The 53236-nt window shown below is 69.7% G+C and carries 63 protein-coding genes (1 of these 63 cut by a window edge); 34 read left to right on the top strand and 29 right to left on the bottom strand.

Going from position 1 to position 53236, the window contains the following annotated elements; genetic code table 11:
* From aceA to ACYVL2_RS17025, 3 genes are all read left to right on the top strand, one after another.
* On the top strand, window positions 1–1066 hold the 3' portion of the coding sequence (gene aceA, locus ACYVL2_RS17035; protein ID WP_460545497.1) for an isocitrate lyase. It extends 239 nt beyond the left edge of the window; the window shows 1066 of its 1305 coding nt (coding positions 240–1305); its start codon lies off the left edge, out of view; it ends in the stop codon at window positions 1064–1066.
* Between the two features lie 28 nt (window positions 1067–1094).
* Window positions 1095–2711, top strand: a complete 1617-nt coding sequence (gene aceB, locus ACYVL2_RS17030) for a malate synthase (RefSeq protein WP_460545495.1) — start codon at window positions 1095–1097, stop codon at window positions 2709–2711.
* A gap of 347 nt (window positions 2712–3058) precedes the next feature.
* Entirely contained in the window at window positions 3059–3580 is a 522-nt protein-coding gene (locus tag ACYVL2_RS17025) for a gluconokinase (protein WP_460545493.1), read from the top strand.
* 52 nt (window positions 3581–3632) lie between these two features.
* Here the strand turns inward: ACYVL2_RS17025 and ACYVL2_RS17020 are convergent, their stop codons facing one another.
* A complete protein-coding gene (locus ACYVL2_RS17020; protein ID WP_460545491.1) occupies window positions 3633–5102 on the bottom strand; it encodes an RICIN domain-containing protein in 1470 nt (489 codons plus the stop codon).
* 355 nt (window positions 5103–5457) lie between these two features.
* Here ACYVL2_RS17020 and ACYVL2_RS17015 point away from each other — a divergent pair, with 355 nt between their 5' ends.
* Window positions 5458–5991 carry a hypothetical protein gene (locus tag ACYVL2_RS17015; RefSeq protein WP_460545489.1) on the top strand — a complete coding sequence of 178 codons (534 nt, stop codon included), beginning with the start codon at window positions 5458–5460 and terminating at the stop codon, window positions 5989–5991.
* On the opposite strand, the gene ACYVL2_RS17010 is transcribed toward ACYVL2_RS17015, so the two are convergent.
* The 9 genes from ACYVL2_RS17010 to ACYVL2_RS16970 form a co-directional block, all read right to left on the bottom strand.
* The gene (locus ACYVL2_RS17010; RefSeq protein ID WP_460545487.1) at window positions 5988–8399 is read right to left on the bottom strand and encodes a S8 family serine peptidase; all 2412 of its coding nucleotides are present in this window, start codon (window positions 8397–8399) and stop codon (window positions 5988–5990) included. The two genes, ACYVL2_RS17015 and ACYVL2_RS17010, sit on opposite strands and share 4 nt — an antisense overlap.
* 111 nt (window positions 8400–8510) lie before the next feature.
* Entirely contained in the window at window positions 8511–9659 is a 1149-nt protein-coding gene (locus ACYVL2_RS17005) for a PQQ-dependent sugar dehydrogenase (protein WP_460545486.1), read from the bottom strand.
* Window positions 9660–9704: 45 nt separating this feature from the next.
* On the bottom strand, window positions 9705–10379 hold the full coding sequence (locus ACYVL2_RS17000; protein WP_460545484.1) for a nucleoside/nucleotide kinase family protein: 675 nt from the start codon (window positions 10377–10379) through the stop codon (window positions 9705–9707).
* A gap of 128 nt (window positions 10380–10507) precedes the next feature.
* A complete protein-coding gene (locus ACYVL2_RS16995; RefSeq protein ID WP_460545482.1) occupies window positions 10508–12658 on the bottom strand; it encodes an amylo-alpha-1,6-glucosidase in 2151 nt (716 codons plus the stop codon).
* A complete protein-coding gene (locus tag ACYVL2_RS16990; RefSeq protein ID WP_460545509.1) occupies window positions 12655–13851 on the bottom strand; it encodes a glycosyltransferase family 4 protein in 1197 nt (398 codons plus the stop codon). The genes ACYVL2_RS16995 and ACYVL2_RS16990 overlap by 4 nt, the downstream gene beginning before the upstream one ends.
* A gap of 269 nt (window positions 13852–14120) precedes the next feature.
* Window positions 14121–14891: an SIR2 family NAD-dependent protein deacylase gene (locus ACYVL2_RS16985; protein WP_460545480.1), complete on the bottom strand. Its 771-nt coding sequence runs from the start codon at window positions 14889–14891 to the stop codon at window positions 14121–14123.
* An 87-nt stretch (window positions 14892–14978) separates the two neighbouring features.
* Window positions 14979–15122 carry a cellulose binding domain-containing protein gene (locus tag ACYVL2_RS16980; RefSeq protein WP_460545507.1) on the bottom strand — a complete coding sequence of 48 codons (144 nt, stop codon included), beginning with the start codon at window positions 15120–15122 and terminating at the stop codon, window positions 14979–14981.
* Window positions 15123–15479: 357 nt separating this feature from the next.
* Entirely contained in the window at window positions 15480–16469 is a 990-nt protein-coding gene (locus tag ACYVL2_RS16975) for a LacI family DNA-binding transcriptional regulator (protein WP_460545478.1), read from the bottom strand.
* 116 nt (window positions 16470–16585) lie between these two features.
* Entirely contained in the window at window positions 16586–18115 is a 1530-nt protein-coding gene (locus ACYVL2_RS16970; protein ID WP_460545476.1) for an alpha-N-arabinofuranosidase, read from the bottom strand.
* Window positions 18116–18312: 197 nt separating this feature from the next.
* On the opposite strand from ACYVL2_RS16970, the gene ACYVL2_RS16965 reads away from it, so the two are divergent.
* Both ACYVL2_RS16965 and ACYVL2_RS16960 read left to right on the top strand, forming a co-directional pair.
* Window positions 18313–18759, top strand: coding sequence for a hypothetical protein (locus ACYVL2_RS16965; protein ID WP_460545474.1), 447 nt, complete (start codon window positions 18313–18315; stop codon window positions 18757–18759).
* Between the two features lie 2 nt (window positions 18760–18761).
* The gene (locus ACYVL2_RS16960; RefSeq protein ID WP_460545471.1) at window positions 18762–18986 is read left to right on the top strand and encodes a helix-turn-helix transcriptional regulator; all 225 of its coding nucleotides are present in this window, start codon (window positions 18762–18764) and stop codon (window positions 18984–18986) included.
* Window positions 18987–18992: 6 nt separating this feature from the next.
* Here ACYVL2_RS16960 and ACYVL2_RS16955 read toward each other — a convergent pair whose 3' ends face one another.
* A complete protein-coding gene (locus ACYVL2_RS16955; protein WP_460545469.1) occupies window positions 18993–19643 on the bottom strand; it encodes a transcriptional regulator in 651 nt (216 codons plus the stop codon).
* Window positions 19640–20743, bottom strand: a complete 1104-nt coding sequence (locus ACYVL2_RS16950; protein ID WP_460545467.1) for a sensor histidine kinase — start codon at window positions 20741–20743, stop codon at window positions 19640–19642. The genes ACYVL2_RS16955 and ACYVL2_RS16950 overlap by 4 nt, the downstream gene beginning before the upstream one ends.
* A 146-nt stretch (window positions 20744–20889) precedes the next feature.
* Between ACYVL2_RS16950 and ACYVL2_RS16945 the strand changes: the two genes are divergently transcribed.
* Window positions 20890–21810 (top strand): ABC transporter ATP-binding protein, encoded by a 921-nt coding sequence (locus ACYVL2_RS16945; protein ID WP_460545465.1) that lies wholly within the window; start codon window positions 20890–20892, stop codon window positions 21808–21810.
* The gene (locus tag ACYVL2_RS16940) at window positions 21807–22568 is read left to right on the top strand and encodes an ABC transporter permease (RefSeq protein WP_460545462.1); all 762 of its coding nucleotides are present in this window, start codon (window positions 21807–21809) and stop codon (window positions 22566–22568) included. Before ACYVL2_RS16945 ends, ACYVL2_RS16940 begins: the two co-directional genes overlap by 4 nt.
* A 47-nt stretch (window positions 22569–22615) precedes the next feature.
* Here ACYVL2_RS16940 and ACYVL2_RS16935 read toward each other — a convergent pair whose 3' ends face one another.
* Window positions 22616–22912, bottom strand: coding sequence for a hypothetical protein (locus ACYVL2_RS16935; RefSeq protein WP_460545460.1), 297 nt, complete (start codon window positions 22910–22912; stop codon window positions 22616–22618).
* Window positions 22913–22960: 48 nt separating this feature from the next.
* Entirely contained in the window at window positions 22961–23773 is an 813-nt protein-coding gene (locus ACYVL2_RS16930) for an SDR family NAD(P)-dependent oxidoreductase (protein ID WP_460545458.1), read from the bottom strand.
* Between the two features lie 55 nt (window positions 23774–23828).
* Here ACYVL2_RS16930 and ACYVL2_RS16925 point away from each other — a divergent pair, with 55 nt between their 5' ends.
* Window positions 23829–24401, top strand: a complete 573-nt coding sequence (locus ACYVL2_RS16925; RefSeq protein ID WP_460545456.1) for a TetR/AcrR family transcriptional regulator — start codon at window positions 23829–23831, stop codon at window positions 24399–24401.
* A gap of 9 nt (window positions 24402–24410) precedes the next feature.
* Here the strand turns inward: ACYVL2_RS16925 and ACYVL2_RS16920 are convergent, their stop codons facing one another.
* From ACYVL2_RS16920 to ACYVL2_RS16900, 5 genes are all read right to left on the bottom strand, one after another.
* On the bottom strand, window positions 24411–26057 hold the full coding sequence (locus ACYVL2_RS16920; protein WP_460545455.1) for a LuxR C-terminal-related transcriptional regulator: 1647 nt from the start codon (window positions 26055–26057) through the stop codon (window positions 24411–24413).
* 117 nt (window positions 26058–26174) lie between these two features.
* A complete protein-coding gene (locus tag ACYVL2_RS16915; RefSeq protein ID WP_460545453.1) occupies window positions 26175–27065 on the bottom strand; it encodes an alpha/beta hydrolase in 891 nt (296 codons plus the stop codon).
* Between the two features lie 364 nt (window positions 27066–27429).
* Window positions 27430–27636, bottom strand: coding sequence for a hypothetical protein (locus tag ACYVL2_RS16910; protein WP_460545451.1), 207 nt, complete (start codon window positions 27634–27636; stop codon window positions 27430–27432).
* A 298-nt stretch (window positions 27637–27934) separates the two neighbouring features.
* Window positions 27935–28954, bottom strand: coding sequence for a hypothetical protein (locus tag ACYVL2_RS16905; protein WP_460545450.1), 1020 nt, complete (start codon window positions 28952–28954; stop codon window positions 27935–27937).
* Between the two features lie 59 nt (window positions 28955–29013).
* Window positions 29014–29673, bottom strand: coding sequence for an ArsR/SmtB family transcription factor (locus tag ACYVL2_RS16900; protein WP_460545505.1), 660 nt, complete (start codon window positions 29671–29673; stop codon window positions 29014–29016).
* Between the two features lie 87 nt (window positions 29674–29760).
* On the opposite strand from ACYVL2_RS16900, the gene ACYVL2_RS16895 reads away from it, so the two are divergent.
* The 6 genes from ACYVL2_RS16895 to ACYVL2_RS16870 all read left to right on the top strand — a co-directional run bounded on the left by ACYVL2_RS16895 (window position 29761) and on the right by ACYVL2_RS16870 (window position 35019).
* The gene (locus tag ACYVL2_RS16895) at window positions 29761–31113 is read left to right on the top strand and encodes an MBL fold metallo-hydrolase (protein WP_460545448.1); all 1353 of its coding nucleotides are present in this window, start codon (window positions 29761–29763) and stop codon (window positions 31111–31113) included.
* Window positions 31110–32372 carry an MFS transporter gene (locus ACYVL2_RS16890; protein ID WP_460545445.1) on the top strand — a complete coding sequence of 421 codons (1263 nt, stop codon included), beginning with the start codon at window positions 31110–31112 and terminating at the stop codon, window positions 32370–32372. Before ACYVL2_RS16895 ends, ACYVL2_RS16890 begins: the two co-directional genes overlap by 4 nt.
* Before the next feature lie 94 nt (window positions 32373–32466).
* Window positions 32467–32754, top strand: a complete 288-nt coding sequence (locus ACYVL2_RS16885) for an ArsR/SmtB family transcription factor (protein ID WP_460545443.1) — start codon at window positions 32467–32469, stop codon at window positions 32752–32754.
* Window positions 32755–32769: 15 nt separating this feature from the next.
* Window positions 32770–33765, top strand: coding sequence for an LLM class flavin-dependent oxidoreductase (locus ACYVL2_RS16880; protein ID WP_460545441.1), 996 nt, complete (start codon window positions 32770–32772; stop codon window positions 33763–33765).
* Between the two features lie 189 nt (window positions 33766–33954).
* Window positions 33955–34410: a hypothetical protein gene (locus ACYVL2_RS16875; protein ID WP_460545439.1), complete on the top strand. Its 456-nt coding sequence runs from the start codon at window positions 33955–33957 to the stop codon at window positions 34408–34410.
* A gap of 102 nt (window positions 34411–34512) precedes the next feature.
* Complete coding sequence (locus ACYVL2_RS16870; protein ID WP_460545437.1) at window positions 34513–35019, top strand: hypothetical protein; 507 nt, start codon at window positions 34513–34515, stop codon at window positions 35017–35019.
* Between the two features lie 95 nt (window positions 35020–35114).
* Here ACYVL2_RS16870 and ACYVL2_RS16865 read toward each other — a convergent pair whose 3' ends face one another.
* Window positions 35115–35555: a VOC family protein gene (locus ACYVL2_RS16865; protein ID WP_460545435.1), complete on the bottom strand. Its 441-nt coding sequence runs from the start codon at window positions 35553–35555 to the stop codon at window positions 35115–35117.
* 294 nt (window positions 35556–35849) lie between these two features.
* Here ACYVL2_RS16865 and ACYVL2_RS16860 point away from each other — a divergent pair, with 294 nt between their 5' ends.
* From ACYVL2_RS16860 to ACYVL2_RS16850, 3 genes are all read left to right on the top strand, one after another.
* Window positions 35850–36986, top strand: a complete 1137-nt coding sequence (locus ACYVL2_RS16860) for an endo-1,4-beta-xylanase (protein ID WP_460545433.1) — start codon at window positions 35850–35852, stop codon at window positions 36984–36986.
* A gap of 307 nt (window positions 36987–37293) precedes the next feature.
* Window positions 37294–37740, top strand: coding sequence for a hemerythrin domain-containing protein (locus ACYVL2_RS16855; RefSeq protein ID WP_460545431.1), 447 nt, complete (start codon window positions 37294–37296; stop codon window positions 37738–37740).
* A gap of 51 nt (window positions 37741–37791) precedes the next feature.
* The gene (locus ACYVL2_RS16850) at window positions 37792–37953 is read left to right on the top strand and encodes a hypothetical protein (protein WP_460545429.1); all 162 of its coding nucleotides are present in this window, start codon (window positions 37792–37794) and stop codon (window positions 37951–37953) included.
* Window positions 37954–38151: 198 nt separating this feature from the next.
* On the opposite strand, the gene ACYVL2_RS16845 is transcribed toward ACYVL2_RS16850, so the two are convergent.
* On the bottom strand, window positions 38152–38646 hold the full coding sequence (locus tag ACYVL2_RS16845) for a MarR family winged helix-turn-helix transcriptional regulator (RefSeq protein WP_460545427.1): 495 nt from the start codon (window positions 38644–38646) through the stop codon (window positions 38152–38154).
* 40 nt (window positions 38647–38686) lie between these two features.
* Here ACYVL2_RS16845 and ACYVL2_RS16840 point away from each other — a divergent pair, with 40 nt between their 5' ends.
* Entirely contained in the window at window positions 38687–39310 is a 624-nt protein-coding gene (locus ACYVL2_RS16840; protein WP_460545426.1) for a thioredoxin domain-containing protein, read from the top strand.
* Window positions 39294–40526 carry an MFS transporter gene (locus tag ACYVL2_RS16835; protein WP_460545424.1) on the top strand — a complete coding sequence of 411 codons (1233 nt, stop codon included), beginning with the start codon at window positions 39294–39296 and terminating at the stop codon, window positions 40524–40526. The genes ACYVL2_RS16840 and ACYVL2_RS16835 overlap by 17 nt, the downstream gene beginning before the upstream one ends.
* A gap of 326 nt (window positions 40527–40852) precedes the next feature.
* Here the strand turns inward: ACYVL2_RS16835 and ACYVL2_RS16830 are convergent, their stop codons facing one another.
* Window positions 40853–41326, bottom strand: a complete 474-nt coding sequence (locus tag ACYVL2_RS16830; RefSeq protein ID WP_460545422.1) for a DUF2752 domain-containing protein — start codon at window positions 41324–41326, stop codon at window positions 40853–40855.
* Window positions 41327–41567: 241 nt separating this feature from the next.
* Here ACYVL2_RS16830 and ACYVL2_RS16825 point away from each other — a divergent pair, with 241 nt between their 5' ends.
* The gene (locus ACYVL2_RS16825) at window positions 41568–42503 is read left to right on the top strand and encodes a WD40/YVTN/BNR-like repeat-containing protein (protein WP_460545420.1); all 936 of its coding nucleotides are present in this window, start codon (window positions 41568–41570) and stop codon (window positions 42501–42503) included.
* A 103-nt stretch (window positions 42504–42606) separates the two neighbouring features.
* On the top strand, window positions 42607–42729 hold the full coding sequence (locus ACYVL2_RS16820; RefSeq protein WP_460545418.1) for a hypothetical protein: 123 nt from the start codon (window positions 42607–42609) through the stop codon (window positions 42727–42729).
* Window positions 42730–42738: 9 nt separating this feature from the next.
* Here ACYVL2_RS16820 and ACYVL2_RS16815 read toward each other — a convergent pair whose 3' ends face one another.
* From ACYVL2_RS16815 to ACYVL2_RS16805, 3 genes are read right to left on the bottom strand one after another with little or no spacing between them, the layout of a single operon-like run.
* Entirely contained in the window at window positions 42739–43275 is a 537-nt protein-coding gene (locus tag ACYVL2_RS16815) for a hypothetical protein (RefSeq protein ID WP_460545416.1), read from the bottom strand.
* A 26-nt stretch (window positions 43276–43301) separates the two neighbouring features.
* Complete coding sequence (locus ACYVL2_RS16810; RefSeq protein WP_460545414.1) at window positions 43302–44042, bottom strand: cytochrome c biogenesis CcdA family protein; 741 nt, start codon at window positions 44040–44042, stop codon at window positions 43302–43304.
* Window position 44043: 1 nt separating this feature from the next.
* The gene (locus ACYVL2_RS16805) at window positions 44044–44652 is read right to left on the bottom strand and encodes a TlpA family protein disulfide reductase (RefSeq protein ID WP_460545412.1); all 609 of its coding nucleotides are present in this window, start codon (window positions 44650–44652) and stop codon (window positions 44044–44046) included.
* Between the two features lie 107 nt (window positions 44653–44759).
* Between ACYVL2_RS16805 and ACYVL2_RS16800 the strand changes: the two genes are divergently transcribed.
* The 9 genes from ACYVL2_RS16800 to ACYVL2_RS16760 all read left to right on the top strand — a co-directional run bounded on the left by ACYVL2_RS16800 (window position 44760) and on the right by ACYVL2_RS16760 (window position 49893).
* On the top strand, window positions 44760–45128 hold the full coding sequence (locus ACYVL2_RS16800; protein ID WP_460545410.1) for a BlaI/MecI/CopY family transcriptional regulator: 369 nt from the start codon (window positions 44760–44762) through the stop codon (window positions 45126–45128).
* The gene (locus tag ACYVL2_RS16795) at window positions 45125–46072 is read left to right on the top strand and encodes a M56 family metallopeptidase (RefSeq protein WP_460545408.1); all 948 of its coding nucleotides are present in this window, start codon (window positions 45125–45127) and stop codon (window positions 46070–46072) included. Before ACYVL2_RS16800 ends, ACYVL2_RS16795 begins: the two co-directional genes overlap by 4 nt.
* Before the next feature lie 83 nt (window positions 46073–46155).
* Window positions 46156–47100 (top strand): cytochrome c biogenesis CcdA family protein, encoded by a 945-nt coding sequence (locus ACYVL2_RS16790; protein WP_460545406.1) that lies wholly within the window; start codon window positions 46156–46158, stop codon window positions 47098–47100.
* Window positions 47100–47774, top strand: coding sequence for a peroxiredoxin family protein (locus ACYVL2_RS16785; RefSeq protein WP_460545404.1), 675 nt, complete (start codon window positions 47100–47102; stop codon window positions 47772–47774). Before ACYVL2_RS16790 ends, ACYVL2_RS16785 begins: the two co-directional genes overlap by 1 nt.
* Window positions 47771–48034 (top strand): glutaredoxin family protein, encoded by a 264-nt coding sequence (locus ACYVL2_RS16780; RefSeq protein ID WP_460545402.1) that lies wholly within the window; start codon window positions 47771–47773, stop codon window positions 48032–48034. Before ACYVL2_RS16785 ends, ACYVL2_RS16780 begins: the two co-directional genes overlap by 4 nt.
* Before the next feature lies 1 nt (window position 48035).
* A complete protein-coding gene (locus tag ACYVL2_RS16775) occupies window positions 48036–48248 on the top strand; it encodes a hypothetical protein (protein WP_460545400.1) in 213 nt (70 codons plus the stop codon).
* 344 nt (window positions 48249–48592) lie between these two features.
* A complete protein-coding gene (locus ACYVL2_RS16770; RefSeq protein ID WP_460545398.1) occupies window positions 48593–48844 on the top strand; it encodes an SHOCT domain-containing protein in 252 nt (83 codons plus the stop codon).
* A gap of 75 nt (window positions 48845–48919) precedes the next feature.
* A complete protein-coding gene (locus tag ACYVL2_RS16765) occupies window positions 48920–49561 on the top strand; it encodes a class I SAM-dependent methyltransferase (RefSeq protein ID WP_460545396.1) in 642 nt (213 codons plus the stop codon).
* Between the two features lie 2 nt (window positions 49562–49563).
* Window positions 49564–49893 (top strand): DUF1707 SHOCT-like domain-containing protein, encoded by a 330-nt coding sequence (locus ACYVL2_RS16760; RefSeq protein ID WP_460545394.1) that lies wholly within the window; start codon window positions 49564–49566, stop codon window positions 49891–49893.
* 7 nt (window positions 49894–49900) lie between these two features.
* Here ACYVL2_RS16760 and ACYVL2_RS16755 read toward each other — a convergent pair whose 3' ends face one another.
* Window positions 49901–50752 carry a M56 family metallopeptidase gene (locus ACYVL2_RS16755; protein WP_460545391.1) on the bottom strand — a complete coding sequence of 284 codons (852 nt, stop codon included), beginning with the start codon at window positions 50750–50752 and terminating at the stop codon, window positions 49901–49903.
* Complete coding sequence (locus ACYVL2_RS16750; protein WP_460545389.1) at window positions 50749–51117, bottom strand: BlaI/MecI/CopY family transcriptional regulator; 369 nt, start codon at window positions 51115–51117, stop codon at window positions 50749–50751. Before ACYVL2_RS16750 ends, ACYVL2_RS16755 begins: the two co-directional genes overlap by 4 nt.
* Before the next feature lie 184 nt (window positions 51118–51301).
* Between ACYVL2_RS16750 and ACYVL2_RS16745 the strand changes: the two genes are divergently transcribed.
* On the top strand, window positions 51302–51658 hold the full coding sequence (locus ACYVL2_RS16745; RefSeq protein WP_460545503.1) for a sigma factor-like helix-turn-helix DNA-binding protein: 357 nt from the start codon (window positions 51302–51304) through the stop codon (window positions 51656–51658).
* A 19-nt stretch (window positions 51659–51677) separates the two neighbouring features.
* On the opposite strand, the gene ACYVL2_RS16740 is transcribed toward ACYVL2_RS16745, so the two are convergent.
* Entirely contained in the window at window positions 51678–51836 is a 159-nt protein-coding gene (locus tag ACYVL2_RS16740) for a hypothetical protein (RefSeq protein ID WP_460545386.1), read from the bottom strand.
* Between the two features lie 320 nt (window positions 51837–52156).
* Between ACYVL2_RS16740 and ACYVL2_RS16735 the strand changes: the two genes are divergently transcribed.
* Window positions 52157–52306: a hypothetical protein gene (locus tag ACYVL2_RS16735; protein ID WP_460545384.1), complete on the top strand. Its 150-nt coding sequence runs from the start codon at window positions 52157–52159 to the stop codon at window positions 52304–52306.
* Between the two features lie 87 nt (window positions 52307–52393).
* On the opposite strand, the gene ACYVL2_RS16730 is transcribed toward ACYVL2_RS16735, so the two are convergent.
* Window positions 52394–52525, bottom strand: coding sequence for a hypothetical protein (locus tag ACYVL2_RS16730; RefSeq protein WP_460545383.1), 132 nt, complete (start codon window positions 52523–52525; stop codon window positions 52394–52396).
* Window positions 52526–52817: 292 nt separating this feature from the next.
* On the opposite strand from ACYVL2_RS16730, the gene ACYVL2_RS16725 reads away from it, so the two are divergent.
* Entirely contained in the window at window positions 52818–53186 is a 369-nt protein-coding gene (locus ACYVL2_RS16725) for a M20/M25/M40 family metallo-hydrolase (protein ID WP_460545381.1), read from the top strand.
* Window positions 53187–53236: the final 50 nt, after the last annotated feature.

Below are 53236 nucleotides of genomic sequence, written 5' to 3'. Positions count from 1 at the left end.
AAACCAGGCCGTCGAGCAGGTCAAAGCCGGCCTCCGCGCCATCTACCTCTCCGGCTGGCAAGTCGCCGCCGACGCCAACCTCGCCGCCCAGACCTACCCCGACCAATCCCTCTATCCGGCCAATTCGGTCCCCCAGGTCGTGCGACGCATCAACAATGCCCTTATGCGCGCCGACCAGATCGAACACGCCGAAGGCACCCGGACCGTCGACGACTGGCTCGTGCCCATCGTCGCCGACGCCGAAGCCGGCTTCGGCGGCCCGCTCAACGCCTACGAGCTCATGAAGGCCATGATCGCCGCCGGCGCCGCCGCCGTCCACTGGGAGGACCAGCTCGCCTCCGAGAAGAAATGCGGCCACCTCGGCGGCAAGGTCCTCGTGCCGACCTCGCAGCACCTCCGGACCCTCAACGCCGCCCGCCTGGCCGCCGACGTCGAAGACGTCCCCACCCTCGTCATCGCCCGCACCGACGCCGAAGCCGCCACCCTGCTGACCGCCGACGTCGACGAGCGCGACGAGCCGTTCCTGACCGGCGAGCGCACCGCCGAAGGCTACTTCCGGGTCCGCAACGGACTCGAACCGTCCATCGCCCGCGCGAAGGCCTACGCGCCCTACGCCGACCTGCTCTGGATGGAGACCGGCACGCCCGACCTCGAGGTCGCCCGCGCCTTCGCCGAGGCCGTCAAGGCCCAGTACCCCGACCAGATGCTCGCCTACAACTGCTCCCCGTCCTTCAACTGGAGACGACACCTGGACGACGACACGATCGCCAAGTTCCAGCGGGAGCTCGGGTCGATGGGCTACACCTTCCAGTTCATCACCCTCGCCGGATTCCACGCCCTCAACTACTCGATGTTCGACCTCGCCCACGGCTACGCCCGCGACGGCATGAGCGCCTATGTGGACCTGCAGGAACGCGAGTTCGCCGCCGAGGAACACGGCTACACCGCCACCAAGCACCAGCGCGAAGTCGGCACCGGCTACTTCGACCACGTCACCACCGCACTCAACCCTAGCGGCTCGACGCTAGCGCTGGCGGGCTCCACAGAGACCGGACAGTTCCACTGACACCGTCACCGAGACAAGGAGAAATCCGATGAGTCCGCTTACCGAGACCCGCCCGACCGCGACCGTGGCGGTCGACGGGCCGGCGATCGACCGCCAGGAGGAGATCCTGACGCCCGAGGCGCTGGACTTCCTGGCCGCGCTGCACCGCGCCTTCGCCGGCCGCCGCCAGGAACTGCTCCAGAGCCGCCAGTTGAGCCGCACCCGGATCGCCAACGGGACCGACCCGGGCTTCCTGCCCGAGACCGCCGACATCCGCGAGGACATCTCCTGGTCGGTCGCTCCGCTCGCCCCGGGTCTGGAGGACCGCCGCGTCGAGATCACCGGACCGTGCGAACGCAAGATGACCATCAACGCGCTCAACTCCGGCGCCAAGTGCTGGCTGGCCGACATGGAGGACTCCTCCACGCCCAGCTGGGCCAACGTCATCGGCTCGCAGGCCAACCTCATCGACGCGATCGAGCACAAGATCGAGTTCACCGGGCCGCAGGGCAAGGTCTACCGGCTCAACGGCGAGACGCTCACCGACCTGCCCACGATCATCGTCCGCCCGCGCGGCTGGCACCTGGCCGAGCGCCACCTGACCGTGGACGGCGTCCCGATGAGCGGGGGCCTGGTCGATTTCGGACTGTACTTCTTCCACAACGCCCACCGGCTGCTGGAACTCGGGCGGGGCCCGTACTTCTACCTGCCCAAGCTCGAATCGCACCTCGAGGCCCGGCTGTGGAACGACGTGTTCGTCGCCGCCCAGGACCTGCTCGGCATCCCGCGCGGCACCATCAGGGCGACCGTGCTCATCGAGACCATCACCGCCGCCTTCGAGATGGAGGAGATCCTCTACGAGCTGCGGGAGCACTCGGCGGGCCTGAACGCCGGCCGCTGGGACTACATCTTCTCGGTGATCAAGAACTTCCGCGAGCGGGGGACCAGGTTCATCCTGCCCGACCGCGAGCGGGTGACCATGACCCAGCCGTTCATGCGGGCCTACACCGAGCTGCTCGTGCGCACCTGCCACCGCCGCAGCGCCTCCGCCATCGGCGGCATGGCCGCGTTCATTCCCAACCGGCGCGACCCGGAGGCCAACGCGGCCGCCCTCGAGAAGGTCCGAGCCGACAAGACCCGCGAGGTCGACGACGGCTTCGACGGCTCCTGGGTCGCCCACCCGGACCTGGTGCCGGTGGCCATGGAGGTCTTCGACGAGGCGCTGGGCGGCGTCCCCAACCAGATCGACCGGCTGCGCGAGGACGTGGTGCCCGACGCCAGGGCCCTGCTCGACGTCGCCTCCACCGAAGGCGACGTCACCGAACGCGGGATCCGCGCCAACATCGAGGTCGGCATCCGCTACGTGGAGTCCTGGCTGCGCGGCAACGGGGCCGCCGCCATCAACAACCTGATGGAGGACGCCGCCACCGCCGAGATCTCCCGGTCGCAGATCTGGCAGTGGATCCACGGCGAGGCCTGCACCGACGCCGGGCGCGTCGTGACCCGCGAATGGGTCGAGGAACTCGTCCGCCAGGAGTTCTCAGGGCTCAAGCGGTTCGAGGGCGACCGGTTCGACGACGCGCTGGAGATCTTCACCGAGTGCGCGCTCGGCGAGGACTACCCGACGTTCCTGACCCTGCCGGCCTACGCGCGCTACCTGTGCTGATGGCCTCGAACTGCCGCTCGACACGGTAACCCGGGTGCCGGACGCCGCGCCTCCCCCGGCGTCCGGCACCGCCGTCACCGCGGGGCCCATGGTCCGCCGGTAGAGGCCGAACTGTCCGTCGCTGGAGTCCCCGGTGGCGAGGTGTTCGGCCGAGCCGTCGGTGAACGGCGGGTCGTGGGGTCGGTCGGCGGGACGGAAGACGGCGCTGACCTCACCGGTCTCCCCGAGGCGCTTCGGCACGGGATACGACATGGCCGGATCCTGTCCGCGCGCACCGCCGCGGGCGCAACCCTCGGCGGTGGTACCTTTCGGCGCAGTGACGGCACCGTTCTGCGAGGAGGACTCCGATGACGACGACCTGCCTGGTGGTCATGGGCGTATCAGGCTCGGGCAAGACCACCGTCGCACGACGCCTAGCCGAGCGGCTCGCCTGGCCGATGGCCGAGGCCGACGAGTTCCACTCGGCCGCCAACATCGCCAAGATGGAGTCCGGAGTCCCGCTCACCGACGACGACCGCGGTCCGTGGCTGCGGAGCATCGGGGACTGGATCAGCGAACGCGCCCGGAACGGCCAGAACGTCGTCGTCACCTGCTCGGCGCTGAAACGGTCCTACCGGGACCTCCTCGGCGAGGCCGAGTCGGACGTCAAGTTCGTCCACCTCCACGGCAGCGCCCGGGTGATAGCCGAGCGCATGGGCGCCCGCTCGGGACACTTCATGCCAACGAGCCTGCTCGACTCCCAGTTCGCCGACCTGCAGCCGCTGGAGGCCGACGAGTCCGGCATCACCGTCGACGTCGCCGACACGCCCGACCAGGTCGTCGATCAGGTCCTCAGCGGCCTCGGCCTCTCGGGAGCCGCTCCCGCGTAATGCGCGCGGGCCGCCCACTCGGGGCGGCCCGCCGCTGTGCGAGAGGTCCAGTCTAGAACGCGCTCTGCAGCCGGTCGTACTGCTCGGCCGTCAGCGGCAGGACCATGCCGTGGCGCGGCCTCCCCGGCAGGCTGTAGTTCGACACCGGCGTCCACTGCCCGCTCGACAGGTCCGTGGTCTCGAACGGGACGTAACCGCGCCCGCCGTATTCGTCGATGAACATGTACCACCGGTTCTCGGTGTTGGACTTGAACACCAGCGGTCCCTCGCCGTGGCTGATGGTCCCCGAGCCGATGCATTCGGTCTGGAAGGCCCAGTTCGTGTTCGTCAACGACGACGAGGTCTCCGAGAGGATGAACTTGCCGCACGAGGTGCCGCTGCGCTCGTCCTTGGTGTAGCGGTAGTAGGTGCCGTCGTCCTCGGCGATCGTCGAGTCGATCGTCGAGTAGCCCTTGTCGACCCACACGCGGGCTTCGCTGAAGTTCCTGAAGTCGGTCGTCGTCGCGTACATCATCCGGTGGTAGGTGCTGTCGGAGTGGTCCGAGGTGGAGTAGAGCTTGGAGGCCCAGTAGACGACGAAGGCGTTCTGGGACGGGTCCCAGTAGGCCTCCGGGGCCCAGGTGTTGCCGGCCGAGTCCGGGGAGACGCGGGCCAGCCGCGAGGAGGTCCAGTTGACCAGGTCGTTGGACTCCCACACCACCAGTGACAGGCTTCCGTGCCGCTGCGCGCGGTCCCAGTCGCCGTTGCCGTGGATCTTCAGGTCGGTGGCGATCATGTAGTAGCGGCCCGTTCCGGGGTGCTGCACGATGAACGGGTCGCGCGCGCCCTGCTCGCCGACGGTCGAGGTCGCGACCGGCCGGCCGCCGTTGAGCGCGTCGTACGCGAGCGGGTTGTCGCCGCGGCTGAGGGCGAAGTAGACCTGCTCGCCGTCGGCCGAGCCCTCGCCGAGCATGTAGGCGAACAGGTAGCCGTACGGATCGGTGCCCGATCCGGAGCCGACGGGGGAGAGGCGCCACTGCTGGTTGGCTCCTCCGGTCACGTTGTACTGCGAGATGCGCGAACCGGGGGAGGTGGACTGCTCCCAGACGTCGAGCGCCTTGCCGGAGAAGCGGTTGACGAAGACGTAGTATCCCTCGGCGTTCTCTCTGGCCTCCCACTGCTGGTTGGTGTTGTTCACGTCGGTCCACTGGACGATCTGGGCGCCGTTCGACGCGTCCCAGTCGTAGACGTCCAGGACGTGGCCCGAGTGCCGCGCCTGGATTCGGTAGTGTCCGTTGCCGGCGTCGATGAAGCGGAACTGCTGGTTCGAGGCGCCGGTGCGGTTGTACTGGATCAGCTCGGCGCCGGGCTCGGAGGAGCCGCCGCTGATGTCGAGGACGAGGCCCGAGTGTCGGGACTCGATGGCGTACCAAGTGCCGGTGTCGATCGCGGCGTTCGCCGGGGGACCGACGAGGAATACTGCGGCCAAGGCGACCGCGGCCACGGCCGCCAGCCGTGGCAGAGGACGGAAACGGGTTCGCATGTGCGGCTCCCAGAGTCGTGGTGAGGGAAGGGCGGGCGCCGCCCCGGGCGGGGGCGGCGGCGTGCCGGCGGTATGCCGGAGGTCCGCGGCACGCCACACGGTAAATTTACATACATAGATTCACCGATATTAAAAGTGTAAGCGTTAGTCGCTCTGAAGCCCAGAGGCACCGCCGATCGGTCCGGTACGGCGGATTTCCGACATTGCGTCACCGCAGTCCTTGATATTGAAGAGCGTCTATGTTAATATGGGAGCGCTCCAATTTCCGACGACGGCCAACCCTTGGCCCCGGCATCGCAGGGGTGCCGGCCGCCGCAGATCCCTGCCGTCGTCACACACCCTGAGGGGATTGCACATGGCTACAACCACGCAGACGGAAACCCGCGCTCCAACCGTCCGAACCACGTCCACCGGGGTCGCTCGCGCGCTCGCGGCGGTCCGCATCGCACTCGGATGGGTCTTCTTGTGGGCCTTCCTCGACAAGACCTTCGGCCTCGGCTTCGCCACGCCCGCCGGCAACGGCTGGATCGACGGAGGCGATCCGACCGCCGGGTTCCTCGCCAGCCGCCAGGGAACGTTCGCCGAGCTCTTCCAGGGCATGGCCGGACAGGTCTGGGCCTCCTGGCTGTTCATGGGCGGCCTCGCCGGCCTCGGCATCGCGCTCATCCTCGGCATCGGACTGCGCCTCGCCGCCATCGGCGGGAGCGTGCTCATGCTCTCGATGTGGATGTCGATGCTCCCGCTCAAGGACAACCCCGTGGTCGACACGCACATCTTCTACGCCCTCGCCATGATCGCCCTGGCGATCGCGGGCGCGGGCGAGACGTGGGGCCTCGGTCGCTGGTGGAAGGAGCTGGGTCCGGTCCGCCGCTTCCCGATCCTCCGCTAGCGGACGGAAGGGTCTTCGCCGGCGGCGCCTGAGGCGACGACGGCGAAGACCTGCCGCGGGACGGGCCCGCCTCCCTCAACGGGCCCGTCGTGCGTCACCACCACCCCGTGCACCCGCACGGTGTACTCGCCCTCGACCGGGGAATCGATCACGATCTGCTGGACGTTGTTGAGCGCCTCGGGGAAGGGACTCGCGTCGCCGTCGAGCACCTGCCCGTCGGGCGTGCGGACCCGCAGATACAGCCGGTTCTCCAGCCCGTCGGCCCCGACCTGCGAGGGCGCGTCGGTCCAGACGAGCGTCACCTTCACCGGCGTCCCCGGCCGCGCCGCTCGGATCCGGTGGAAGCGGATCTGGCCGGTGGACACGGACTCGTCGGGGCCGTCGAAGACCAGCATGCGGCGCAACGACTCGGGCTCGAGCGTCCGGCCCAGGTCGACGCGGCCGAAGCCGCTGACGTCGTTGGGTCCCTCGGGGACCTCGCCGGCGAACTGCCCGGCCATCGCGGAGGCGCCGGCGACCAGGACGGCCTTGATCAGCGCCGCCGACGGCGGCGCCTCGGCGTCCGAGCGCTCGACCCGCTCGAGCAGATGCTGCCGCACCAGCGCGGCGGCCCCGGCCGCCAGCGGCGTCGACATGCTCGTGCCTCCGCTCCAGCAGTAGTGCGAGCGCAGCGCGTGGCCCTCAGGCAGCCTGCCCCACAGCGGCTCAGCGTTCTGCGGGAACACCGATGAGAGCATGGACAGCACGTTCGTGCCCGGGGCGACCAGGTCGGGTTTGCGCCGCATGTCGTCGGTCGGACCCCGCGAGGAGAACGCCGCCATGCCGTCGGGGTCGTCGGAGACGTGCCCGGCGGGCCCGAGCTTCGGGTACCGCTCGAGGTCCTGCCACTGCCGGTTGATTCCCGGAGGCGGGTCCGACTCCGCGGGCCGGTCGTTCTCGCCGGCGCCCACCGTCAGGCAGTTCTTCGCCGTGCCCGGGGCTCCGATCGAGTCGGGGTCGATCATGCCGTCGGCATCGGCGTCGACGCCGCTGTTCCCGGCGGCGAACAGGATCACCATGTCCGGGTGGCGCCACATGAACTCGTCGACCGCGCGGGCGTTCTGGTTGTAGATCCCGGCCACGTCCGCGCCCCAGGAGTTGGTGTGGATCCTGGCCCCGGACTCGTAGGCCTGCGCGAACAGTTCGGCGATGTCGTGCGGGATGCCGTAGAGGCTGTAGGCCGGCGGCGGCCACGGCCGCTGGAACGGGCGCAGGCCCGCCGCCTCGAGCTCCTCCTCGGACTTCCAGTCGACGTGCTGGGCGATCGCTTGGAAGAAGACCTCGGCCTCGGGGGCCACACCGGCGGGGACCGGCGTCGCGCCGGTCTCGACGGCCGCTGAGCCGTCGCCGAGGACCGAACCGGTCACGTGGGTGCCGTGCCCGGATTCGACGTCGGCGGGGCCGTCGTCGTGTCCCGGCGGGTCGTTGGTGTACGGCGCGAAGACCGCTCGCACCGGCCAGCTCGCCATCCCGGCGACGCGGCCGCGCACGTCGGGATGGACCGTCTCGGGGTCGCCGGTGTCGAGCCCGGAGTCGGCGACGCCGACGATCTGCCCGTTCCCTTTGAGCACCGAGGAGCCGAAGGCGCCGTCGGCCGGGACGCCCAGGATCTCCCGTGCTCTGTCGTTCTCCATGCGGGAGTAGGCGAACGGCAGGATCGCCTGGACGCCTTGGAGACCGGCCAGTTCGGCGACGGCGCTCTGCGGCACGCTCGCCACCAGCGAACCGGGAAGTCGGGTCATGATCGCGCCGCCGGCCCGCTCGATCCGGGAGGCGGCTTCGTCGACGTCCTCGCCGGGGAAGAGGGAGACCTCCACCAGCCGCGCCTCCTCGTCGCTGAACTCGGCGTCCGGCGGTGCGGCCAGCGCTGCGACGTCGAGCCGGCGGCCGCCGCTGCGCAGCTTCGGCGAGACCTTCATGGCGGCCCGGTACGGGGTCACGTCCTCGACCCAGTGCTGGGAGCGGATCGCCTCCAGTCGTTCGGGGAGAAGACCGACCAGGAGCGTGAAGCCCTGGAGGTTGCCGTGGATCTCCGCTCCGGCCTCGCGCAGCGCCTCGAGCCATGCCGGCGCGGGAGGGCCGATGAGTTTGACGAGGTAGTAGGCGGTGCGCCCGGGAGGCGGCTCCACGGCCGCGGCCTGCTGGGCGCTCACGGCGTCGGCGAAGGCGAACGACGCGCCGCTGACCTGGACCGGCGAGTCGGGCAGCGGCGTGGACTCGACGTCGAGCGCTTCGAGCCGCCGGGCCTGCTCGTCGGTGCAGCGCACCAGCATCGTGTCCGGGTACTCGGCGAGGATCTCGGCGCCGCTGCGGCGCACCGTCTCGGCCTGGCCGCCATCGCGCAGCGTCACCAGTCGTCTGCCCGCCATCGCGGCCCCTTCCGAATCGCCCGCTCGATCCTGCGGCGCAGGCGAGGCGCCGCCATGACCCGAGGTTACCGCCCGGCGACGCCGCGCGCGGTACCGGCGTCGGCGGCGGGTCTAGGCCGCGGGGAACCGGATGATGCGGTCGTCGCCTTCGCGGACCTCACCGCGGCCGTCGGTGTTGGACGTGGTCAGCCACAGTGCTCCGTCGGGCGCGACGGCCACGGTGCGCAGGCGGCCGTACTCGTCCTCGAATCTGGACTCCGGCTCGCCGACGGTGCCGTCGCCGTGCAGCGGCACGGTCCACAAGCGGCGTCCGCGCAGCGCCGCCATGTAGAGGGTGTCGCCGGCGATCGCGATCCCGGACGGCGAGGCCTCGTCGGTCTCCCACACCAGCAGGGGGTTGACGAAGTCCCCGCCGCCGTCGCCTTCGCCCTCCACCTCGGGCCAGCCGTAGTTGCCGCCGGGCTCGATGAGGTTGAGCTCGTCCCACTGGTCCTGGCCGAACTCGCTGGCGTAGAGGCGGTCGTCGGCGTCCCAGGCCAGGCCCTGCACGTTGCGGTGCCCCAGCGAGTAGACCGGGGATCCCTCGGTCGGATTGCCCGGCGCCGGCTCCCCTGCGGGATCGAGGCGGAGGATCTTCCCGTTGGGGTTGTCGGGGTTCTGCGCGCGTCCCGGATCGCCGGCGTCGCCGGTGGCGGCGTACAGCATGCCGTCGGGTCCGAACGCGATCCGGCCGCCGTTGTGGAAGCTCGTCTTGGCGATGCCCACGAAGATCGGCTGTGGGTCCTCAGCGAGGCGGAACCGTACGATCCGGTTGTCGCCGCCGGCGGTGAAGTAGGCGTAGACGTACTCGTCATCGGCGTAGTCGGGCGAGACCGCCAGGCCGAGGAGGCCGCCCTCGCCGTCGGGGGCGACGTCGGGGATCTCGTAGACCGTCTCGGGTTCGCCGCCGTCCGCGCCCACCCGCACGATGCGTCCGGAGTCGCGTTCGGAGACCAGCGCGCCGCCGTCGGGCAGGAACGTCAGGCCCCACGGCACGTCGAGGCCGCTGACGATCTCCTGCCCGTCGCCCAGGTCCGGCGCTCCGGAAGGGTCGCTTTCGGTAGGTGACGACTCGACGGAGGTCGGATCGCCGGTCGTGGGCTCGTCGGCGGGCTGATCGTCGCCGCAGCCGGTGGCCGAGAAACCGACCGCGGCCAGGCCGCCGAGCACCGTTCGGCGCCGAACGGTCGAATTGAAATCGCTCTGCATGGTTCGTCTCATATATGCAAGCCTGCACGCCGCTCGATTCGGCCGGCATCCGGGCCGCTAGGTTTCATGAAGCGACGTAGGTGTGATGTCGAGCACATCGAAGTCGACGAGGAGGTCGGCCCGGTCCCGAACCTCGCGGATGCGCCGGGCATTGGGTTCGTCGACGGCCGCGATCCAGGCCCGCGTCCGCTCGGCGCTCTTGCCGAACGCCCGGTGACGGGCCTCGAGCCGGGCCAGCCGCACCGAGTCCTCGGTCTCGCAGTACCAGACCTCGGTGAGCGCCTCCCGCACCGCCGGCCACGGCCGGGCGAGGTCGAGCAGGTAGTTCCCCTCGGTCACCACCAGCTCGGTCTCGGGAAGGATCGGAATGGAACCGGCCACCGGCTGCTCCACCCGCCGGTCGAACTCGGGCGCGTAGACGGTCGCGTCCCGCTCGGCGCGGGCCCGGCGCAGCAGATGCAGGTAGCCGTGGCCGTCGAAGGTGTCGATCGCGCCCTTGCGGTCGGAGCGCCCCAGCCGCCGCAGCTCCACGTCGGCCAAGTGGAACCCGTCCATCGGCACCCAGACCGCGCTCCCGCCCTCGGCATCGATCGAGCGCGCCAGCCACTGGGCCAAGGTCGACTTCCCCGCCCCTGGACACCCGGTGATCCCGATCAGGGCCCGCTCGCCGCGCCCCAGAAGCCCGCGGGCCCGGCTCAGCAGGGCCGCCGCGGTCGCACCAGTCGTCTCCACGCAAGCGAACCTATCGGAGCGTCACGAATGAAAAAGCCCCGCCCCGCACGATCGGTGGCAGCCGATGCGTGCCGGACGGGTCGAGTTCCTCGGTCACCGGGGAAGGGGCGGCGGTGGTCTCCGGGGGATCAGCTCGCCGTGCCAGTCACCGACCAGCCCTCGGGCAGGCCGTTGATCTCGGCGGTCTCGGAGTCGGCGAGAATCTGGATCGTCGCGGGCCCGAGCCTGAGGTTGCACAGCTTCAGGCGGCGCCAGCGCGCCGGGAGGCGCGGCACCAGCCGCAGGTTCCGCTTCGGCACGTTCGGCTCCAGGCCCAGGGTCGCCCGCACCAGCAGCAGCGGGGCCGCCGCCGCCCAGGCCTGCGGCGAGCACGACGACGGGTACGGCACCGGCGGCTCGAACTGGTCGCGGCCGAAACCGCAGTACAGCTCCGGCAGCCGCCCGCCGAACGCGGCGGCCGCGTCCAGCAGCCCCGACAGCAGGCTGTGCGACAGCTCCACCGCCCCCGGCAGCCGCCCGTAGCGCAGGAGCCCCGCAGTGGCGATCGCCGTATCGTGCGGCCACACCGATCCGTTGTGGTAGCTCATCGGGTTGTACGCCCGCATCGCCCGCGACATCGTCCGCAGCCCGTAGCCGCTGTCCATGTCCGCCGTCGCCAGGCGCCCGATGAGCTCCTCAGCGTGCGAGTCCTCGGCGATGCCCGTCCACAGCGCGTGCGCCGCGTTGCTGGTCAAGGAGTCGACCGGACGCTTGTCGCCGTCCAGCGCCAGCGCGTACCAGCCCCGCTTCGGCAGCCAGAACCGGTCGGCGAACGCCTCCCGCATCTCCTTGGCGCGATTGCGGCAGCGGCGAGCGGTCTCGGGCTCGTCGAACGACTCGGCCAGCTCGGCCCGCGCCTGGAAGGCGGCATAGCAGTAGGCCTGCACCTCGCACAGCGCGATCGGCGTCCTCCCGGGACTCCCGTCGGCGAAGGCGATCGCGTCGAAGCTGTCCTTCCAGCCCTGGTTCGCCAGGCCCTGATCGGTGGCGCGCTGGTACTCCACGAACCCGTCGCCGTCGCGGTCGCCGTACTCGTCGATCCACTTCAGCGCCGCGTCCGCCGCCGGCAGCATCCGCCGCACGGTCTTCTCGTCGGCGCCCCACCGCCACGCCTCGGCCAGCAGCATCACGAACAGCGGCGTGGCGTCCACGCTGCCGTAGTAGTGGTTGCCGCCCAGCGCCTGGGCGCTCTCGGGCCCGAGCCGCAGCTCGTGCATGATCCGGCCCGGCTCCTCCTCGGTCACCGGATCCACCTTGGTGCCCTGGCCCGCGGCCAGGATCTCCAGGGTCCCGAGCGCCAGCGACACGTCCAGCGGCAGGGCCATCCAGGCCGTCAGCAGGCTGTCGCGGCCGAACAGCGTCATGAACCAGGGCGCGCCCGCGGCCACGAACGGCGTCCCGGTGCGCGGATCCGAGATCTGGAGGGCCCCCAGGTCGGTCTCGGTTCGCGCCAGCACGGCCGCCGTGACAGGGTCGTCGACCTCGATCGGCGTGCTCTCCTGCCGCCAGGCCTGCATCTTCTGCGCCGCGGCGCTGTGGTCGACCAGCTCGCCGCGTTGGAAGCCCGGCGTGATGAGCTGGCCGCCGACGACCGGCTCGGCCACGATCTCGGTGGACCAGCGCCCGCGCGGCGGCACCACCACCTGCCAGTTCAGCGCGCTCGGCGTCACGACCGGCTCGCCCGTGGCGCTCACTCGGAGGCGGCGGCCGATGTCGGCCCGCGCGGTCAGCCACAGGTCCGATCCGGTCGCCTCGCTCTCGGCGCCGCCGCCGCCCGCACGCCCCTCCTTCACCGCGAACAGGTCCGCGAAATCCGCGTCGACCAGCAGGCTGACCGCGCAGGACGAAGCCTCCCGGCCCATGTTCTCGATCGAGATCGTCTCCCGCATCCCGTCGCCGACCAGGCGCTCGCGGATCACCAGCAGCGTGCTGTCGGCCTGCCCGGGCAGCGGCGGGCGGCGCAGCACGAAACGGCAGGCGAAGGCGTCCTCACCGAGCACCGCCAAGGGCTGGATCGGATGCCCGTCCAAGTGCAGCTGCCAGCGCGACAGCGCCCGCGCGTCGCGCACGAACAGGCCGTGCGCGCCGCCGGGCGCGACGTCGCCGACCCGGTCCGACAGACAGAACGTCGTCCCCTCGACGAGCGTGACCACCTCGCTGGCCGCGCCGGTCAACACCGGTTCCCCGGCGTTGAGCGGCGCGGTGCGGATCTCGCTCGACGAACCGTCGATCGAACTCATGCGGCGTCCACCGGTCGGGAACGTCCGACCATGCGTTTGGCGAGCGCCGGGCGCAGCTCGCGCACCCCGGACCACCGCTCCTGGCGGTAGCTCCGCTCCAGCCCGGCGTCGAGGTCGCCGTACTCGCTGCGCAGCCGGTCCAGCGGGTCGGCCGCGATCTCCCGCCGGCCGCTGAGCACGCCCTGGTAGACGCTCTCGTAGCCCGCTCCCAGAGCGTCCATGTCGAAGTGCTCGACGACTCTGCGGCGGCACGCCTCCGGATCGATCTCGTCCAGGCGCCGCAGCGCCTCGGGCAGGTCCTCGGGCCGCTCCCGGATGTAGCCGGTGATGCCGTCGACGACGACCTCGGGCACCGCGCCGCCCCGCAGGGCGACCACGGGGGTCCCGCAGGCCATGGCCTCGATCATCACCATGCCGAACGGCTCCTCCCACTGGACGGGGAACAGCAGGCAGCTGGCCCCGGCCAGGAGCTTGCGCTTGTCCTGGGAGTCGGCCACGCCGAAGATCTCGTCGTCGGCGGTCAGCCGCGGCTTGACCTCGCGCTCGAAGTAGCGCTTCTCGATCGGCTCTGCGCACTTGCCGGCGAGCACCAGCGGCATCCCGACCGCGTGGGCGGCCTCCAGCGCCAGGTGCGGGGCCTTGTTCGGGTGGAAGCGCCCCAGGAACAGGGCGTATCCGTCCTTGTCGGCCCGGAACGGGAAGGTGTCGACGCGGACCGCGTTGTGGACCCTCCCGGCCCAGTGCAGGTCGGGCGCCAGTTCGCGCTGGCGCTCGCTGATGGCGACCATCTCGATCTCGTCGCCGATCGTGCGGTAGAAGGTGTGCAGGTCCTCGTCTACGGGACCGTGCATGGTGACCACGGTCGGCAGGCCGAGCGCGGAGTAAGCGAAGGCGTTGAGCGGCCCCGCCCCCGTGTGCTCGTGCACGATGTCGAGGCCCTGCTTGTCGGCGAGTTCCCGGACCGCTTGGCGGGCGAGCGCCGCGTGCAGGATCTCGGGCATCGGCTCTCCCAGCCGCTCGGGGATCGGTTCGGGCCAGACCGACACGAGTTCGGCCTCCGTGCCCGTCCGCCCGGCTCCCACCAAGGTCACCTGGTGGCCCCGCTCGATGAGCGCGTCGGTCAGGTCGGCGACCACCGACTCGACGCCGCCGTAGCCGTTCGGCGGCACCTCGAAGTACGGTGGCACCACCATCGCGACCCGCAGCGGTCGTCTGTTCGTCTCCCGCGCCGTTCGGAGCGCTTCCTCAACGCTCTCCTCGGCCCGCCTCTCCCGAATGCCAGTGATCACAGCTTCCTCCTTGAAAAGAGTCGTCACTGCCGCCGGGCTCATCGACGGTGGTCATCCGCTTCCCGGCTAGCACTCGTGTCATTAGAGTGCTAACACATGCCGGGTCGTCAGGCAACCACCAGCAGCGGAACATCTCGGTAGATGTCGAGCTCAGCGGACGGTTGTGGCGTGATTCACCTTACCGTTCGATCGATCAATCGGGGCAGAATGCGGCTGATCGGTTCTCGCAGAACGGCATGAGCGTGACCGTCGTAAGGGGTGGGTTGGGCGTTCACGATGACCAGTTCGGCGCCCGCCTCGAGCGCGATGTCGCACAGTCCCGCCGCGGGGTAGACCGTCAGCGAAGTGCCGACCGCGACGAAAACGTCGCAGTCGCGCCCGGCGTCCAGCGCCGCGGCGAGCACGTCTCGTTCGAGACTCTGTCCGAATGAGATAGTCGCCGACTTGAGCAGCCCGCCGCAGTCCCGGCACGGCGGGTCCGATTCGCCGGCCTCGAGCCGGGGGAGCACCTCGCGCATCGGGGCGCGGCGGCGGCAGTCGAGGCAGACGACCTCCCGGGCGGTGCCGTGGATCTCGATCACCCGTTCAGGTGAGGATCCCGCCTCCTGATGCAGCCCATCGGTGTTCTGAGTGACGATCGCCCGCAGCCGCCCGCTCCGCTCGAGCTCGACCAGCGCCCGGTGGCCCTCGTTCGGCTCGGCCGACCACACCGGACTCGCCAGGCGCGCCGACCAGGCCTGTCGGCGCACCTGCGGATCGGCGAGGTAGTTCTCGATGGTGAACATGGCCTGCGCGGCGGGGTTCTGAGTCCACACGCCTTGCGGGCCGCGGAAGTCGGGGAGCCCCGAGTCGGTGGAGATGCCCGCGCCGGTCAGCACCGTCACGGCCGCGGCCTCGCTCATCCAGCGCGCCGCCTCTTCCGAGGCGGCCGAAGGGTTCGTCATCGCTTCGAAGGTACTGCACGGGCATGGTCGGCGGCGAGGGCCAAGGACGTCGCGTCCGCGGCCCTCGGATCGGTTGAGCGTCGTCCGTCAAGCCGGCGTGCAGGTCACCGACGGCGAGGCTCCGGGGCCGGCGGCGATGAAGCCCCAGGCGCTGCTGCGGGTCTGACCGGCGGCGATGGTGCCGTTCCAGCCCACGTCGCCGGCGGTCACCGTCGAGCCGCTGGTGCTGATGTCGGCGTGCCAGGAGCTGGAGAACTGCTGGCCGCTCGGCCACGTCCAGGTTTAGCGTCCACCCGTGCAAGGCCGCGTTCCCGGCGGTGACGTGGACGTTGCCCTGCCAGCCCGAGCCCCAGTCGTTGACCACGTCGACGGTCGCCGAGCATCCGCCCTGCGGCGGCGTGGTCGGGTCCGACGGAGGGTCGGTCGGCGGGTCGGTGGGCTCGTCGGGGGCCTGGTCGGTGCCGTGGACGTTGGTCCACTGCTTGATCATCTCGCCGAAGTTCGGGTAGCGCAGTGTGTCGTCCTCGGTGCCGTGCCACAGCTGCACGCGGGGCCGGAAACCGTTGCAACCGGGGTAGGCGCCGCGGCTCAGGCGGTCGACTCCCGCGAAACGATCCGGAACGGCGCGATGTGCTCGGCAGTGTGCCGCGACGGCTCGTCCATGCGGTCCACCACCAGCTCGACGGCCTTGGCCGCCATCCACTCGTGATCCGGCGACACCGTCGACAGCGAGGGCACCGAGTACGCGGCGTCGGGAACGTCGTCGAAGCCGATGAGCCGCACGTCCTCGGGCACCCGGACGCCCCGGTCCGCCAATCCCCTGAGGACTCCCAGGGCCATCGTGTCGGTCGCCGCAACCACGCCGTCGGCGCCGAGCCCCTCGTCCACCAGGCGGTGCCCGGCCTCCCGGCCCGCTCCGGGATCCATCGCCGTGAACGACAGCAGCAGCGCCGGATCGGCCTCCAAGCCGTGCTCCTCCAGCGCCGCCAGGTAGCCCCGGTAGCGGCGCGAGACGGCGTTGACCGCATCGAGCGCCGAGCCGGTGACGATCGCGACCCGCTCGCACCCCCGCGCGATCAAATGCGCGGTCGCCGCCTTCGAACCCTCCTCATTGGGCATCAGCACGTGGTCGAACCGCTTGCCGAAGTCCTGCTCGCCGAGCATCACGATCGGGAAGTCGCCCACCGGCAGCTGCTGGTCGCGCGGATCGATCCCGACCGCGCTGAGGATGAGCCCGTCGAACTGCAGTCGGTGGGACTGCGCGATGGCGTCGAGTTCGCCTGCGGCCGCCGCCCCGGTCTGCTCGACCGCGACATGGAACCCCCGCCGCTCGGCCTGCTCGATGACGTGGGCCGCGAGGTGCCCGAAATACGACCGCTCGATCTCGGGGACGGCCAGCCCGATCACTCCGGTGCGGCCCGACTTGAGGCTCCGCGCGGTGACGTTGAGGCGGTAACCGGACTCCCTGATCGCCTCCAGCACGCGCAGCCGAACGGCCTCGCTCACACCGCCGCGATTGTTGACGACGTTCGAGACCGTCATCTTCGAGACTCCGGCCCGACGCGCGACGTCGCTCATGGTCACCGTGCCGCGCCCCACTCCCGACCTCCCGTCGCATCCCGGATTCCCGCAGCGCCCAGCCTATCCGAGCCGCGACGGCGCATCGTTCAGCGCCGCCGCGGCCCGGGATCGGCTCAGGCGACGGCGGCCTCGACGGTGACGAAGGAGTGGGCCGGCAGTCGGACCCGCAGGCCGGCGTCGGTGGTCTCGACTCCGTCGTGCGACCGCGGCGCGATGGCGTCCGGCTCGTCGGGGGAGTTGTGGGCCTGGAGCGCCTCGGCGGTCAAGATCCGCGAGGCGACATGGCCGACCGAGCCGCCGCGCAGGTCGAGGTCCACTTCGACCGCCTGTTCCGCGTCCAGATTCGACAGCGAGACGAGCATCCGGCCGTCCTTGCGGCTGGCCGAGACCGACACCGTCTCCAGCCGCGACTCGCCGACCGCGCGATCGGGGAGACCGCCGGGCAGATCGACGCGCAGGCTCGCGGCGTCCTGATGGCCCTTGTTCATCTCGAACACATGGTAAGTCGGGGTCTTGACCAGCGCCCCGGAGTCGGGGTCGGTCAGGATCATCGCCTGCAGGACGTTGACCGTCTGGGCGATATTCGCCATGACCAGGCGGTCGGCGTGCCGGTGGAAGATGTCGAAGTGGAGTCCGGCGACGAGGGCGTCGCGGAGCGTGTTCTGCTGGTAGAGGAAGCCCGGATTGGTGCCCGGCTCGACGTTCCACCACGTGCCCCACTCGTCGAGCACCAGGCCGACGGTCTTGCCCGGGTCGTAGCAGTCCATGACGTTGGCGTGGCCGGTGAGCAGCTCATCGGTGCGTGCGGCCTTGGCCAGCGTCGTGTAGTACTCGTCGGTGTCGAACACGGTCGCCGAGCCCTTGTCGTCCCAGGTGCCGCCGAAGGTGTAGTAGTGCACCGACACCGCCTGGTAGAGCGGGCGTTCGACGCGCTGGCAGCCGAGGTGGCTCAACTGCTTCATGAGCGTCTCGGTCCACCCGTAGTCGAAGTCGGCGGCGCCGGCGGCGATGCGGTAGAGCCGGTTGTCGCCGTAGTCGCGGCAGTAGGTGGCGTACTTGCGGGCGTCGAGGGCGTACTGCTCGGCGGACATGTTGCCCCCGCACCCCCAGGTCTCGTTGCCCAGGCCCCAGTACTTGACCTTCCAGGGCTCCTCGCGGCCGTTGGCCTTGCGCAGGCGCACCATCGGGGAGTCGCCGTCTCGAGTGAGGTATTCGACCCACTCGCTCATCTCCCGGACGGTGCCGGAGCCGACGTTGCCGGAGATGTACGGCTCGGTATCGAGCAGTTCGCACAGGGCCATGAACTCGTGGGTGCCGAAGTGGTTGTTCTCCTCGACCCCGCCCCAGTGGGTGTTCACCATGGCGGCGCGCTCCTCCTTGGGGCCGACGCCGTCCCTCCAGTGGTACTCGTCGGCGAAGCAGCCGCCCGGCCAGCGCAGGTTCGGGATGCTCAGGGCCCGCAGTGCTTCAACGACGTCGAGGCGGATGCCGCCCTCGTTCGGGATCTCGGAGTCCTCGCCGACGTAGAAACCGCCGTATATGCACCGGCCGAGGTGCTCGGCGAAATGGCCGTAGACATGGCGGTTGATCCGCGGTCCTTCGACGTCCACATTGATGATCGCGCGCACGACTTCGTTCGACATGGACATGCCCTCCTGCTTGCGAGGCGTGAATTTGAACGGCGTTGCACCGGTGCAGCCTGGAGTACTTTACCGATAAATCAGGAACTGTCAAGGTGCGGCGAGGCCGACAGAACTCGACATTTGTCAAGTAAATTTGACATCATGTAAAATTGGCTTTACTCTTGCAGTGTCTGATCCACCCGAAGACCGGAGCTCCGATGCCGACCGACGACAGCCGCCGCCCCGAGGAACCGACGCTGCCCTACGGGGAGCGCTACGCCTGGGGCTACCTCACCACCGCGATAGCGGTGCCGACCGTCTACTTCGCGATCATGCTCGGCCGGCTGTCCGACACGCCCGCCGACGAGATCGCCTTCCAGCTCCCGCTGCTCATCGCCATCGGCGCCTCGATCGTGCTGAACATGTTCCTCGCCCCCGCGCCCCGCAGAGGCCGCGACCGCACCGACGAACGCGACACCGACATCGCCCACCGCGCTCAGCGCATCGGCTACTACACCCTCTCGGTCGCGATGGTCGCACCGTTCGCACTGGTCATGCTCGAGGCCCCGTACTTCTGGATCGCCGGCGCCGTGTACCTTGCCTACGTCGTCTCGGCGGTCGTCGAGTCGATCGTGAAGATAGCGGCCTATCGGCGAGGATTCTGACCGTGGCCAAACGGACGAAGGTCACCAACAACATCCGCGCGCTGCGCTTCGCCAACGGCGAGATGACCCAGGCGCAGCTCGCCGACCGCATCGACGTCACCCGCCAGACCGTCATCGCGATCGAGCAGCGCCGCTACTCGCCGTCGCTGGAAATGGCCTTCCAGATCGCGCGGGTCTTCGACGTCCCCCTCGACGAGGTCTTCGGCTACGACGACGCCGAGGACTGAGCCGCCTCAGTCCAGCAGCCCGTGGTGCAGCGCCCGCAGCACCGCCCGCGTCCGGTCCCGCGACCCGAGCTTCAAGAGCACGTTCGACACGTGGTTCTTGACCGTCCCCTCCGCCAGGAACAGCGACTCGGCGATCTCGCGGTTGCTCAGCCCGGCGGCCAGCAGCCGCAGTACCTCCAGCTCGCGTCCGGTCAGCGGCGCCGGCGCGGCGGCATCATCGTCGGGCACGGCCGCCCCTCCCGCGCGCAGGGCCCGCAGCACCCGATCGGTGACCGCCGGGCTCAGGAGCGTCCCGCCCTCGGCGAGGGTCTTCACCGCCCCCACGAGCTGATCGAGCGTCACGTCCTTGAGCAGGTAGCCGCGCGCCCCGGCGCGCACCGCCCGCAGCACCAGCTCGTCGTCGTCGAACGTGGTCAGCACCAGCACCGGCACCTCGATATCGCTCTCCCGCAAGGCCTCGAGCGTCCAGATCCCGTCGTGGCGGGGCATCCTCAGATCCAGCAGCACCACCTCCGGGCGGTGCTCGCCGATCGCCCCGAGCGCGGCCATGCCGTCGTCGGCCTCCGCGACCACCTCGATCTCGTCACTGAGGTCGAGCAGCCTCCTGATGCCCTGGCGGACCAGGTGCTGGTCGTCGACCAGGCACACGCGGATCATGCCGACGGCACCTCCGCCCGCACCCGGAAACCGTCCTTGCCCGAGAAACGGACCTTCCCGCCCAGCGACTCCAGCCTCTCGGTCATGCCCCGGAGCCCGTGGCCCATCGTCACCGCGCGAGCCCCGATGCCGTCGTCGCGCGCCTCGAACACCACCTCGCCTCCGTCCACCCCGATCGTGATCCACAGGTTCGCCGCCTCGGCGTGCCGGATCGCGTTGGTCACGACCTCCTGCACACACCGCACCAACACCGTAGTGAGCTCTTCATCGGCCTCCACCGCCTCCTCCACCCGCAGATGGACCGCCGGCTCGGGCACATCGGCCACCATCTCCTCCAGACTCTCGCGCAGTCGCGGTCCCCGACGGCGCAGCTCGCCGACCGTGGTGCGCACATCGGACAGCAGCTGCCGCGTCAGCTCCCGCGCCCGCCCCACCGAATCGCCCTCCTCGCGATGCGAGGCGATCTCCAACTCCAACGACAGCACCGTCAACTGGTGGCCGACCAGATCGTGCAGCTCACGCGCGATCCGCAGGCGCTCCTCCGTCCGGCTCGACTCGGCCAGCAGCGCGTTCGCCGCGCGGAGCCGGACGTTGGCCTCCGCCACGCGCTTGCGCGACTCCTGGTCACGCAGCTGCGCCTTCACACTGAACACCGTCGCGCCCTGCAGCATCAGATACAGCGCCGCCACCATGCCGACTTCGAGCGCCGACTCGGTGATACGGGAAGCCGCGAACGCCACGACCGCGCTGTTCACGGCGATGAGCGCCACCACGACGCGCAGCGAGGCGGCATAAGAGCTCATCGCCGCGGCCAGCACCAGCAGGATCGGCGTCCACCCGGCCGCCGGTGCGGTCAGCACCAGCGCCTGCGCCAGCACCGCCTGGGCGGCGAGCACCGCCAGCAGCGCCCGGCGAGGGGCCAGCTCCATCAGCCACATCGCCGCCGAGAACGCCGAGAAGAAGGCCCCGTACAGCGCCAGCCACCATCCGGTCGGGATCAGCGGCACCTGGACGCCCTGGAAATGGGCGATCACCACCGGCACGCAGACCGCGAGACCGGCCAGGGAGACGAACACTCCACCCCAGATCTGCATGGACATCCGTCTCATCCGTCTCAGCATAGGCCGAGCGGCGCTCCCAGCGCCCGTGCCGGAAGTCATGGGCCCGATCGATGACCACTCGCACGCGCGCGAACCCCGCTCGGCCGCCTAACGTCGAAACCGAACCCACCGACGAAGGAGACCGGATGCACGCCATCGAAGCCCACGGCCTGCGCAAACGCTACGGCGACGTCGTCGCCGTCGACGACGTCGGCCTGACCGTCGAAAGCGGCGAGATCTACGGCATCCTCGGCCGCAACGGCGCCGGCAAGACCACCCTGGTCGAGACCATCGCCGGCCTGCGACGTCCCGACGAGGGAACCGTCACCGTCCTCGGACTCGACCCCCGGCGCGACCGGGCCCGGCTCCGCCAGGTCCTCGGCGTACAGCTCCAGTCCGCCATGCTCCACAGCGCCCTCAAAGTCTGGGAGCTGGTCGGCCTCTACCGCTCCTTCTACCGCGACGGCGCCGACCCCGACGAGCTGATCGAAGCGGTCGGCCTCGCCGGCCACCGCGGCCAGCGCTTCGAGAACCTCTCAGGCGGCCAGGGGCAGCGCCTCTCCATCGCCCTGGCCCTGGTCGGCAACCCCAGGATGGTCATCCTCGACGAGCTCACCACCGGGCTCGATCCCGAAGCGCGCCGCCAGATGTGGACGACCGTCGAACGGCTCCGCGACAGCGGCGTGACCGTCCTCCTCGTCAGCCACCACATGGAGGAGGTCGAGCGGCTCTGCGACCGCGTCGCCATCCTCGACGAAGGACGGATCGTGGCGGTCGACTCGCCCGACGGACTCGTCGACCGCGCCGGACTGGACCAGATGGTGCGCTTCCGCACCACCGGGCCCTTCGACCCCGCGGTCCTCGACCGCCTCGACGAAGTCCACTCCGTGCGGACCGACGACGACCACGTGACCGTCACCGGCGCCGGCAATCTACTCCAAGCGGTCAGCACCGCCCTGGTCAAAGCCGACGTCACCACCCTCGACACCCGATTCAAGCAGGCCGGTCTCGAAGACGCCTTCCTGGCGCTCACCGGCAGCCCCTTCGACGACGAGGAACGGCGATGACCGACATCGAGCACCTCCCCGCCCGCCGCCCCGGCGTCCGCTCCTGGGCCACCCTGATGGTCGCCGAGGCCAAAATGGTCGCCCGCGACACCTCCGGGCTCCTCATACCGCTCGGGCTGCCCCTGCTCATCCTCGTCATGAACGGGATCAGCATGCGCGGCGCCGACCCCGGCGTCTTCGAGCAGTACGTCATGCCGGTCGTGCTCACCATCGTCATCGCGACCGTCGGCGTGATCAACATGCCCAGCTTCCTCGCCTACTACCGCCGCTCGAAGGTCCTCCGCCGCCTCGCGGTCACGCCCGCCCACCCGGCCATGATCCTCATAGCCCAGATGGTCGTGGGGCTCATCCAGTCACTCGCCGGGGTCGCGATAGGCGTCGGCGCCGCGATGCTCTTCTTCGACGTCGGGCTACCGGAAGGCCTCGGTGCCGCGCTGGCGGTCTTCGCCCTGGCGACGCTGACGATGTTCGCCGTCGGGATGGTCGTCGCCGCGATCGCCCCCTCCGCCAACTCCTCGGTCGCGATCGGACTGACGCTGTTCTTCGCGCTCGGCGCCACCGGAGGCATGTTCGGTCCCACCGAGAACTTCCCCGACGCGCTGGCCGCGGTGGGGGAGCGGCTGCCGTTCGGCGCCGCGGTGCAGGCCATGGGCGACGCGTGGATCGGCGCGGACGTCAATCCGGCCCATCTGCTGGCGATGCTCGCCGCCATCGCGGTCAGCTGCGCGGTGGCGATCCGCTTCTTCCGCTGGGACTAGCGCGACGCAAACGGAAACCGCCTACGTCACCGTCGCTTCGGTCGGGCTCACAGTGCCGCTTCCAGCGCTTCGCGGTGATCGAGGGTCCACCGGTAGTCCTCGCGGATCCAGATCGGCGCACCGAGGTCGCGAATGCGGACCATCGCCGGATCGCCTGCGGCCGCTTGCGCTTCGATGCCGCGCCAGCAGCGGTCCTGCCGCCACAGCACGGTCTCGACCAGTCGGCCGCGCCGGTCGCGGTCCAGACCGTAGGCGTCGTGCGGCCCCACCGGGCGCCGCACCGTGCCGTCCTTGAGCACGACTTCGTTGACGAAGCCGCCGGAGAGCGGGAGTTCATCGACCATCTGCCGAGTATCGTCACGGAGCGGCCCGACCGCAAACCACTTGCCCGCTCAGACCGCGAGTCGCTCTTGCTCGGACAGGTTCTGCGCGGCCTTGCCGAGCATCTTGCCGTTCACCCGCGATGAGAGGCCGCGCGGCATCAGGCGCCCGATCATCCGCATCATCCCGTTCGGGATGTACACGGCCTGTCCCTTCAGGAACGCGTTCACGGTTCCCCGCACGGCCTTGCCGACCGGGTAGGGCCGGACCGGCAAGTCGGTGCGCTCGATGCCGAGCGTGTCGATGATCGGCGTCTCGACGTTGCCGGGCAGCATCACGGTCACGCCGATGTCGGACTTCGCGAGCTCGTAGTGCAGCGCCCCGCCCAGACTGAGCACGTAGGCCTTCGAGGCGGCATCGTGGGCCATGTTCGGAATGCCGTGGCCGGCGCCCAGGGCCGAGACGAAGATGACCCCGCTGCGCCCGCGCCGGGAGAACCGCTGCCCGAAGGCGTGCACCAGTTCCAGGTGGGACGTGGCGTTGAGGGCGAGCCGGCGATGGAGATGCTCCAGCGGCTGCTCGAGCAGGCTGCCCGGGCGGCCGGTGCCGGCGTTCGAGACCAGTAGCCCGACGTCGAGGTCGGCGGTCGCTTCGACGATGGTCGCGGCGGCGCCTGGCCGGCTCAGGTCCACTTCGACGGCCCGATAGGAGACGCCGTGCACGCGGTCGAGCTCCTTGCCGAGCGCTTCGAGCTTGTCGGTGGAACGAGAGGCGAGGACGACGTTGAGGCCCGCCGCGGCGAAGTTCCGGGCGAAGGCTCGGCCGATGCCGGACGAGGCGCCCGTGACGACGGCCCACGGTCCATAGGATGCAATTTCAATCATGATTTAGACTCTAGTCTAAATTCGGGTCGACGTCAACGCGGTAGACTTCCCAGACGTGAAGACGCCCTCGCCAGACCTCGCCGCGCGCCTGCTCGACGTCACCGAGCAAGTGCTGCGCACCGACCCTCCGCAGCGGCTCGAAGACATCGCACGGCTCGTGGGAGTCTCCCGGGCGACCCTCTACTACTACTTCTCCGGGCGCGACGACCTCCTGGCGTTCCTCCTGGTCACGCATGCCCGAGACGGCGCCGGCGCCGTCGAGGCCGCGATGCGGCCGGGGGAGGCGCCCGAACCGCGGCTCCGCTCGATGGTGGGCGCGATGATCGAGTACCTCGGCGGCCATCCGGGGATCTGCGCCGGGCTGCTCGGTGCCATCGGCGAGACCGGGAGGATGAGCGAGGTCCTCCAAGCCAACGACGAGTGGATCCTGACGCCGTTGCGGGAACTGCTCTCTGAGGGCCGGCAGTCCGGAGTGTTCGCCATCGAGGACGTCACCGACGCCGCCAACGCCATCCTCGGCGCGGTGCTCCTCGGCGTGCTCGGCAGGTCGATGTCCGGAGGGGACACGACCGAGCGGCGATTCCAGGACCGGCTCGCCGATCAGACCGTCCGCAGCGTCCTGCCCTGAACCGGCCGGTCAGCCGTCCGCGTTCACCAGCCTTGCCAGCTCGACTCTGGACCGGACGCCGAGCGAGGCGAAGACATTGCGCAGATGGTGGTCCACAGTGCGCACACTGACCGACAGCGCCTGCGCCACCTCGCGATTGGTGGCGCCCGTGGAGACGAGCCGCGCGATCCGCAGCTGATGCGGCGTGAGCGCGGACAGGCTTGCGGATCGTGAGCCGCCCGCCGGCTCGCCCATCGCCCGCAGCTCCGCGCCGGCCTGATCGGTCCATGCGCGCGCCCCGCATCGCTCGAACCCGTGCAGGGCCTCACGCAGGACCGCGCGGGCCTCGCGCGGCCGCCTCCGCCGCCGCAGCCACTTGCCGTACAGCAGCTGCGTCCGGGCGCGCTCGAAGTCGCCGTTCTCCGGAGCGTGCAGCTCCAGCGCGCGCCGGTACAGCTCCTCGACCGTCCCGTCCGCGGCATCGGCGGACGCCAGCAGCGCCGAGCAGCGCGCAAGCTGCGCGGCCGCCGCCGGGTCGACGCCGAAACCGGCCCAGGCCCGCTGCTCCTCGACGACCGGCCGGGCCTCATCGGCTCGTCCGGCGAGCACCGCGGCTTCGATGAAGCACGGCATGAGCAGCGGCCGCACCGCGAAGTGCCCTCCATCGGGCCGGACGAGCTCGCCGAGCCGCGACGCGGCCGCGTCGAACCGGCCCCGACCCATCTCCGCTCGGGCCAGCGCCCATTCGGCGAGCGTCCGGGTCTGCGCCAGGCCGTGCCGCCGCGACGTCGCCAGCGCCGGCATCGCCTGCGCGACCACCTCGTCGGTGTCGCCTTCCACGGAAGCGGTGAGAGCGAGCACCGCTCGGTGGTGCGCCGCGGTGTTGGCCCGCCCCGATCGCAGCGCGGTGCGCAGTCCCTCCTGCGCATGGGCCCGGGCGCGCGCGTGGCGCCCGGCGCGCATCTCCGCGTACGCCAGGTACTCGAGCGTCTGGGCGGCCAGGTCCTCAAGCCCTTGCTCGCGAGCCGCGGCCAGCGCGCGAAGCCCCGCGCCGCAAGCGGTCTCGACCTCACCGAGCAGCAGCGCCGCGATCGCGCCCCGATGCAGCGCCTCCGGCGAGTACTGTTCACGCCCGTATGCGCTCACCCGGCGCAGCGGTGCGACCGCTTCAGCCGGACGCTGCTCCAACAGCGCTCTGAGCCCCAGCAGGTGGTCGTACAAGGGCCCGCAAGCGGAGCGAGCGGGGGCGTCCATCGCGGAACGGGCCGACTCCAGAGCGTCCAGACAGGATGGACCGTCGCCGGCGGCCCACGCCGCCTCGGCGGCGGCGAGCCTCGCGGTCAGCGAGAGGCGGGGATCGGCGCCGGGGGACCGGGCCGCGAGCGAACCGGCGAGCATCAGGGAGGCGTGGGCGTCGATCACCGGTCCGTCGGCGAGCGCGGCCAGTCCGCGTGCGAGCTCGGCGTGCGCCCGCGCGGCGTTCGACGACGCGCCGGCCGCCACGTGGACGACGACCTGCTCGCCCGAGCAGGCCGCCTCGTCGAGCAGATGAGCGTCGGCCCCGGTCAGAACCAGGGCGATGCTGCCGTCGTCGAGTCGACGGACGGTCGCCGCCAGCGAAGGCCGCTGCCCGGGAGACGAGACCCGGGCAGCGGCCTTCGCGGTGCGCCGTCGCATGGACCAATGGTACAAAACCGACCAGTCGGTTCGGAAGGCCCGCAACGCAGAAAGTCGGGCGGCGACCGAGTGGTCGCCGCCCGACACCGGGCAGTCCCGAGTCCTGTCACCGCGGGGTCAGCCGAGCGGGCAGGAGCCGCGGACCTCCTCGATGGCGTACTCGTTCGGCAGCGGGCAGAGGAACTGCTCGTACCTGGTGTCGTCGTCGACGAACCGCTTCAGCCACGAGATCGCGTACTTGGCGATCGTGGTGTTCGAGTAGTTCGGCGCGAAGTGCGAGGCCGCGTTCAGCTCGATGTACATCTTGTCCGTCGAGCCGGGGATCGTGTTGTAGAACGGCTCGGAGTGCGAGGTGACCGACGCGATCGAATCGTTCTCCGCCCCGAAGATCAGGGTCGGGGTGGTGACCGAGTACCACGTCTTGTCCGTGTGCCACGGCGTCATGGGGATGCTCGCTCGCAACTCCGGCCGGTCGTCGCTGACCTCGAGCGATCCTCCGCCGCCCATGGAGTGCCCCATGACCGCGAGGCGGTCGGCGTCGACGCGGTCGGAGACGCTGCTGCGTTCGACCAGGTAGTCGAGGGCGGCGTCGAGCTGGTCGGCGCGCTGGCCGGGCTGGTCGTACCGGGAGTTGGTGTCGATGGTGAAGACCACGAAGCCCTGGGAGGCGATCCGCGGCCCGAGCCATTCGATCGACGACTGCGAGGCGGTGAAGCCCGGAACGATCGCGACGGCGCCGAAGGTGCCGTCGCTGCGGGTCGTCGGGTAGTAGACGGTGCCGCCGCCGAAGCCCGAGACCCACGATGAGACGGTCGTGTCCGACACACTGTAGTGGCCGCGAGCGGCCTCGATGCTGGACTCGGTGGGAGCCGGTCCGCGTTCGTGCGGGTTCTGCGCGACCGCGGTGGCGGCGGGGCCGGCGAGCGAGCCGAACGTGAGCACGGCGGCCATGGTCGCGGCCATGCCGATGAAGCGCAACGCGCGGCGCGGTGTTGTCGTTGAGTGCATGTTTCGTCCTCCTTGACGAGACTCGATGACGAGTCGTGCACATCAATATCCCGTACCGACCAGTCGGTCTGCATCGGCGAAATCACCGGCCCCATCCGTTATGCCTGCGCTTGACGGCGACCATTGAGCCTACAGTGGTCTGTGAGGCCGAGTCGATGGCTCCGAGGTTCGTTCAGGCGCGAGCGCCCTCGCAATTGGACAGCGCGAACACTCGCGTGGGGCAGAGGTGTCGCCTCAACGGGAGAGGGGATCGAGAGGGGGAATGGAGCGTCGTGCGCTCGAAGGGGTCGACGAATTCGTGCGCAACCGCTTCGTGCGGGTGAGCTCACCCGCACGAAGCGGGTCGCGGTTCAGAACCTCTGCGTCACTCGAATTCCTCGGCCTCGACGTCGCCGATCCAGTCGTCGTACTCGTTCCGGGCCTGCTCACGGTCCCGCGCCTCGATGGCGCGCTGGATGGCGTCCTCCCGGGTGGGGAGCCGCTCGGCCTCCTGAGGCAGTTCGACGATCTCGCCCTCGGGGCCGACGTACATGCGGCGGTCGCCTCCGACCAGTACCGGTGTCCAGGCCATGGTGCCCTCCCGTGCTCGCGCCTCGCGGATTCCTCGCGTCATTGTCGCCCGAGGAGCGTCAGTCTGTCAGCCGGAGCGCGGGGTTCGCGCGACCGGGCGGCGGCGCCAGCGGCTCCCGATCCGCTTCGGCCGCCGCGGCCATGACAACTCTGGTCGCCGTCGCCTTGCGAGACTGCTCGTCGCTGCGAGCGAGCGACTTCGACTGCGAGGCGCCCGGCCGCGTCCGCTCGGCTCTTCCCTCGACCCGACGAATCTGACCTTCTGGGGCACGGCCCTTCGCGGCGAGTGACCGGCGGCCTCACCGCTTCATGGTCGACGCCACCCGGTGCAGACGTCGCATCGAGCGGATCGCCGAGCGGACCTCCTGCAGGTAGTCGCTCGCGGTGTACTCCTTGCGGAAGTAGGGCTCGGGGAGGGCCGTGGCGTCCACTCCCACGGTGTCCACTTCGCACCCGTACGGCAACCCCATAAAGGCCACCGCGTCGCTGTGCTGGAAGGGAATGAAGATCGAAGAGGTGATGACCAGGACGCTGTCTCCGGGGCGGAGATCGGCGACGCGGTCGGCCCAGAAGCGGCAGGTGTCGGCGGTGTCCGCGCGCCGACGGGCAGGCTGGGAGGACGGCGCGGCCACCGCCCGGACGCTCGTCGATCCGGCGGCGTAGGCAGCGACCTTCCATGCTCGGCCCGGATCGCGGTCGGGGTCGCCTCCCTGTTCGATCTCCGGCTCTCCCACCACGCCGAAGGCCCGCTTGAGGCCGGCCTCCATGGCGTCGACCTCGAAGCGGGCGCCGACCACTCCGGTCAGCTCGGCGAACTCGCGGTCCCTGTCATTGAAGGGCCGGAAGCCGCCGACGCCGGTGACGTGTCCGGTCGACACGCCGCCGGCGAGCAGCCCGGCCGCGAACCGGGTGCGAAAGAGGCAGGAACTGACCAGCCCGCCCAGGATCAGGAAGTGGGTGTAGTGCCGACGCCCCGGCTTCGGCTCGCCGCCGAGGCCGAGCGCGCGGGCCGCCTCGCGGACGAAGCGCTCTTTGGACTCGTCGAATCGCTTGGCGTCGGTCTCGAACCGCTCTCGGCCGGCACGGAAGTCCCAGTGCTCTGCCGAGAACTCCTCCAGATAGTCCAGGTTCGCCGCGGTGCCGCCGCCCGGGAGCTCGCCGCCGAACTCGGCCAAGAGCGCTCGCATGGGCTCTGAGCCGACCCACTCGGCGACGCCCGCGATCGCCGCCTCCGGTCCGAGCGACTGCGGCAGCGGTATCTGCGTGTGACTGGGCATGGCGATCCATTCCGGGCGGCCCTCGATTGTCTTGCCCCACATGATAGCCACGCGCGACCACGTCACCTCGAGGCGAGCCCGCCGCCGGTCGGGGCGGGCGCTCAGGCGCTCGACTCGACCGGGAGGCCGGCGAGGCGCCACTCGAGCAGGCCCTCCTCGAGCCGGGCGGCGTCGCGGCCCGAGCGCGCCAGGAGCTCGACCGCGTCGTGGGCGAAGACGCAGAAGGCGCCGCGGCAGTAGGCGACGATGCGGGTGTCGGTCGGGAGCTCGGCGAGGCGGTCGGGGAGTTCGTCGATCGGGATGCCGATCGCGCCCGGCAGGTGGCCGGCGCCGTATTCCTCGGCGGGGCGCACGTCCAGGACGGTGTATTCCCCGGTCTCGACCCCGGCGAGCAGTGCCTCGCGGCTGACCTGCACCGGGGACTCGCCGAGGTAGTCGGCCGCGGCGCGTTCGACGTCGGCCAGCCTGGTGGCGGCGGTGTCGCGAGCGAGCCGGTAGAGCGCGGCGACGTCCTCGCCCGCGAGGGAGTAGTGGATCTTCTGGCCCTCGCGCCTGGTGGCGACGAGTCCTGCGGCCTTGAGGGTCTGGAGGTGGGCCGAGACGGTGGTCAGTCCGATTCCGCAGGCGGAGGCGAGGGCCTCCACCGAACGCTCGGACTGGGCGAGCAGGTCGAGCAGTTCCAGGCGTTTGCCGTTGCCGAGCGCCTTGCCGATGCGGGCCACCTGGTCGAACAGTGCCGCCTTCTTCTCGAGGTCCGCCATGGGGTAGCCTTCCGCCTTGTATTCCATAATTCCTTGGAATAGTGTATCACTGGGCGGAGACGAGCCCGCCGACGAAGGAGCACCGTCATGAGCGAGATCCGATTGACCACGCTGGTCGACACCGGGCTGGGCAATGCCGCCTACCTGCTCGACCTCGGCGACGGCGGCGCCCTGGTCGTCGACCCGTCCAGAGACATGCGCCGGATCCGAGCCGCGACCGAACGCGCGGGACTCAGTCCCCGCTTCGTGGCCGAGACCCATCTGCACGCGGACTTCGTCTCCGGGGCGCTGCAACTGCGCTCCCGCCGGCCGGTAGAGGTGCTGGCGTCGGCGGACGGCGGCCGCGAGTTCGCCCACCGGAGCCTGGCCGACGGCGACGAAGTCGACCTGGGCGGGCTGACGCTGCGGGCCCTGGGAACGCCCGGGCACACCGACGAGCATCTGTCCTATCTGCTCCTCGACGGCTCGAAGCCGCTGGGAGTCTTCACCGGCGGCTCCCTCATCGTCGGCGCGGCCGCGCGCACGGACCTGGTCGACCCCGCCCGCACCGAGGAGCTGGCCCGCGCCCAGTACCGGTCGATCCAACGGCTGCTCGAACTGCCCGACGAGGTCGCGGTGTGGCCGACGCACGGAGCCGGCTCCTTCTGCTCGGCTCCACCCGGGGCCGAGCGCACCTCGACCATCGGCTCCGAGAGGGCCGGGAATCCGCTGCTCGCCGCCGGGGGAGAGGACGAATTCGCAGAGCGGCTCCTCGCCGGCCTCGGCACCTATCCGACCTATTTCGACCGTCTCCAAGAGGTCAACCGCTCCGGACCGGCGATCGTCGCCGAACCACCGGCCCTCGCGTCATTGACCGCCGGGCAGGTCCGCGGCCTCCACGACCAGGGTGCGGTCGTCGTCGACGTGCGCCCCGTCGCCGACTACGGCGCCTCGCACCTGCCCGGGGCGGTCTCGATCGCGCTGCGCGACCAGTTCGCCACCTGGCTCGGCTGGGTCGTCGAACCCGGAGCCCCGGTCGTCGTCGTCCGCGACCGCGGCCAAGACGCCGCCGACATCGCCTGGCAGGCCGCCAAGATCGACATCGAGCTCGCCGGCGAGCTCGCCGGAGGCATGGAGGCATGGGACGGCCCGACCGCCTCCATCCCGGTCCTCGCACCGGCAGAGGCCGCCGAGTCGATCGGCGAGACGACCGTGCTCGACATCCGCCAGGACTCCGAATACGCCGCCGGACACCTGCCCGGCGCGATCGGGATCGAACTGGGCTCGGTCACCACCGCCGATCTGCCCGAAGGCCCGCTGCTGTCCATGTGCGGGCACGGCGAACGGGCGATGACCGCCGCGAGCCTGGCCGCCCGGCGCGGCGCGGCCGTCTCAGTGCTCGCCGGCGGCCCCGCCGACCTGGCGGAGGCCGCGGGCACGGCGCTGGAAGAGGGCCGATGAGACCCGCCGTCGCGCCACCGAAGCTGGGACTGGGCGCCAACCTCGGACAGTTCGCCCTCCTCGTCGTCGTGAACGCCCTGGTCGGCGGGATGATCGGCCAGGAGCAGACCGTCCTGCCACTCCTGGCGGTCGACGAATTCGGCCTCACCGGCTATACGTTCCTGTTCACCTACGTGCTCGCCTTCGGGCTCAGCAAGGCCGCCACCAACTACTTCGCCGGGACCTGGTCCGACCGATTCGGACGCAAACCGGTCTTGGTCGCCGGGTGGCTGATCGCGCTTCCGGTGCCGCTCATGCTCATCTGGGCCCCGGCCTGGGGCTGGGTCGTGGCCGCGAACGTGCTGCTCGGCGTCAACCAGGGCCTGACCTGGTCGACCACCGTGATCATGAAGGTCGACCTCGTCGGTCCCCGACGGCGCGGCCTCGCCATGGGATTCAACGAGGCCGCCGGCTACGGTGCCGTCGCGGTCACCTCCGTGCTCGCCGGATACCTGGCCGAGCAGTACGGGCTCCGCCCGGCCCCGTTCCTGCTCGGACTGTCATACGCCGTCATCGGGCTGGGGCTGACGGTGTTCCTGGTCCGCGAGACGCGCGACCACGCCCACCTGGAGGCACGGTCGCGCACCGGCGCCCACCAGGCGCTGAGCGACCGCCAGGTCTTCGCCCGCACCACCCTCACCGACCCGGCGCTGTCGTCGGCCAGCCAGGCGGGACTGGTCAACAACCTCAACTTCGGTCTCGCCTGGGGCCTGTTCCCGCTGCTCTTCAGCGCCGCCGACCTGACCGTGGCGCAGGTCGGCGTCCTGGTGGCGCTCTACCCGGCGGTGTGGGGAGCCGGGCAACTGCTCACCGGGGCCCTTTCGGACCGCTGGGGCCGCAAGGGCCTGATCACGACCGGCATGCTCGTCCAAGCCGCCGCGCTCGCCGGCATCGCCCTCGCCGACGACTTCGACGCGTGGGCGGTGGCGACCGCGCTCCTCGGAGCGGGCACCGCGATGGTCTATCCGACCCTGCTGGCATCGATCGGCGACGTCGCCCACCCGTCCTGGCGCGCCCGCGCCGTCGGCGTCTACCGGCTGTGGCGCGACAGCGGCTACGCCTTCGGCGCGATCGTCGGCGGCGTCGTCGCCGACCTGTGGGACCTGCGCGCCGCGGTCTGGGCCGCCGCCGCGCTGAGCCTCGCCTCCGGCATCGCCGTCGCCGTGCGCATGCACGAGACCCACCCGCGAACCGCCGGAACCGGCCACGACGGCGCGTGAGCGGACATCGCTGCGCTGTTATGAGCGTCATGGTGCCGCAACGGCCCCGGCGGGATAGTTTCGTGAATTAGCGAAATACCGAAGGCTGGTCGACGTGCTCGAAGAATGCAAGGCCCTGTCCAATGAGACACGGCTGCGGATCCTTGAGTGGCTCAAGGATCCGCGGGCGCACTTCGCCTGCGGGGACACCGCCGAGCTCGGTGTGTGCGCCGGCCTGCTCCAGCACAAGGCGGGCACGTCCGCCTCGACCATGTCCGCGCACCTCGCGATCCTCCAGCGTGCCGGATTCCTCGAGGCCACACGGCGCGGCCAGTGGATCTACTACCGGCGCGACGAAGCGCGCATCCGCGCGTTCACCGAGCGACTCCACCGCAGTCTCTGAGAAAGGCGGCCGAACATGCCCGTTGCCCTGTCGATCCTCGACCTGGCGCCGATCGCACCGGGACGCTCGGCGCGCGAGAGCTTCGCCGCGAGCGTCGAGCTCGCCCGCGCCGCCGAACGCAGCGGCTACCGGCGGGTCTGGTACGCCGAGCACCACAACATGCCGACCATCGCCTCGAGCGCCACCAGCGTGGTCATCTGCCATGTCGCCGAGCACACCGACACCATCAGGCTCGGCGCGGGAGGGATCATGCTGCCCAACCACTCGCCGCTGGTGATCGCCGAGCACTTCGGGACGCTGGAGAACCTGTTCCCCGGCCGCATCGACCTCGGGCTGGGACGGGCGCCCGGCACCGACCGCGCCACGATGCGCGCCATCCGGCGGGATGCGACCTCGGCGGACTCGTTTCCCGAGGATGTGCTGGAACTGCAGGGATACCTGCGCGGGGAGTCCCCGGTGGCGGGTGTGCGCGCCGTGCCGCGCCCGGAAAGCGAGGTGCCGCTGTACCTCCTCGGTTCTTCGCTGTTCGGTGCTCAGCTGGCGGCGCGGCTCGGACTGCCGTACGCGTTCGCGTCGCACTTCGCGCCCGACGCCCTGCACCAAGCGGTGGCCGCCTACCGAGAGTCTTTCGAGCCGTCCGCGCAGCTGGCCGAGCCGTACGTGATCGCGGGAGTCAACGTGATCGCGGCCGAAGACCGAGACGAGGCCGAAGACCAGCGGAAGGTCGCCTACAGGCAGCGGGCGCGCGCATTCGTCTCCCGAGGCCAGGGCGGCCGGAACTACACCGACGCCGAGATCGATGCGTTCCTGGCCTCACCGAATGGACAGCAGTTGTCGGCGATGGCCAAGTACACCGCCGTCGGCACTCCTGACGAGGTCCGCGCGTTCCTGGAGGAGTTCGCCGCCTCTGCCAGAGCCGACGAGCTCATCACCGCACACCACGCCGTGGACGTCGCCGACCGCGTGCGCTCGATCGAGCTGACCGCCAAGGCCATGGCGCGGCACGACTGAACCAGACAGGCCGTCGAGCGGCTCAGGCCGCCGCCCAGAACCTGGAAACGTATCGGTGGAGGCCCGTCGTGATCCGGGGCGTCCGGGGTCGCGGGCGCAGAGCGGCCGCCCGGTGCGGCTCTGCAGTCTGTGGGGCGTGGCATGGTCTGGACGCTGACGCCGCGATGCGTCAGCGGGCTAGGCTTGAGTATGACCTACAGCTATCTCACCCGCGACGACGCTACGGCCGTTCTCGAATCCAAGTACTCCCAAGCGCGGCCGCTCCCAGCGTTGTCGGCGCTGCTGGAGGGCGAGATGCTGTGGGACCAGGCGAACCGGACACTCGTGTTCCTGGTCGATTCCTGGGTCGAGAACGCCGGTTACCGGCGACGCATGCACACCTGCATCGCCCGGAACGTCACCGGCGACAAAGACCTCGCTTTCGGGTTCTCCCGCGCTGCCAAGTCGGCCGACCCCGATCTCGTGGCGGCGGCGGCCGACGAGATCCTCGACATGGTCACCGCCGGCGTCACTGCGGCCGATGACGCCGCGGCATCAGTCGCCATCAATGCGGTCCTCAACAGCGGCCTGGCCGAATCACCGTCCAGGAAGCCGATGTTCAAGGCGCTGCGAAGCAGGCGCCTGGCACGTACGCCCGCGGGCTGACAGCTCATCGCCGCAGGCGACGGCACAACCGTCCGCGACACCGGCGTGGCCGCCGTTCCGCCCACCTGGGGCGACTACGGCGATGCCGCCTAGAATCTGCGCATGACCACTGCGCGAGCGTTCCTCAAGCGGCACACGGTGATCGGCGCGTTGCTCGCTGTCCTGGCCGCGGCCGGCTGCGGCACGGACTCGGACTCCGGCGTCTCATCGAACCCCGACGCCACTACCTCCGTCTCCCCCTCCGCCGCTGCGGAGCCGACGGCCGCGGACGGCGCCGACTACGAGTCCTGCGGCGACGGCGAATGCGAGGTGTTCTTCTCCGAACCGGTCGAGTTCACCATGGACGGACCCCAGGGCCAGTTCACGGTGGGAGCCGCAATTGAGGACGACGACGGCATCAAGGTGGACGTGACCAGGCCGAACGGCTACGGCACCGGCGCTGTGCTGCACTCCCCGGACTGCACCCTCGCCGCTGACGGCAACGACGGCATGAGTCTCTCGTGCGCCGAAGACGGGGAAGAGCTGCCCGAACCCGAAGCTGGAGGCATCGTGGTGCACTTGCTGGAACTGACCGAGGACACCGCGGTCATCCGCGCGGTCCTGGGCTGACTGCCTGCCCGGAACACCGGGGCCCGCTCATGCTGGTGGACCTTCCGTAGCAGAGGACGTGAGGTCGGAGCCTTGGTGAGCGGAGGCCGTACTTCTCAGCTCAGCTGTTCGGCCAACGCAAGGATGATGCCGCTCGGTCCGCGGAGGTAGCAGAGCAGGAAGCTGTCCTCGAAGCGCGTCACTTCGCCGACGAGTTCGGCGCCATGCGGACGGAGGCGGGCGAGGGTGTCCTCGAGGTCGTCGACGGCGAACATGACGCGGTGCAGTCCCAGAGTGTTCGCCGGGGCGTTCTCCGGCTTGGAGGTGATCGCCTTCGGGGAGTGGTACTTCGCCAGTTCGAGTCGGCCCGGGGCGTCTGGGATCCGCATCATCGCGATCTCGCTTCGCATGTCGTCGAGCCCGACGACCTTTCCCGCCCATCGCTCTTCGATCGGCATCCTGCCTTCCAGCTCCATGCCCAGCTCAGTGAAGAACGCGACGGCGGCGTCGAGGTCGTCAACGACGATGCCGACGTTGTCCATGCGTTGAATCGCCATGTCACCGAGGATACTGGCCGGGTACGACGCCATCCGCCGTCCAGGGAGCAGAGGCGCGTCGCCTGAGTGCGGCCCCGTAGGAATGACGTTCCGCCGCACTGAAGCAACCGGTCCGTTCGCATGTCGCTGACCCGATCAGCCTGGCGACGAGGAGGGAGTCGCCTCGCGGCCGCATCGCATCTTGCGTCACCTCGTCTACGTCGTTAGGCTCGGACGAGTTCCACGGCGTGTCCCTCACCTCGATCGTCGGAGCCCGATACGAGAGGAACAACCATGTCCCATTCCAGGAACAAAATGCGGATTGCCGCCATTTCGGCGGCGGCCGTTGCAGCAGTTGCACTCGCGGGGGTCACAGCCGAGGCCGACCCGAAGGAACCGACCCTGCGCGGCGAAGCGCCGGTCGATCTGCAGGTGGGCAGCGCCGTCTGGGGCCAGAACGAGCTTCTGGACTACGACCCCGAGAACCCCAATGAATTCCAGAGCATTCTCGGCTCCGAGTTCAACTCACTGACCGCCGAGAACGACATGAAATGGGCCGAGATCCACCCGGAGCCCGACGTCTACGACTTCTCCGGTGCGGACGCCATCGTCGAATTCGCCAAAGCCAACGGCCAGGACGTGCGCGGCCACACGCTGCTCTGGCACAGCCAGAACCCGGACTGGGTGACCGAGGCCAGTGACGACTGGACTTGTGCGGAGGCGCGCGTCGTCCTCGAAGACCACATCCGTACCGTCGTCGGCCGCTACGCCGGCGACATCTACGAGTGGGATGTGGCGAACGAGCTGATCCAGGACGACTGGGACGAGGGCGGTGTGAAGCTGCGTACCGAGGTCAACCCCTTCCTCAAGGCCTGCTCGGAGGACCCGGTCGGCCTCATCGGTGATGCGTTCCGGTGGGCGCACGAAGCGGACCCCGAGGCGGTGCTCTTCCTCAACGACTACAACGCCGAGGGCATCAATGAGAAGACCGACGCCTACTATGCCTTGGCGCAGGAGCTGCTCGCCGACGGAGCGCCGCTGCAAGGCTTCGGCGCTCAGGGTCACCTGAGCCTGATGTACGGCTTCGACGATTCCATGCAGGCGAACTTCGAGCGGTTCGCGGACCTCGGCCTGAAGGTGGCCGTCACCGAGGCCGACGTCCGCATGCCGCTAGACGAGGACGGCAACCCGACCGAAGAGCAGATCGCGCTGCAAGCGGAGCGGTATGACGGCATGCTCCAGGCGTGCCTCAACGTCCCGGCCTGCACGAGCTTCACGGTCTGGGGCTTCGATGACGCACGCTCCTGGGTGCCGGGCGTCTTCGACGAAGGCTACGCGACGATCATGACCGAGGAGTTCGAGAAGAAGCCGGCGTATTTCGCACTGCGCGACAGTCTCGCGGACGCCACCCCCGGCAGGTCCCCGCGGACACCGCCGGGTCTGAACAAGTAAGCCTCACCGAGTGACGTCCGGTGGCTCGTGGGGTCGAACGGCCCTCACGCGCCACCGGACGGAGCCGGCCACGGATCGATGAGTCTGCGTTCCTCTGGCAAGTCAGAGTCTTCGGTCCATGCGAAGAGGATCCGGAAGTATGTGGTTCTCTATTCTGCACGGGCGTCGACATACGGACGGAGAGAAATAGGGCAGCACCTTTGAAAGCGGCGCTTGGAGCAATTCTCAGTAGGGCGATGCACGGTAGGGCCGACCAGCGGGGCATCCGAGAGGGGGGGGTCGCGCTATCAGCTCTGAGACCGGTCGCATGGTCGCGTTGAGCCACCAGCTGCGTGCCGTTCATGAGCATCTTCGACGGGCGCTGGACCTTGCCCGCCGCTCGATCGACGGCGAGGTCGACGTGCCTGTCGGGCAGGATCTCTTGGTGTTCTGCCACGGGTTCTGCTCCGCCTTGAGCGGCCACCATCGCAGCGAGGACTCCAGCCTGTTCCCGCAGATCCTCGCCGAACGTCCCGACTTGGCGCCGGTCGTCAACAAGTTGACGACCGATCACAACATGCTGGAGCATCTGATCGGCGAGTTCGCCGCCGCGATGGCGTCCGAGGCGGATGCCGAGTCTTTGCACCGGCACTTGGACGGCATCGGCGCGATCATGGAGTCGCACTTCGGGTACGAAGAGCGCCAGTTGCTATCGGTGTTGGACGCCGTGGGCCCCCAAGGCGATGCCCGGGCACTCTTGGGTGACCTTGCCTAACGCTGCCTCGGCGTTGCCGTTCGGCATCGTTGAACGGTCGGACTCGCCGCCTTGGTCGCCGTCGATCCGGCGTTGCCGTTCGATGTCACGGTCAATGAATGGTTTTCCCGCTTGAGCATCGGATCGCTGCTCTCGATCGCGACGGGTATAAGTGCGATGGCAAGCCATGCGGCGTTCGTTCTCGTCCTCTTTTTCGACCCGGCCATGCCGTGACGGTTGAGCGCATGCACGAGCTTCCGTACGCAGATTGCATCGCGCAAGTGGAAAGGGCACAAGTGGGAGGGCATCGTCTATGTGTTCGGCACTCGGAATGAGACGGTCAAGGATGACCGCAATGTGGAGTGCAGCCCACGGTCTACCGCCCGCATCTCGGCTCCGCGACCACGTCGCCAACGTCCGACCCTCATGCGCTTAGGCGTCTCCCAGGGTGGCGGACAAGGTACCGAGCAGCTTGGCCAGCTGGGCCTGTTCCTCGTCACCGAGTCCGGCGATGAGACGGCGCTGGTTCTCCAGGTGCTTGCCGATCAGATCGTCGACCAAGGCCCTGCCCGTGTCGGTCAAGGCGATGCGGCGTCCGCGCGCGTCTTCCTCGACTACCGACCTGGTCACCAGGCCTTTCGCTTCGAGGCGGTCGACGCGCTTGGTGATCGCCCCAGTCGTCACGAGGATCGTGCGACTGAGCTCGCCGGGCGTGAGCGAGTACGGCTCGCCGGAGCGGCGCAGCGCCGTCAGCACGTTGAAGTCGCCGTTGCCCAGCCCGGCCTCGGCGAAGGGCGGGCGCAGGTGTCGGTCGAGTGCCTCGGTGACCCTGTAAAGCCTCCCGACGACGAGCATCGGCGAAGGGTCGAGGTCGGGCCGTTCGCGTTGCCACTGGGCGACCATCTCGGAGACGGCGTCTGCATCCATGCCTTGCATCATAGCTTCCATGGAAGCTATGATATCTTCCATGGAAGATAATTTCACCTCGCGAGCGGTCCCGGCCGTCGACTGCTACTTCGACCCCGCGTGCCCCTTCGCCTGGATCACCTCCCGCTGGATCCTCGAGGTCGAGCGCCTCACTCCGGTCACCCTGCGCTTCCGCATCATGAGCCTGTCGGTCCTCAATGAGCACCGCGAGCTCGACGCCTGGTACCGCACGTTCAACGACCGCGCCTGGGGGCCGGCCCGCGTCTGCGCCGCAGCCGAACAGCGTCACGGCAACGCCGTCCTCCGCGATCTCTACACCGCCCTCGGCACCCGCATCCATCTGCGCCGCAACAAGGACTACGACACCGTCATCCCCGAAGCCCTCGCCGAGACCGGACTCCCCGCCGACCTCGCGGACGCCGCACACACCGACGAATTCGATGCGGCCCTGCGCGCCAGCCACCAGAGCGGTCAGGACGCCGTGAGGGAGGAGGCCGGCACGCCCATCATCGCCATCGACGGCGCCGCCTGCTTCGGCCCGGTCCTCACCGCGACCCCCAAGGGCACCGAAGCCGTCCGCGTCTTCACGGCCGTCCGCACCCTGGCCGCTCTTCCCGCCTTCGCCGAGTTGAAACGGGGCCGGTCCAGTGACCTCGGCATCTGAGACCTCGCCGAGGCGCCGCTTCATCGCCGCGAGTCTCGTCGACTCGGTCGGCAACGGTCTGTACGTGCCTTTGACGATGCTGTTCGTCCACGCGCTCACCGGCCTGTCCATGGTCGCCATCGGCGCCGGCCTCACCATCGCCGGACTGTGCGCCCTCGCCGTGACCCCCGCGGCCGGCATCCTCATCGACCGGTTCGGCGGTCGGCGGGTCTTCATCGGGGCACTGTCGCTGCGCGCGATCGCCTTCGCGCTCTACCCCTTCGCCGACAACTACCCGGCCTTCCTCGCAGTCGCCCTCGTCGTCGCGATCGGCGCGCAGAGCTCCCAGCCCAGCCAGCACGCCCTCATCGCCGATCTCGCCGAAGGCGTCGAACGCGACCGGCTGCTCGCCTGGAACCGGAGCCTGCGCAACGGCGGCATGGGCTTCGGCAGCCTCGCCGCCGGAGCGATGCTGATGCTCGACGGCGACGCCGGCTTCGCCGCCGCTGCCGTCGCCATGAGCGCCGCCTTCGCCACCGCCGCGATCGTCGTCGGCGGCATCCGAGCCAGGACGCGACTCGCGCCGAAACACGAAGGCGAGCGCGCCCGAGCCGGATACCGGCAAGTCATCGCCGACCGCCCCTACCTCTGCGTGACCGGCGCGAACTTCCTCATCGCCTTCGGTTACATCGCCCAGTCCATCGCCCTGCCGGTCTACCTCACCCGCGACGTCGGCGTCCCCGATGCGATGGCCGGCATCGTCTTCGCCGTCAACACCGCCCTCATCGCCGCCCTCGGCGTTCCCACCGCCCGCCTGATGGCGCGCGGCAGGCGCAACCGCAGTGCCGCCCTCGGCGCGGTCGTGTTCGCCGTCGCCTTTGCCGCCTTCGCGATCCTGCCCCACCTGGTTACCGGCATCGCCGCCATAGCCACCGTCCTGGCCGTCGCCGTGCTCTACACCGCCGCCGAGCTCATGCACTCCGCGCCGTCACAGAGTCTGTCGGTCCAGGCCGCGCCCGAGCATCTCCGCGGCCGCTACCTCTCGGTCTATCAGCTGTCCTGGTCGGTCGCGCGCAGCCTCGCGCCCGTCCTCATCGGACTGCTCCTCGATGCCGGTTCCTGGCAGGCGTGGGCCGCGCTCGGACTCGCGGCAATCGGCGGTGCGTTGATTCTTCTGTGCACCGAACGGTCGCTCCCAGCGCACGTCGTGAAGGCACCGGGCGTCGTCGCCGCCTAAGCGTTGTCCTGGAAGTCGGTTTCTTGGCCGTGGGACCGGCTGGCATCATCTGGTATGGCGCAGGCTCACCGGCGGCCTCGGCCCGATGGCCGAGCCGGTCGCCTCGGCGTTGCACTACGCAGGGAAGCAATTGGGTGCCGGACCGGTGCGCACGTTGTTCGCGCTGCTGGCGAGTCCGACGAGCGCCGTAGCCCGGTGGCAGGATCTGCTGGTCTGCGCGATCGATGGCACCTTGCTGGACGTACCTGCATCGCAGCGCTCCTCCAACGCCTTTCACCTCCTACGGCGTCCCCGGGGTGGAGCTCATCGCGGGGATGGGAAGAGCGTTATCCGAGGTAGGGGATGTTGAACCAGGTGAACGGTCCGGTAGGGAGGTTGCGCAGCGCGAGGGCGAAGAGAATCCAGGCCGCGGCGTAGCCGATGTAGACGGACCGCGGCAGGCGCAGGGTGGGGAGGTTGCGGCCGAACCAGGTTCGGGCGGTCCACCAGACCAGGGCGTAGAGCGCGAAGGGGACGCCGATGAGGGCGATCGGGTGATGTTGAAAAGCGTGGACCAGGTCGCCGTGGGCGAGGTACCACCACATCCGGGTGCCACCGCAGAAGGGCCCGTTGATGCCGAAGACGAGGTGGAACGCGCACGGGCCCGAGAGGTCAGATTGGGTATCGGTGGGGTCGAAGGCGAGGACGTAGGCGGTGGCGGCGGCCAGCCCGGCCCAGACCGCGGCCGGGCCGAGCCGCCCGCGCCATGGGCTCGGCGGTCGGATCGCCGGGAGCTCTGTCGGGGCTGGCGAGTGCGTCATGGTCCCCCTCGAAGAATTCAGCCGAACCCCATAATACTAATAGACATAGTAGTTAGGTTCCGCCTACGCACACGCCTCGTTCGGCCCGTCTATACGAGCGTTACTGCGCCGCGACCCCGGGGACCGGCCCGGAAGGAAGATGCACACATAAATTACTATTGCCGATAGTATTCGATCTGGGCGGTCGTGCAGTCATGACAGCCGCCTGATCTTCCCGGACGACATTGCGACGGAGTAGTCCATGACCGCCAGACTCGCCCGCCCCGCCCGCAGACTCGCGGCCCTGACCGGCGCGGCCGCCCTCTCCGTAGCCGGATGCACGGCCGAACCGCAGACCGCCGACCCCGGCAGCGAGGTCGACGAATTCCACCACCTCCACGGCCTGGCGGTCCCGGCATGGGGCGACGGGACGGTCTACATGGCCACCCACGAGGGACTGATCGCGATCGGCGGCGACGAGTGGAGCTACGCCAGCGAGGAGCTCCACGACTTCATGGGATTCTCCGTTCACCCGACCGAAGACGGTGTCATGTTCAGCTCCGGCCACCCGGCCCCCGGCTCCGACCTGACCAACCCCCTGGGGTTCATGACCTCCACCGACTCGGGCGCCTCTTGGGAAGTGGTCGCCCTGTCCGGGGAGGTCGACTTCCACGCCATGAGCGTCGGCGCCGAAGGCAGCGTCTACGGGTTCAACGGTCACGGCGAGGCGGGGATCTACACCAGCTTCGACGGCGGCCAGAGCTGGGAGCGCCACGAGCCCGCGGTCATCATGGAGTCCGGCGGGGTCTACTCGCTGGCGGCCGACCCGGTCGATCCCCAGTCGGCCTGGGCCGGAACGGCGACCGGTCTGTTCCGGAGCGACGACGGCGGCGCCTCGTGGGAGCCTGTGAATGAGGGGAGCCCGGTGACGGCCGTGACCGTCGTGCCGTCCGGAGATCGCGTGATCGCCTACGGCGCCGATGGTGTCGGATTGATCGTCAGTGACGACGGTGGTCAGAACTGGGAAGAGACCGGCTGGGTCTTGGACGACAGCGAGGACGCCGTGGGGCATCTGGCCGTCGACCCGTCCGACCCCGACGTCATGTGGGCGGGCACCTACAACGCCGACCTCTACCGGTCCACCGACGGCGGCGCCACCTGGGAGGCAAAGGCAACCGCAGGAACGCCCGCGAAGTAACTTCCGGCGGCGCTCAGTCGATGGGCTAAGGACTTCTCTCTGACTTACCCGTCGGTCTTCGGACGCCGACGAGCAGGTTCGCATCGCCCTTGGCGTCCCCGGCGTGCCGGCGGTCGCGTTCGTCGCGCCGGACGGGACGGTGGCCGAGCTCGTCGCCGAGCCCGGCCTCACCGCCGAGAGCCTGACCGAGACCGCCGCTGCGGCGTTCGGCATGGAGCTGCCGTGACCGCCGTGGTCACTCCAATTCAAGGTCGCCGCAGAGGATCCGGTCGGAAGCCATGTGGTCGCTGTGCTCGCCTTCGGCGTCGAGGTGGACAACGATGGCCTTGACGCGCTCGTCGGCTATCAGGTCGCTTTGGGCGGACACGGTGCCGGCCCCGTCGGCGTCGGTGGTCAGGTGCAGGTGGATCTCGTTGTCCTCGGACATGCCCGCTTCGGGGTCGCCCAGCCAGTGCTCGCCGCCGGGCGGGTCGGTCTCGCAGGAGGCGTCGTGCAGGTGCGAGGTGTAGGCGGTCTCGGGATCCAGGCCGGTCACGGTCAGTCCGACGCTGGTGGTGTCGGCGACGGTGACGATCGCCTGCCCGGCGGCGTCGGGATAGGTCTCCGCAGCGGTGGCGGTGGAGCCGAGAGCGGCCTCCGCGGTCTGCGTCGGGACCGCGGTCTCGGCCGACCCGATCATCTCGTCGATCGCCTCGTCATTCTCGCCGCTCGAGCAGGCGGCGGCCGCGGTCAGGACGAGGCCGGCAGCGGCCAGGATCGCTGTCGTTTTCACGATGCGTCGTTCTCCTTCGATGTGTTTCAGATGGGGCTGACGCCGACACCGACGGTGGCGCGCAGCCAGTTGACGAACTCGCCCCACGCGCCGGTGACGAGCATGAGACCAACAATCATGAGCATGATCCCGCCGGCGATCGAGATGGCGCGGCCGTGGCGGCGCAGGAACCCGACCGCCCGGTTGAGCTTGTGCATGCCCAAAGCGATGGCGATGAACGGTATCCCCAAGCCGAGGCAGTAGGCGATGATGAGCGCGATGCCGCGGATGGCGCCGTCCTGGATGTAGGCGAAACCGGTCACGGCGGCCAGGACCGGTGAGACGCACGGGATCCAGGAGATCGCGAAGACCGCGCCGAAAACCGGTGCCCCGGCGAGACCGACCGCGGGTCGCCAGCGCAGCTGGAAGCCGCGCCCCATGGGAATCGCGCCGGTGAACATGATGCCCATGACGATCATGAGGACTCCGACGACGGTCTCGATCACCGTGCCGTTGGTCAGCAGCGACCGCCCGATGGTCTGGAGGGCGAACACGGTGAGGGTGTACACGGCGGTGAAGCCGGCGACGAACAGCAGCGCCCCGGTCAGGACGCGGCCTCTGCGGCCTCCGGCGGCGATCTCGGAGCCGGACAGGCCGGTCACGTAGGAGACGTAGCCGGGCATCAGCGGCAGGCAGCACGGGGAGGCGAACGAGACGATGCCGGCCAGGACGGCGATGGCGACACCCAGCAGCAGCGGCCCGGAGGTGACGATGTCGGCCAGGTTCACGTCAGGACTCCAGGAGCTGGTTGACGTCAGCGTAGATGGTCTCGGCGTCGATCTCGCCACGCCAGATGCTGCACACCCGGCCCTCGGGGTCGATGACGAGGGTGATCGGGAAGGTGTTGGGCGAGACGTCGTATTCGATGAACTTCATGGTGATCTCCCCGGCGGGATCGAAGATCGACGGGTAGGGGATCCGGTGGCGCTCCTCGAAGGCCCTCGCGGCATCCCGCTCGTCGCGGGAGTTGATGCCGAGCAGGTGGACGTCGATGTCGTCGTCCGACTGCGCGTTCTGCTCGTCGTAGTGCTCGGCGGCGGCCCGCAGTTCGGGGGCCTCGGAGACGCACGGCGGGCACCACGAGCCCCAGAAGTTGACCACGATGACGTTCCCGGCCCACTTCGCGGTGTCGATGGCCTCGCCGTCGAGGCTCTCGCCGGCCAGGGCCGGGGCCTCGGGACGCTCGGCGGGGTCGTTCCAGCGCAGGTTGGTGCCGTCGCCGGAGGTGTAGCGCGAGCGGTTGAGCTCGTTAGTCCGGTTGGAATCCTCGCCGCTGCCCGAGCAGGCGGTGAGCGCGAGCAGCGGGACGGCCGCGAGGAGGGTGCGGCGGTGCGGCATGGCGGACCACTCCTTCACTACTAAGTTGTTTAGTACTATAGAGGCCCATAACCCGGGTATCGTGACGGGAGCGCCGCCAGTGATCGGCGCGATTCGAGGAGGTCGACATGCGGCAGTTCGGAGAGCTGGAAGCGGTGGTGATGGACCGCCTGTGGGCGCTGGACCGCCCGGCCACGGTCCGCGAGGTCCTCACCGGGCTCGACCGCGACCCGGTTCCGGCCTACACCACCGTCATGACCGTCATGGACAACCTCCACCGCAAGGGCGTCCTCGACCGCCACCGCGAGGGCCGCGCCTGGGCCTACCGACCGGTCCACTCCCGTGCCGAGCACGACGCCGCACTCATGACCGGCGTCCTCGACGCCTCCACCGACCGCACCGCCGCCCTGATGAAGTTCGTCGACGCGATCGACGCCGACGAGCTGGCCCGACTGCGCGAACTCATGGCCGAGGATGCCGGGGGCGAGCAGTCATGACCGTCGCCGCGATCCTCCTCGCTTACGCCGCCGTCCTCGCCGTCCTCGGCCCAAGGCTGCTGCGCGGCACGCCCCTGTTCGAACGATCGCCCCGCCTGGGTCTGGTCGCCTGGTTCGCGCTGATGACGAGCGCGCTCCTGGCGGTCCCGGTCGCTGGCCTGGCGATGCTGATGCCCATGGGCTCGTTCGGCACCACGGTCGCCGGCTTCCTCCACACCTGCGTGACCGCGCTCCAGTCCCAGTACGGCCCCAGCGGCGGCCTGGCCGCCGCTGTCGCATCGGCGGCGCTGGTGGCCGTGGTGCCGGTCCGGCTAGCGCACGGCGCTGCCGCGGTCGCGATCCGGACCCGACGCGAGCGGCGCGAGCACCGCGGCCTCTTGGCGCGCCGGGGCGGCTGGGACGAGGGACTCGGCGCCTGGATCCTGGACCGCCCTGAAGCCGCGGCCTACTGTCTGGCGGGGCGCGGCGGCACCGTCGTGATCACCGCAGGAGCCATCGCGGCCACCGACGAGACCCAGCTTGCCGCCGTACTGGCACACGAGCGCGCCCACCTCGCCGGGCGCCACCATCTCCTGATCGCCACGGCACTGGCGCTGCATCGGGTCGCCCCGTGGCTTCCACTGTTCGCCGACGCGCCCGGACGTATCGCGCACCTCGTCGAACGATGTGCCGACGAGGCCGCCGGCCGAGTCCAGACCCGGCGCGCCGTCGCCGCCGGCCTGCTGGCCTTTGCCGAGGCCGGTGCGGCCCCGCAGGCCGCGCTAGCCGTCTCCGGGGGCGACACGGTCCAGCGCATGGAGCGGCTGCTGAACGCACCGCCGAGAGTCGGGCGGCTCTGCGCCGGGGGCATCGTCGGCGGCTCGGCGCTGGTGGTGGTGGTGCCGATCGTCGTGTCGGTGCTGCCAGTTCTTGCCCTGATCCAGATGGCCTGCTACCCCGTCTGAGCGACACGACCGAGTCCGGACCGGTGGCATCGCGAGCACCAATCTACTATTGTACTTAGTACTCTAGTAGAGAGTTGGTGGTCGTGACTGAGTTGCTGTTCTCCACCACGCTGCTCGCCGCCTTCCTCGGCGGCGTGTTGGCGTTGGCCGCGCCGTGCTGCGTCTCGGTGATGCTGCCGGCCTATTTCGCCTCCACATTCCGCCACCGGCGGTCCATTCTCGGCATGACCATGGTCTTCGCCGCCGGTCTGGCCACGGTCATCCTGCCCATCGCGCTCGGTGCGACTGCCCTGTCGCGGCTGTTCATCTCGCAGCACGTGTGGGTCTACTCCATCGGCGGGGCGGCCATGATCGCCTTCGGCGCGGCGATGCTCCTGGGCTGGAAGATGAAGATGCCGATGCCCGGTCTGCGGGCGACTTCCGGGGGCGGGATCGGCGCGACCTACCTGCTCGGGGCGTTCTCCGGGATCGCCTCGGCCTGCTGCGCCCCGGTCCTGGCCGGCGTCGTGGCCGTCTCCGGCGCGGTCGCCTCCTTCCCTGCCGCGCTCAGCGTCGGGGCCGCCTACGTCTTCGGCATGGTCGCCCCGCTGACCATCCTCGCCCTGGTCTGGGACCGCCGCGACTGGGGCTCGGCCACATGGCTGAACGAACGCGGACTGCGCCTTCGCGGGCGCAAGATCCCCCTGTGGTCACTGCTCTCGGGCGGCCTCATGGTCGCTATGGGCATCCTGACCGTCATCCTGGCCCTGACCGAGCGCGGCATGACCCCCGACGGCTGGCAGGCCCGCGTCGCCGCCCAGCTGCGGTTCGCCGCCGCCCACGTGCAACACGCACTGGGCTCCACCGTGCCGGGCATCGTCATCAGCATCGCCATCCTCGGTTCCCTGGCCTGGCTGCTGTTCAAAGCGATCCGCGGCACTCGATCCAAGACCGACACCCCCGAAACCGAACCGAGCCCGACCGACCTGCACGCGTGCTGCGAGGACACTCCCGCAACGCAAAAGCCCGAGAAGACGGAGCAACCCTGATGGCCACTCAGAGCAAGTTGAAGAAGCGCCAGGCGGCGCCGCTCAAGGGCTGGCGGCCCTCGGCAGCCCAGATCGCCGTCGCCGCGGCGATCGGCATCGGCCTCCTTTTCGCCGTCTACACCATCACTCAGAACGAGAGGCAGAACGCGGCGAGCGCCGAGGGCAGCTCCGGCTACAACTTCGCCGTCGGCGAGCCCGGGCACGGCGAGGCCGCTCCCGACTTCACACTCCCGGCCACCAGCGGCGAACAGGTCAGCCTGGCCGACTTTGGCGGCCAGAACGTGCTCCTGTACTTCCATGAAGGCGGCGGCTGCCAGCCCTGCTGGGACCAGATCGCCGACGTCGAAGACGAGTGGGCCGAATTCGAAGCCGCCGGCGTCGATGCCTTCCTGCCGATCACCACCGATCCGGTCGACATCCACACCCGGAAGATGGCCGCCGACGGCCTTGACACCGTCGCCGTCTCCGACCCCGACCTGGCCGTCTCGGAGCAGTACGACACCAATGCCTACGGGATGATGCGCGGGACCACCAACGGCCACAGCTTCATCCTGGTCGACGGCGAGGGCACCATCGTCTGGCGTGCCGACTACGGCGGCGAACCGGATTACACCATGTACCTGCCGGTCGACGCGATCCTGGCCGACCTCGAGGCCGACAGGAGCGACCAATGATCCGCATAACGCTGCTGACCCAGAACGACTGCGGGTTCTGCGACCGGGCCAAGGAGATCCTGCACTACCTGTCGGCCGAATTCGACTTCACCGTCACCGAGATCGACCTCGCCGGCGACGAGGGCCGCGAGCTCGCGATCAAGCACACCGTCCTGCTCGCCCCCGGCCTGCTCATCGATGGCGAGCTGTTCAGTTACGGCCGGCCGAGCGAGCGCAAACTCCGCAAGACCCTCGCCCAGGCGGGGGCCGGAAAGGACTGACATGGAGAACCTGCTCTACCTGCTGCCCGTGGTCGGCTGCGTGGCCATGATGGTCATGATGATGAAGATGATGGGCGGCGGCCACGCCGAGCACGAAGGCCACCAAGGGGCCGACGAGCAATGGCAGACCGAGATCGCCCGCCTCACCGCCCAGGCCGACCAGATGCGGGCGGAACTCGAAGAACTCCGCGCCCAGCCCCAGACCCGCGACTGACCCCGCCCCTCAACCCTTCCCACCCTTCGCTGGCGACCACCCCGGCGAGGAATACAGAGGAGGTGACCGGCAATGGACGAATGCTGCGCGAACTGCGGCTCCCTGAAAGAGGAGTGCTGCTGCCCATGCGGACAGGAGTAGTCCGGACTTAGGTCTGCGGTTCGTGGCTTGCCGCGATCCGCAGACCAGCCGAGTCAGCGACGACCGAGACCGCGCAAGGATCACCGCCTCGGAAACTCCCACCGCGACCCGACACTTCTCCACATTTTTACTACAATCAGGTAGTAGAAAGGGTCGCGAACTTCGCCGGCAGATCGAGCACGTCTTGAAGAAAGGGGGAAGTGATGATGTGGGGGTGGAACGGCGCCGGCTGGGGCTGGGGACTGCTGATGATGTTGCTCATGCTCGCGTTCTGGGGTGCGGTGATCTGGCTGATCATCGCCCTCGCCAGAGGTGGCATGCGGACTTGGAGCCAGAAGGGCGCGCGTGAGGCCGAACACGTGCTGGCCTCCCGCTACGCCGCCGGGGAGATCGACGAGGACGAGTACCGCCAGCGCCTGGCCGTACTGCGCCAAACGCAACGCGACACCGGCTGACCAGTGGGGCGTGATTGCTACTACCATATTGTAGTAATAAGGTGGTCGAGAACGCCACCAGAAGGGATCCCGCCCATGGCACGGATCAAGAATCTCGATGACCTGCGACGCCGCTGGGACAAGTACTCGGTCGGCTACGACCGGGCCATGGCCCGGTCCGAACGCTGGTTCTTCGGCGACACCCGAGCCTGGATCGCCTCCCGCGCTCAGGGTCGCAGCCTGGAAGTCGCGATCGGCACGGGTCTCAACCTGAAGCACTACCCCGACGACATCAAGCTGGCCGGCCTCGAGTTGAGCCCGGCTATGCTCGAGGGCGCCAGGCGGCGCGCCGCCGACCTGGGCATCGAGGCCGACCTCCGCCTCGGCGACGCCCAGCGACTCGAGTTTCCCGACGCCTCCTTCGACACGGTCGTGTGCACCTTCTCGCTGTGCGCCATCCCCGACGATGCGAAAGCCGTCGAGGAGATGGTGCGGGTGCTACGTCCCGGCGGACTGCTCCTGCTGGCCGACCACGTGGTGGCGACCTCGGCGTGGATCCGCGGACTCCAGCGCGTCATCGAGATCTGCTCCGTGCCCACTGCAGGGGAGCACTTCCGGCGCCGCCCCATCCGGCATGTGCGGGCGGCCGGGCTCGCGATCGAGGCCCATGACCGGTTCAAAACGGGCCTGATCGAGCGCCTTGCCGCCCGCAAACCCGCCGCATCTGAACAGGAGTGACGATGAACCCGCAGTTTCGCGCCTCCGACGCCGAACGCCGGGCGACCGTTCAAGCACTGGAGCAGCACACCTGCGATGGACGGCTGACCCTCACCGAGTTCGACGAGCGCAGCGAACGAGCCTGGGCCGCCCGGACCGGTGCCGACCTGGCCCGACTCACCTCCGACCTGCCCGCGACCGGCGAGAACGACGGCCGGTCCGGTGGGCTCGCCTGTCCGGCGTGGCGGCGAGGGACGACCATCGCCCTGGCCGCCGCCGCGGGTGTCGGCCTCGTCGGCGGACTCGCCCAGGCGGCTGGCGCGATGCCTTCCGGCGCCATGATGTGCCACTGAACGACGGTCACATCGGGCAGGGGCAGGCGGCGATCATCAGGCTCCAGGAGGCGGCGACCGCCGAGACGAAGCCCAGCACCGCGATGCCGCTGAGAGCCGAACGCGGCACCGAAGCGAAACCCGGCAGACGCACCCCGCCCGACTCCAACTGCCGCACCCGCGCCTCCAGCAGGCTCGTCGCGGCGAAGCCGCTGACCGCGACCTCGGCCGTCCCCGGGCCGGGGGCAGCGCGCAGCAGCGCCGAGGCCAACGCCGCCCGCCCGCAGCGGTCCACCGCGTAACGGTCGGCGGCCAGCTCGTGCTCGGACTCGGCCCGAGACCGCAGACCCTTCGCCACCGGCGCGAACCACAGATGAGCGGCGGCGACCTTCGCCGCCAAGGCCCGCAGCGGGTCCAATCGCCGCGTATGCGATGCCTCATGAGCGAGCACCGCTCGCAGCTCGGCATCCGACAACGCCGCGGCCATTCTGGAACTCACCACGACACGAGGCCGCAGGACCCCGACCGTGAACGCGAACTCCTCGGTGTCGTCGACCACCATCAGCCGAGCGATGTCCAACCCTGCCGCCGCCGCGGCCAACCGGCCCGGCGCCCGAACCCGGCGCGACTCGAGCTCCTGGACCAGGCCACCGGTCGCCGACAGCGCCCGCGCCGCCGTCCGCACCGCGAGCACGATCGAGATGACGCTGACCACCGCCAGCACCAGATAGGCCCCGACCTCGGGCAGATGATCGGACGCGACCGATCGCGAGGAGCCGTGCAGGCCCAGCAACCCCGATACGCACCACACAATCCACAGTCCCGGATAGGTCGCGACGGTGCCGACGACCAGCGTCCACAGCGGCCGGTCGCCGGTCACGACTCATCCACCAGCTTTCGCAGGCGCGCGGCCAGCGCCTCGTCATCACCGACCTGATCGACGAACGAGACCAGTGCCGCCTCCCCGTAGTCGTCGAGGAGCCGCCGCACGGCGATCCCGGCCTCATCGCGGGCCACCGGGCGGTACACATAGCCGCGCCCGGCCTTCGACCGGGCGACCACCCCCCGCTCGGCCAGCCGTGAGAGCACCGTCATCACCGTCGTATACGCCAGCTCCGGCTCGCGGTCGCGATTCAACCGCTCCAGCACATACCGCACCGGCACCGACTCCGAAGCGTCCCAGAGCACTTTGAGGACGGCCGACTCCAACGGCCCGAACTTGCCAGCGCGATCACCGTTTCCCATCATTCCAAGCTACTACGTGCCGGTCGTAGTCCGGATTGCCGGAGCGTGGCGCCCGGCCGAAGCCAGGCACTGCATGGGCGCCGAATGGATCGATCACGACCGGGAGTTGCTACCAAGGGCGGTGAGGCCACCAACCAAGGAACTTTGGTGATAACCAGTGATAACTAAGAGCGAGACATTTGGTATGGGGTGTAAGTGTCTGAATGTCCGGATTACTGGGTTGGTGGAGGTTCTACATGCCTATTCGAACCCATCGTCGCAGGTAGACGCCGCTCTACGCCCCATAGGAACGGACTTCAAGCAGCCAGATGGACGCTCGAGCCTTTCCCGGCAGTCCCACGATGGCAGCGTTGTCGCATTCTCGGATGCACTTGCCGTGCCGCCGCGTGCGCTGCGACGGCGCCTGACCGACCAGCAACGGCAAGCCATCGTCGAGGCCTTCCATGACGGTGTGCCTCAGCAGGTCCTGGCCGACCGGTACGGCATTAGCGTGCGCAGCGTCAAGCGCCTGGTCCGCGCTGCCCGCGAACGGGCCCGATGAGCCGCGGGCGCGGTTCCTATCAATCCGTGTCGGTACGGTCGGCCACCTCGCGGCGGAGCGCTTCAACGGAGGCGAGGTCGCCCTCGAAGGCTGCCGCTTCGGAGGCGGCCAGCTCCCGGAAGTACCGAATCGATCGGTCGCAGAACGCCACCGCGTCGGAAAGTTCGGTGTCCAGCACACTGCACACATTCGCCGCTGTCCACAAAGTTCGAGCCAGGTCGGGCAAGTAGGCGTTTCGGCCAGCTCTTCACGCAATGCCACTGCCCGTTCGGCTGCTGCCTGCGCTTCGGTCCGCCGCCCGGCCCCAGCCAGGTGGTTCGCGAGGTTGTTCACCGACATCGCGAGGCCCGGCAGGTTCCTCTGGCGGTCGGCTGCTGCGAGTTGCTCGTAGAGGGTGGTGGCGTGTTCGGCGTGGGTCAAGGCCTCGGCGCGTTGGCCGTGGTCGCTCATCCAGATAGCCAGTGTGTTGTGGGCGGCGGCGAGGTCGCAGGATGCTGCGTGGTGTTCGTGGTGGGTCAGGGCTCGGGAGGCCAGTGCGGTACCCAGGCCGGTCAGTCCGGGGTGCGGATATGGCAGAAGGCCGGCATGGATTGCTTCGGCGGCGGCTTGGCCGATGCCTGCCTGGTCGCGGTGGTCGTCGAGGGATAGGGCCAGGGCCAGTTGTTGGGCGGCGGTCAGGTCCTGCTCGGCCGCGCGCTCGACCGCGGCTCGCACCAGGGGGCGTAAGCCGATCGGTCAGCAGTGCGGCCAGTTCGGGCCCGATGGGTTCGGGAGCATCGACCAGGGCCCCAGCGACCGGGCCAGGTGTGCCCGCAGGTCGGCGGCGATGTCCGGGTAGGACTCGGCGGCGCTGCTCCACACCTCCAACACCCGAGCGTGATAGGTCCGGTGTTCGGCCAGGACCGGGTGGTCGATCAGGCCGGTGCGGTCTCTGACCTCGAGAGCAGGTAGGCGGCCAACAGGTCCGGTCGGCCTCACCGGAGACCGGGATCGCCCGCGCGGTCACATTCTCCGGCCGCACCCGACCGTCGTCGGTCGCCGCGGCCGCAAACTCCACAATCCTGCAGGCCTCCAATGGGTCGGCACCGACCAGACGTGCACCAGTAGCCCGTATCGGGAGCCCGGGCAAGTCCGGGACCCACAACACCGCCGCATCCAATTGCCGGTCGGTCTTGAGGCCGATGACACGTTCGACCTTGCAGCTGCCCGCACCGGCCTCAGGCGAGACCCGCCGACGGTCAACGACGCGAACGAGGCGGCGTTCGTCACCGAGACGGTGAAGGACTTGTTCGGCGAGGACCGCTATACCGAGATGCCCGAGCCGGTCATGGGCTCGGAGGGCTTCTCGCGGGTCCTGGAGGCGGTCCCGGGAAGCTACATGTTCTACGGCGCCACCGTGAAAGACGACCCGAGCGAGGCGGCCTCGAACCATTTCCCACGGGCCGCATACGACGACAGCATGCTCGCCGACGGGGTCTTGGGGGTGTGTCCGGAACTTTGTGGGGTCGGGGTGATCCAAGCGAGCTGAAGTAGTCTGCTTCGGCAAGAGAGGATCACCCTGAACGACAACGAAACTGC

It is taken from the genome of Glycomyces halotolerans (assembly GCF_054779575.1).
This window is presented reverse-complemented; position numbering and strand designations above follow the sequence as displayed.

Coding starts and splice junctions, on each gene's coding strand:
- ACYVL2_RS16795 (WP_460545408.1), top strand. CDS start 45,125: ATGACCGTCGCCGCGATCCTCCTCGCTTACGCCGCCGTCCTCGCCGTC.
- ACYVL2_RS16745 (WP_460545503.1), top strand. CDS start 51,302: ATGGGGTGTAAGTGTCTGAATGTCCGGATTACTGGGTTGGTGGAGGTT.
- ACYVL2_RS16855 (WP_460545431.1), top strand. CDS start 37,294: ATGGTCGCGTTGAGCCACCAGCTGCGTGCCGTTCATGAGCATCTTCGA.
- ACYVL2_RS16765 (WP_460545396.1), top strand. CDS start 48,920: ATGGCACGGATCAAGAATCTCGATGACCTGCGACGCCGCTGGGACAAG.
- ACYVL2_RS17020 (WP_460545491.1), bottom strand. CDS start 5,102: ATGCGAACCCGTTTCCGTCCTCTGCCACGGCTGGCGGCCGTGGCCGCG.
- ACYVL2_RS16785 (WP_460545404.1), top strand. CDS start 47,100: ATGGCCACTCAGAGCAAGTTGAAGAAGCGCCAGGCGGCGCCGCTCAAG.
- ACYVL2_RS16825 (WP_460545420.1), top strand. CDS start 41,568: ATGACCGCCAGACTCGCCCGCCCCGCCCGCAGACTCGCGGCCCTGACC.
- ACYVL2_RS17010 (WP_460545487.1), bottom strand. CDS start 8,399: ATGGCGGGCAGACGACTGGTGACGCTGCGCGATGGCGGCCAGGCCGAG.
- ACYVL2_RS16805 (WP_460545412.1), bottom strand. CDS start 44,652: ATGCCGCACCGCCGCACCCTCCTCGCGGCCGTCCCGCTGCTCGCGCTC.
- ACYVL2_RS16945 (WP_460545465.1), top strand. CDS start 20,890: ATGCACGCCATCGAAGCCCACGGCCTGCGCAAACGCTACGGCGACGTC.
- ACYVL2_RS16955 (WP_460545469.1), bottom strand. CDS start 19,643: ATGATCCGCGTGTGCCTGGTCGACGACCAGCACCTGGTCCGCCAGGGC.
- ACYVL2_RS16970 (WP_460545476.1), bottom strand. CDS start 18,115: ATGTCGAACGAAGTCGTGCGCGCGATCATCAATGTGGACGTCGAAGGA.
- ACYVL2_RS16870 (WP_460545437.1), top strand. CDS start 34,513: ATGACCACTGCGCGAGCGTTCCTCAAGCGGCACACGGTGATCGGCGCG.
- ACYVL2_RS16900 (WP_460545505.1), bottom strand. CDS start 29,673: ATGGCGGACCTCGAGAAGAAGGCGGCACTGTTCGACCAGGTGGCCCGC.
- aceB (WP_460545495.1), top strand. CDS start 1,095: ATGAGTCCGCTTACCGAGACCCGCCCGACCGCGACCGTGGCGGTCGAC.
- ACYVL2_RS16890 (WP_460545445.1), top strand. CDS start 31,110: ATGAGACCCGCCGTCGCGCCACCGAAGCTGGGACTGGGCGCCAACCTC.
- ACYVL2_RS16760 (WP_460545394.1), top strand. CDS start 49,564: ATGAACCCGCAGTTTCGCGCCTCCGACGCCGAACGCCGGGCGACCGTT.
- ACYVL2_RS16775 (WP_460545400.1), top strand. CDS start 48,036: ATGGAGAACCTGCTCTACCTGCTGCCCGTGGTCGGCTGCGTGGCCATG.
- ACYVL2_RS16865 (WP_460545435.1), bottom strand. CDS start 35,555: ATGGCGATTCAACGCATGGACAACGTCGGCATCGTCGTTGACGACCTC.
- ACYVL2_RS16860 (WP_460545433.1), top strand. CDS start 35,850: ATGCGGATTGCCGCCATTTCGGCGGCGGCCGTTGCAGCAGTTGCACTC.
- ACYVL2_RS16770 (WP_460545398.1), top strand. CDS start 48,593: ATGATGTGGGGGTGGAACGGCGCCGGCTGGGGCTGGGGACTGCTGATG.
- ACYVL2_RS16935 (WP_460545460.1), bottom strand. CDS start 22,912: ATGGTCGATGAACTCCCGCTCTCCGGCGGCTTCGTCAACGAAGTCGTG.
- ACYVL2_RS16905 (WP_460545450.1), bottom strand. CDS start 28,954: ATGTGGGGCAAGACAATCGAGGGCCGCCCGGAATGGATCGCCATGCCC.
- ACYVL2_RS16895 (WP_460545448.1), top strand. CDS start 29,761: ATGAGCGAGATCCGATTGACCACGCTGGTCGACACCGGGCTGGGCAAT.
- ACYVL2_RS17025 (WP_460545493.1), top strand. CDS start 3,059: ATGACGACGACCTGCCTGGTGGTCATGGGCGTATCAGGCTCGGGCAAG.
- ACYVL2_RS16985 (WP_460545480.1), bottom strand. CDS start 14,891: ATGACGAACCCTTCGGCCGCCTCGGAAGAGGCGGCGCGCTGGATGAGC.
- ACYVL2_RS16880 (WP_460545441.1), top strand. CDS start 32,770: ATGCCCGTTGCCCTGTCGATCCTCGACCTGGCGCCGATCGCACCGGGA.
- ACYVL2_RS16965 (WP_460545474.1), top strand. CDS start 18,313: ATGCCGACCGACGACAGCCGCCGCCCCGAGGAACCGACGCTGCCCTAC.
- ACYVL2_RS16915 (WP_460545453.1), bottom strand. CDS start 27,065: ATGCACTCAACGACAACACCGCGCCGCGCGTTGCGCTTCATCGGCATG.
- ACYVL2_RS16750 (WP_460545389.1), bottom strand. CDS start 51,117: ATGGGAAACGGTGATCGCGCTGGCAAGTTCGGGCCGTTGGAGTCGGCC.
- ACYVL2_RS16930 (WP_460545458.1), bottom strand. CDS start 23,773: ATGATTGAAATTGCATCCTATGGACCGTGGGCCGTCGTCACGGGCGCC.
- ACYVL2_RS16875 (WP_460545439.1), top strand. CDS start 33,955: ATGACCTACAGCTATCTCACCCGCGACGACGCTACGGCCGTTCTCGAA.
- ACYVL2_RS16800 (WP_460545410.1), top strand. CDS start 44,760: ATGCGGCAGTTCGGAGAGCTGGAAGCGGTGGTGATGGACCGCCTGTGG.
- ACYVL2_RS16940 (WP_460545462.1), top strand. CDS start 21,807: ATGACCGACATCGAGCACCTCCCCGCCCGCCGCCCCGGCGTCCGCTCC.
- ACYVL2_RS16920 (WP_460545455.1), bottom strand. CDS start 26,057: ATGCGACGGCGCACCGCGAAGGCCGCTGCCCGGGTCTCGTCTCCCGGG.
- ACYVL2_RS16990 (WP_460545509.1), bottom strand. CDS start 13,851: ATGGTGGTGCCACCGTACTTCGAGGTGCCGCCGAACGGCTACGGCGGC.
- ACYVL2_RS16995 (WP_460545482.1), bottom strand. CDS start 12,658: ATGAGTTCGATCGACGGTTCGTCGAGCGAGATCCGCACCGCGCCGCTC.
- ACYVL2_RS17015 (WP_460545489.1), top strand. CDS start 5,458: ATGGCTACAACCACGCAGACGGAAACCCGCGCTCCAACCGTCCGAACC.
- ACYVL2_RS16975 (WP_460545478.1), bottom strand. CDS start 16,469: ATGAGCGACGTCGCGCGTCGGGCCGGAGTCTCGAAGATGACGGTCTCG.
- ACYVL2_RS17005 (WP_460545486.1), bottom strand. CDS start 9,659: ATGAGACGAACCATGCAGAGCGATTTCAATTCGACCGTTCGGCGCCGA.
- ACYVL2_RS16910 (WP_460545451.1), bottom strand. CDS start 27,636: ATGGCCTGGACACCGGTACTGGTCGGAGGCGACCGCCGCATGTACGTC.
- ACYVL2_RS16830 (WP_460545422.1), bottom strand. CDS start 41,326: ATGACGCACTCGCCAGCCCCGACAGAGCTCCCGGCGATCCGACCGCCG.
- ACYVL2_RS16845 (WP_460545427.1), bottom strand. CDS start 38,646: ATGGATGCAGACGCCGTCTCCGAGATGGTCGCCCAGTGGCAACGCGAA.
- ACYVL2_RS16780 (WP_460545402.1), top strand. CDS start 47,771: ATGATCCGCATAACGCTGCTGACCCAGAACGACTGCGGGTTCTGCGAC.
- ACYVL2_RS16840 (WP_460545426.1), top strand. CDS start 38,687: ATGGAAGATAATTTCACCTCGCGAGCGGTCCCGGCCGTCGACTGCTAC.
- ACYVL2_RS16950 (WP_460545467.1), bottom strand. CDS start 20,743: ATGTCCATGCAGATCTGGGGTGGAGTGTTCGTCTCCCTGGCCGGTCTC.